The sequence below is a fragment of the Pseudomonas sp. B6(2017) genome (assembly GCF_002112765.1).
GTDB classification, from domain to species: domain Bacteria; phylum Pseudomonadota; class Gammaproteobacteria; order Pseudomonadales; family Pseudomonadaceae; genus Aquipseudomonas; species Aquipseudomonas piscis.
In genome coordinates this window covers 1-56943 of sequence record NZ_NEIQ01000007.1, presented here as the reverse complement: position 1 = coordinate 56943, position 56943 = coordinate 1, and the positions used below count along the sequence as shown (strand labels likewise).

Genomic DNA, 56943 nt, shown 5'->3' with positions numbered 1-56943 from the left:
TGCGCGGTGCCGAATTCATATTCGCCCGGGGCCATGACGCCAATGGTGGCAGGACCTTCGGCCGTGCCGAAGGCAATCGACTTGACGGTGCCGTCGAAGTACTCGTTGACTTTAAACATGGGCGATTCCTCAAGAGTGGGTCAAAAAGGCCGGCCAGTATGCACAAGCCCCGAAGGGCCGTCACCTGTCGCCATCAAGGAAGCACCAGCGGCAGCAGGCGTGCGGTATTGCGGGCATCTTCCAGGGCCCGATGCTGCTGGCCATTGAACTGCATCCCGGCCAGTTGCAAGGCGGTATTCAGCCCCAGGGGGCGCTCCAGGCGCCGGGCCTTGGCGAAGCGCTGCTTGAGGTTCATGTGCGGTACATCGGCGAGCAAGCTCTGCAACTGCTGGTTGTGCCATTCCTGCTGCAACTGCTTGCGATCGTAGTCGCCCCAGCTGGCCCAGCCCTCCAGGCGCGGTCGATGCTGGGCCAGCCAGCGCTCGAGCAGGGGCCAGACCTCGCTCAAGGGGGCGGCGCCGTCGATATTGGCCTGGGTGATATGGGTCAGCTCGCGGCAGAACGGCGTCAGCATCGGGCGCCTGACGGGCCGGACGAAACGCTGGAAGTGGTCCTGTTCCCGGCCCTCTCGGTTGACCAGGGTGGCGCCGATCTCGATGATTTCCATCTCGCTCACCGGCCAGCCCCCTTCATCGGTCGTGGCTTCCAGATCTATTACCAGCCAGTGGGGCATCACGAATTCCAGCCTTCAACCATCTCGATGACGCTTGAGCGTAGCCAAAGCCGGGGAATCCGCCTAGGGGGGAGCGCCGGGCGGGATACGATCCGCCCCGACGCCGATAGGACCTGTAGGGTTATTCCACCTCCAGCAGCACTTGGCGGTTCTTCACCTGGTCGCCGAGTCCGACCTGGACCCGGGTGATCGTCCCGTCGATCCCGGCCTTGAGCGGATGCTCCATCTTCATCGCCTCCAGCACCAGCAATAGCTGGCCCTTGCTGACGCGCATGCCCTCACTCACCAGCACGTCGACGATGGCGCCATCCATCGGCGCCTTGAGCGTTCCCGAATGGGCGCCCGACTGGCTCTGGACCGGGGCGTGGGTCCGGTCCTGCAGGTGCAGGCTGCCCTGTCGGCTGTGCAGCCAGAGCTCCTGGTTTTCCAGGTGGTAGGCGTAGTGCCGGCGGATGCCGCCAAGCTCCAGGATGGCCCGGCGACCGTCGGCGCTGCAGACCTTCAGCTCCATTAACTGCCCAGCCTGCCGGACCTGAACCTGGCCGGCGGTCCCCGGGCTCAGTTGCAAGGACCAGTGCCGTTCCTCCTGTCCCAGGCAGTAGTGCAGCGCTACACCGGCGTTATTGCGCCAGGCGGCGAGCGGCCCGGCATGGGCCTTGGCGCCGTGGTGATGAAACAGCGCTGCGGCGATGGCCAGTTCCTCGTGGCCGGGAGGCTGCGGTTGCAGGCTCGGATCCTCGGCAAAGTGTTCGGCGATGAATGCCGTGCTGAACTGGCCGCTGGCGAACACCGGGTGCCCGAGCAGGTTGGCCAGCAGGCGCCGGTTGCTTTCCAGGCCCAGCAACACGCAATCCTCCACTGCGCGCAGCAGCTTGCGCCGGGCCTCCTCACGGGTGGCGCCGTGGGCGATCAGCTTGCCCAGCATCGGGTCGTAGAAGGGGCTGACCCACTGGCCTTCCTGCAAGCCATGGTCGGTGCGGATACCCGGCGCCGGCTCCCAGCGCAGCACCTGGCCGGTCTGTGGCAGAAAACCCTGGGCTGGGTCCTCGGCATACAAGCGCACTTCGATGGCGTGGCCGGACAGGCGTACCTGTTCCTGCTTCAGCGGCAGTGGCTCGCCGGCAGCCACCTGCAGTTGCAGGGCCACCAGGTCCAGGCCAGTGACCAGTTCGGTCACCGGGTGCTCCACCTGCAGGCGGGTGTTCATTTCCAGGAAGTAGAACTGCCCCTGGGCATCGAGCAGGAACTCCACGGTGCCGGCGCCGACATAGTCCACCGCCCGTCCGGCCTTGAGCGCTGCTTCACCCATGGCCTGGCGCAGTTCTTGGGTCATGACCGGGCAGGGCGCCTCCTCGACGACCTTCTGGTGGCGGCGCTGGATCGAGCAGTCGCGCTCGCCGAGGTAGATCAACTGCCCGTGATGGTCGCCGAAGACCTGGATCTCCACATGGCGAGGCTCGACCAGCGCTTGTTCCAGGATCAGCTCGTCGCTGCCGAAGGCGTGCAGCGCCTCGGAGCGCGCGGTACGAATCTGCTCCAGCAGTTGCCCGGGCTCCTGCACCAGGCGCATGCCGCGCCCACCGCCACCGGCACTGGCCTTGATCATCAACGGATAACCGATGCGCTGGGCTTCGCGCTGCAAGGTGGCGTCGTCTTGTTCTTCGCCCTGGTAACCCTGGATGCAGGGCACGCCGGCCTCGAGCATGGCGATCTTCGAGCGACGCTTGCTGCCCATCAACTCGATGGCGGCGGCGCTGGGGCCGATGAAAGTGATGCCGGCAGCCGCGCAGGCCGCGGCGAACTCGGCATTTTCCGAGAGGAAACCATACCCGGGATGGATGGCATCGGCGCCGCTGCGCCGGGCCGCATCGAGGATCGCGGCGCTGTCCAGGTAGGACTGCTGGACCGGCGCGGGGCCTATGCGCACGGCTTCGTCCGCCATGCGCACATGGGGCGCCTCGGCGTCGGCGTCGCTGAATACGGCGACGGTGCGATAGCCCAGTTGCTGGGCGGTGCGCTGGATCCGGCAGGCGATTTCGCCACGGTTGGCGATCAGGATCTTGGTGAACGCGGGCATCGTAGGCTTCCTGTGTCTGTGTGGGGCGTCAGCCGGCCCAGGACGGTTGGCGTTTCTGCACGAAGGCCAGGGTGCCTTCGGTCCCTTCCTCGCCGCCGACGGCCTGGGCGAAGGCGTCGGCAGCCTGGTCCAGCAGCGGCCCCAGGGGCTGGTCGACGCTGGCCAGCAGCAGGGCCTTGGTCTGTGCATTGGCCCCGGGGGCGCAGCGCAGGACCTGCGCCACCTGCTGCTCCAGGCGTTCCTGCAGCGCCGTGGCGTCGTTCTCCACGAAGTGCACCAGGCCCAGTTGCCGGGCCTGTTCGCCATCGAAGCGGGCGGCGGTGAGCGCCAGGCGCCGGGCCTGGGTCAGGCCGATGCGCCGGACCACGAACGGGGCGATCTGCGCCGGCAGCAGGCCGAGGCTGGTTTCCGGCATGCCGAACTGCGCCGAGTGCTCGGCGATGGCGATATCGCTGACGCAGGCCAGGCCAAAACCGCCGCCGAGAACCGCGCCCTGCAGTACGCAGACCAGCACCTGGGGGACTTTCTGCGCCTCTTCCAGCAACGCACCGAAGGCCCGGTTCAATTCACGGTAGGCCGCATTGCCCCGGGCCCGGGCGCCGGCCATGTCCTTGAGGTCGCCACCGGCGCAGAAGTGTCCGCCAGCGCCCTGCAGCACCAGGGCCCGGATGCTGCGGCGCTCGTTCACGGCGGCCAGCACCGCGCGCAATTCCGCCACCATCTCAAGGCTCATGGCGTTGCGGCACTCGGGGCGGTTGAGGGTGATGAACAGCACGCCGTCGCGGGATTCCAGCAACAGTGTCTGGCAACTCGGCAACAGGCTCATTTCTTCTTCCCGGGCAGGATGCCCATGAGTTTGCAGATGATCCCCAGCATGATCTCGTCGGCACCACCGCCGATGGACACCAGGCGCACATCGCGATAGGCCCGGGCCACCGGGTTGTCCCACATGAAGCCCATGCCGCCCCAATACTGCAGGCAGCTGTCGCTGACCTCGCGGCCCAGGCGCCCGGCCTTGAGCTTGGCCATGGAGGCCAGGCGGGTCACGTCCTGGCCACGCACGTACTGTTCGGTGGCCTGGTACACCAGGGCTCGCAGGCACTCGATCTCGGTGGACAGCTCGGCCAGGCGGAAGTGGATCACCTGGTTGTCGATCAGCGGGTTGCCGAAGGTCTTGCGCTCCTTGCAGTACTCGATGGTGCTGTCGATGCAGTACTCCAGGCCCTTGATCATGTTCGCCGCGCCGAACAGCCGTTCTTCCTGGAATTGCAGCATCTGCATCATGAACCCGGCGCCTTCGTGGCCGATGCGGTTACGCTGGGGCACCCGCACGTTGTCGAAGAACACCTGGGCGGTTTCCGAGCTGCGCATGCCGAGCTTGTCCAGGTTCGGGCTGAGGCTGATGCCAGGGGTGTCCATCGGCACCATGATCAGCGACTTGTTGACATGGGGCTTGTCGTCCGAGGTATTGGCCAGCAGGCAGATGAAGTCGGCGCTGGGGGAGTTGGTGATCCACATCTTGCTGCCGTTGATCACGTAGTCATCGCCGTCCTTGCGGGCGTGGGTCTTGAGCCCGGCCACATCGGAGCCGGCCCCGACCTCGGAAACGCCGATGCAGCCCACCTGCTCGCCGCTGATGGCCGGGCGCAGGAATTCGTCGCGCAGTTCATCGGAGCCGAAGCGCGCCAGGGCCGGGGTGCACATGTCGGTCTGCACGCCGATGGACATGGGAATGCCGCCGCAGCGGATGGTGCCGAACTCTTCGGCGGCGACGATCGAGTAGCTGTAGTCCAGGCCCATGCCGCCGAACTTCTCCGGTTTGGAGATGCCCAGCAGGCCCAGCTCGCCGGCCTTGCGGAAAATCTCGTGGATGGGAAAGCGCCCGGCTTCTTCCCATTCATCGACATGGGGGTTGATCTCGCGCTCGACAAAGTTGCGCACCGTGCGCCGCAGTTCTTCGTGTTCCTGGGTGAAGATCATTGTTGTTGTCCTTCTCAAGTTGAGTGACGTCACCAGCGGATCTTTTTGTCCCGCTACCTGCGGGCCGTGCTGCGCGATCAGAACCGCGCCACGCCAAAGCTGTTGGGTTGCAGCGGGCGCACCTGGGCTTCATGGCAGATGTCCAGCAGCAGGCCCAGCAAGGTGCGCGTGTCACGCGGGTCGATCAGGCCGTCGTCCCACAGGTTGGCGCTGCCGTACAGTGCGGTGGACTGGCTGTCGAGCTTCTGCGCGGTGACCTGCTCCAGCATGTCGAGCATCTTCGGGTCGGCCTCCTGGCCGTTCTTGGCGTGCTTGGCCTCGGTGACGATGCGCAGCACCTTGCCGGCCTGGGCACCACCCATCACCGCAGTACGGCTATTGGGCCAGGCGAAGATGAAACGCGGGTCCAGGCCGCGGCCGCACATCGCATAGTTGCCGGCACCGTAGGAGCCGCCGACCACGATGGTCAGCTTCGGCACCCGGGCGTTGGTCACCGCCTGGATCAGCTTCGAGCCGTGCTTGATCACCCCTTGCTGTTCGGACTCGGTGCCGACCATGAAGCCTGTGGTGTTGTGGAAGAACAGCAGCGGGGTCTGGCTCTGGTCGCAAAGCTGGATGAACTGCGCGGCCTTGCTCGCGCCCTGGGGGGTGATCGGGCCGTTGTTGCCGATGAAGCCGCAGGCCCGGCCCTGGATCTGCAGGTGGCCGCAGAGCGTCTGGGCATCGAACTCGCCCTTGAATTCCAGGAACTGCGAGCCGTCGGCCAGGCGTGCGACGATTTCCCGGGCGTCGTAGGGTTTCTTCGGGTCGTCGGGAACCAGCCCCAGCAGTTCCTCTATCGGATACAGCGGTTCGCTCCAGGTCCTGGGCGGCGGTGCCGGCAGTTGGGCATTCCAGGGCAACAGGCTGACGATCTCGCGAACGATGCGGATGCCGTCGGCATCGTTTTCCGCCAGGTACTCGGCGGTACCGGCAACTTGGGCGTGCATTTCGGCACCGCCGAGCTGTTCGTCGGTGGCCACCTCGCCGGTGGCGGCCTTGAGCAAGGGCGGCCCGGCGAGAAACAGCTTGGCCTTGCCGCGCACCACCACCACGTAGTCCGACAACCCGGGCTGGTAGGCACCGCCGGCGGTGGCCGAGCCATGCACCACGGTGATCTGCGGCAGGCCCATGGCCGACATCCGCGCCTGGTTGGCGAAGCTGCGTGCGCCCTCGACGAAGATCTGCGCCGCGTAGTTGAGGTTGGCGCCGCCGCTTTCGGCCAGGGTCACCACCGGCAGTTTGTTTTCCATGGCGATCTGTTGCAGGCGCAGGGACTTGTACAGGCCGCTGGGGGAAATGGTGCCGCCCTTGATCGCGCTGTTGTTGGCCGCCACCAGCACGCGCACCCCGCAGACGTAGCCGATGCCGGCGATCAGGCCGCCGCCGGCCTGGCTGCCGTCCTTGTCGTCGTGCAGCTTGTAGCCGGCCAAGCCGGCCAGTTCGAGGAACGGCGCGCCCGGATCCAGCAGCAGGTTGAGGCGTTCCCGGGGCAGCAACTGCCCGCGTTGTTCGAACTTGGCCTTGGCCTCGGCGGCCTTGTCCAACTGGTGTTGCTGGATATCGCGCAACTGTTGCAGGCCGGCCAGCATGGCCGTTTGGTTCTGGGTGAATTGCGCGCTGTGTGGATCGAGTTGGGATTGGATCACCGGCATGGCTTATTCCCCGTCCTTGAGCACATCGGGCAGGTAGGCCCGATGAAAACCGTTGTACGAGTGGCTGTTGCGCGCCTTGCCCAGGGGCCAGGCGCGGCTGCCGAGGCTGGCGGCGCCGTCGATGCGCAAGGTGCTGCCGCTGATGAAGGCCGCGCCGGGGCTGAGCAGGAACACGATGGCCGCGCTGACTTCCGATTCGCTGCCGATGCGCTTGAGCGGCACATGCTCGCGCAGGGTGGGGATCACCGCCTTGAAGGCGCCTTCGTAGGTGTCCATGCCGCTGGAGGCGATCCAGCCCGGGGCCACGGCGTTGACCCGGACCCCGGCATGGCCCCATTCGTAGGCGGCGGTCTTGGTGAAGTTGTCCATCCCCGAGCGCGCAGCGCCGGAATGGCCCATGCCGGGCATGCCGCCCCACATGTCGGCGAGCATGTTGACGATGCTGCCGCCGTGCTTGCTCATGGACTGGTTGAACACTTCCCGGGCCATGAGGAAACCACCCACCAGGTTGGTGCGCAGCACAGTCTCGAAGCCCTTCTGGTTGATCGAGGCCAGGGGCGCCGGGTACTGGCCGCCGGCGTTGTTCACCAGGCCATGGATCGGGCCAAAGCGCTCGATCAGCTCACCGACCAGGGCCTTGACCGCCTCCTCGTCGCGGATATCGCAGGCTTGCCAATCCACCAGCCCACCGTCCTCGGCGATCTCGCCGGCGACCTGCTGGAGTTTTTCCGCCTTGCGCCCCACCAGCAGCACCCGGGCACCCAGGGCTGCCAGTTCATGGGCGGTGCAACGGCCGATGCCACTGCCGCCGCCGGTGACGAGGATGGTCTGGCCGGCAAACAATTGCGCTTTGAAGATCGAGTCGTACACCACGGCAGCTCCTTAATTGACGGCGTCGGCGATGCGCTGGGGCACCGGGATCTGGATTTCCAGCAGTTGCTGGGCGAAGGCCTTGCCCTGGGGGTCGATGCGCAAGCTGGCGACGCCACCGCCGCCCAGGGCGTTTTCCAGGAGGAAGTTGAGGCTGTGGGTGCCCGGCAGGTACCAGCGCTGGACCCGGCCATGGACCGGGTCCAGCACATGGCTCATCCAGTCCACCAGGACTTCCGGGGCCAGGGCCTCGGCGATCCACGGCAGGTAGTCGGGGTGGCGGGCCATGACCCCGATGTTGCTGTGGTTGCCCTTGTCGCCGGAGCGGGCCACCGCCAGCTTGACCAGGGGCACGCTGGCATCGGCCTGGCCCTGGGGCTTGGGCAGCGGGTGGGGAACGGGCAGGGCGCCTGGGTCCAGCGGGTCGGGCCCAGGCAGGGAGCAGGCATGGCGCTGGTCGGCGAAGTCGATTTCCAGGTGGCAGCGGTCCTTGTCCAGCAAGAATGAGAACAGGCGGATCACCGGGTACACCGTCGGCCGTCCGCCGACGATGCCGGTCAGTCCCGGGGCCATGCCGGTGGCGGCCTGGGCGATCTCCCGGGAGAACAGCACCAGGGCCGCCTTGTTCGGATGGCGCACGGCCAGCTTGATCACCACTTCGCGGCTGTCCTGGCGCTGGCCGTGGGGGCCGTAGGTAGCCTCGCTGCCCAGCAGTTCGATGTTCACTTCGCTGTAGGGGGGCCAGCCACGCTGGCTGAACATCTCGCTGGTCTTGTCGATGATCGCCTGGCTCACCCGACGGGCCTTGGCCACCGCATCGATGCCGGCCAGCAGGCAACTGGCGGTGCAGCGGAAACCGTCCGGGTAGGTGGCGCTGACCTTGTATTGATGGCTGGGAGGCATGCCCCGGGCGCCCTGGACGCTGACTTCGTCGGGGGCCTTTCGCTGCAGTTGGACCTGGGAAAAATCGCAGGTCACGTCCGGCAGCAGGTAGGCCTGGGGGTTGCCGATCTCATACAGCAGTTGCTCGCCCACCGTCAGCGGGCTGACCAGGCCGCCGGTCCCCGGTGCCTTGCTCACCACGAAACGGCCGTCGGCCTGGACCTCCACCACGGGGAAGCCTATGTGCTCGTAGTCCGGCACGTCGCGCCAGTCGGTGAAGTTGCCACCGGTGCACTGCGCGCCGCACTCGATGATGTGCCCGGCCAGGGCGGCCTGGGCCAGGCGGTCGTAGTCATGCCAGGACCAGGCGAACTCATGCACCAGGGCGGCGCTGACCACGGCGCTGTCGACCCCGCGCCCGGTGATGACGATGTCCGCTCCCAGTTCCAGGGCGGCGACTATTCCCGGGGCGCCGAGGTAGGCGTTGGTGGATACGCACATGGGCGGCAGTGGGGCGCCGGTGAACATTTCCACGATTGCGGCGCTGGCCAGCTCCCTGGACTGTGGTTGCAGGTCGTCGCCCAGCAGCACGGCGACCTTCAGCGGCACCCCGGCCTTGGCGCAGGCGGCGCGCAGGGCGTCGGCACAGGCCTGGGGATTGACCCCGCCGGCATTGCTGATGACGCGGATGTTCTGGGCGTGGATCGAGCCCAGCAGCGGGGTGAGCACTTCGACGAAGTCCGTGGCGTAGCCCGCCGCCGGGTCCTTCATGCGGGCCCCGGCCATGATCGACAGGGTGATCTCGGCCAGGTAGTCGAATACCAGGTAGTCCAGGCTGGCGCCTTGCACCAGTTGCGTGGCGGCGCTGCTGGTGTCGCCCCAGAAGGCGCTGGCACAGCCGATTCGTACGGTCTTGGTCATGGCGAGGCTCTCGAGAAAAGAACTGCACGGAGGCTACCAAGCAAGCGCTTGGTTTGTAAATGCCCTGGGCTATTCTTCTACCCAAGCGCTTGCTTGGGGGCGGTAGGGAGCTTAAATTGCGCGCGCCGTGCCCGCTTTTAGCAGGCCGTTGAAAACGTCGGCGAGGCAGCCAGCGCAAGGTAAAAACAGCCGAAAAAGCGCAGTTTACGAGTGGTAAATGAGCATTTTGACCGGGCTGGCGCACCAGCCTGTTTTTAACGCAGCGATGGCAACGCAGGTAGTTTTTCAACGGCCTGTCAGGGCGCGGCGCCAGAGTGATCGATGAAGTGAAGTAGGAGAACACCGGTGGACGAGCAAAAAGCCTTGCAGGTGGTGCGCGAGCTGATCGCCAGCGGGCAAGTGACCGATCCCGAGAGCGCCCGGGGCAAGCTGTTGCGCACGGCTGCGCATCTGTTTCGCAACAAGGGCTATGAACGCACCACCGTGCGCGACCTGGCCGGCGCGGTGGGGATTCAGTCCGGCAGCATCTTCCACCACTTCAAGAGCAAGGACGACATCCTGCGGGCGGTGATGCAGGAGACCATCCACTACAACACCGCATTGATGCGCGCCGAGCTGGCCGAGGCCGGCAGCGTGCGTGAGCGGGTGCTGGCGCTGATCCGCTGCGAACTGCAGTCGATCATGGGCGGTAGCGGCGAGGCCATGGCGGTGCTGGTCTACGAATGGCGCTCGCTATCGGCCGAGGGCCAGGCGGCGGTCCTGGCCCTGCGCGATATCTACGAGCAGATCTGGCTGCAAGTGCTGGGCGAGGCCAAGGAAGCCGGTTTCATCAGGGGCGATGTGTTCATCACCCGGCGCTTTCTCACCGGCGCCCTGTCCTGGACCACCACCTGGTTTCGCGCCGAGGGCAGCATGACCCTGGAACAGTTGGCGCAAGAGGCCTTGCTGCTGGTACTGAAGGATCACTGAAACGCCGATTAATTATCGCTTGCCAGATTGTCGAAGCGTCCGAAAACGCCTAGCTTTACGGCATTCCCATTCTCTTGCCCGAGGTGTGTTGCCTTGATGTCCCTGCCTTTGCGGCCAGCCTTGCGAATGCTTTTGCTGGCTCTGGCAACACTTTGGGTCGCTCCGGCCTCCTCGGCGCAACTGGTGCGGGTCGCGGCGGCCCATTTCCCTCCTTACACCGTACGCCCTGAAACCGGGGCCGACACTGGCCTGCTGCCGCAACTGGTAGAGGCGCTGAACCAGTCCCAAAGCGATTACCAGTTCGTCCTGGTGCCCACTTCGATTCCCCGGCGCTTTCGCGATTTCGAACAGGGGCGGGTGGACATGGCGATCTTCGAGAACCCCGCCTGGGGCTGGCAGGACATCGAACACACCAGCGTCGACATGGGGCTCGAGGATGCGGAGATCTTCGTCGCCCAGCGCCAGCCCGGGCGCGGCCAGGAATACTTCGCCGACCTTGCGGGCAAGCGCCTGGCCCTGTTCAGCGGTTATCACTACGCCTTCGCCCAGTTCAATGCCGATACCCGCTACCTGGCCGATACCTTCAACGCCACGCTGACCTATTCCCATGACAGCAATTTGCTGATGGTCTTGCGCGGCAGGGCGGATATCGCCCTGGTGACGCGTTCCTACCTCAGCGACTTCCTGGCCCGCAACGTCGACAGTACCGATCGCCTGCTGGTCTCCGAGCGCATCGACCAGGTCTACCACCACTACAGCCTGATCCGGCCCAAGGCGCCCATCAGCGCCCCGGATTTCGCCGGGTTGTTGCAAAGGTTGCGGGACAACGGCCAGATGCTGAAGATCTTCGAGCCTTATCGCATCGTGGTCACGCCCGTTCCCCACGCTTGAGCCCGTTTCCGGCCCGGTTCACGGCGGGCTAAATTTTTCCTGGCGACCCACGTCACTTGCTTGAATGCCCATTCGACGGTGACCTTGCCATGGCCCTTGTGAATCCGCTGAGCGTTGAATCCCCAGGCACTGGCGTCATGCTGGGCATCGACGAGATTGCCGCACGGCGGATGCTGTTCCAGGCATTGCATGTCGAGGGGCAGGAGTCCGGGGCCGTGGATGCGCAGGCCATGGAGGCGGCCCGCCAGGACCGCCTGGCGTTCTGGCTGTCGGCCCAGGTGCATGCCTTGTACCTGGACCCACCGGGTTGCGAGCGCCCCCCGGTTCCCAACCACGAGCCAGCGTGTGCCGGGCATGACCGTTGTCGGTATTGCCAGCAGGAATTCGATCTGTTGCACAAGCGTGCGGCGTTGCTGGTCCTGGGCCGGAGCGGCCTGCTCGAGAGCTGAGCCCGAGCGGTTCTGGTGCTGGGCGCCACGGCCCGGCACCGGTCGCGGGTCAGCGACGGGCGAAGGTGTCGGGGCGGTTGCCCGAGACTTTGCGGCAATGCACCAGGGCATCGCGAATCATGAAGTTCACCAGGGTCGGCGAAACGCCCAGTTCCTTGGCGATATCTTTCTGTGGGACACCATGCAAGCGATACATCTCGAAGGCATAGCGAGTGCGCGAGGGCAGCTCGGTCAATGCTTCGGCAATGTTTTCCAAGGTGGAGAAGTTCATGTGGGAAGTTTCAGGTGAGGCGCCATGGACGACGACGTTCAAGCCTTCCTCTTCGGTGCCCGAGTACTTCTGCTCCAGCGCCTGCTTGCGATAGTGATCGATGGCCAGGTTGCGCACGATCTGGAACAGATAGCTGAGCTGGGCCTTGAACGATGAGGTGATCTGCGGTGCCGATTGCAGCCGGAAGAAAGCGTCCTGGACGACGTCCTCGGCCCTGGACCGGCAGCCGGTGATGCGTGCTGCAATCTTGACCAGGATCAGGCGGTTATCGACAAAAGCCTGGAGTAACGGTGAATCGCACCTGCTTGTGGATACTTGTTCCGTCATGGAAATCACCTTGTTGCAAAGAGGGTAGTGGGACTACTGCGGGGTCAGATTCGTCCTACACATCGAGCGACAAATTAGGCTGAATGATAATGATTGTCAATTGAGAAAAAGAACTAATGCTCTCCTGATTTACAGATTGCGAACGGGCGCGCATTGGCGGTCCTGAGCAGGGCTTGCCAGGCAGCATGCCGCAGGGTCTGTTCCCGTTTGGTGACAGCGCGCGACGAAGCCGTGCAAGCCCCGGGGCAGACGCCCGCCGGCAAACGGCGCCAGCAGCTAATTATTTTCAGGCGTCATACGTTCCCATTGGAGAAAGATTCCGGGTAGCAGACCCGGCCACGGCGCCCTCCGAATGCCCGCGGCCCACGCATGACCTTTCGATCCGTCGATGGTCAACAGGGCACGGCAGCGCAGGGCCCGATCTCCATTGCATGCACAATCCTGGCAGGAAACCCCATGACGGACGCGTTCGAACTCCCCAGCACCCTGGCCCAAGCCCTTCAACGCCGGGCGGTCCTGGCCCCTGATCAAGTGGCGCTGCGCTTTCTCGCCGAAGAACAGGAGCAGAGCGTGGTCCTCAGCTACCGGGACCTGGACCTGCGGGCGCGCACCATCGCCGCGGCCTTGCAGGCCAATGCCGAGTTCGGCGACCGGGCGGTGCTGCTGTTCCCCAGTGGCCCGGACTACGTCGCGGCGTTTTTCGGCTGCCTGTATGCCGGGGTGATCGCGGTGCCGGCCTACCCGCCAGAGTCGGCCCGGCGCCATCACCAGGAACGGCTGATCTCGATCATGGCCGACGCCGAGCCACGGCTGCTGCTGACCAGCGCCGGGCTGCGTGAGGCGCTGTTGCAAATGGACGAGCTCAAGGCCGAGGGTGCACCGCAACTGTTGTGCGTCGATACCCTGGACAGCGCCCTGGCCGAGGGCTGGCAGAGCGTCGAGCTGGCGGACGATGACATCGCCTTCTTGCAATACACCTCCGGCTCCACGGCCTTGCCCAAGGGCGTGCAAGTCAGCCACGGCAACCTGGTGGCCAACGAGATGCTGATCCGCCGTGGCTTCGGCATCGACCTCAATCCGGACGACGTGATCGTCAGCTGGTTGCCGCTGTACCACGACATGGGCCTGATCGGCGGTCTGCTGCAACCGATCTTCAGTGGCGTGCCCTGCGTGCTCATGTCCCCGGCCTACTTCCTGGCCCGGCCCCTGCGTTGGCTGGAAGCCATCAGCGAATACGGCGGCACCATCAGTGGCGGCCCGGACTTCGCCTACCGCCTGTGCAGCGAACGGGTCAGTGAGTCGGCCCTGGAGCGCCTCGACCTGAGCGGCTGGCGCGTGGCCTATTCCGGTTCGGAGCCGATCCGCCTGGACACCCTGGAGCGCTTTGCCGAGAAGTTCGGTGCCTGCGGTTTCAGTGCCGATAACTTCCTGGCGTCCTATGGCCTGGCCGAAGCCACACTGTTCGTCGCCGGTGGCGTGCGCGGCCAGGGCATCCCGGCCTTGCACCTGGACGAGCAGGCCCTGGCGCAGAACCGTGCCGAACCGGGGCAGGGCAGCGCGATGATGAGCTGCGGCTTCAGCCAGCCGGAACACGCGGTGCTGTTGATGGATCCGCAGCAGCTTCACGAGCTGCCGGACAATCGCATCGGCGAGGTCTGGGCCGCCGGACCGAGCATCGCCCATGGCTACTGGCGCAATCCCGAAGCGACCGCCAAGACCTTCGTCCAGCACGCCGGCCGTACCTGGTTGCGCACCGGCGACCTGGGTTTCATGCGCGATGGCCAGCTGTACATCACCGGGCGCCTGAAGGACCTGCTGATCGTGCGTGGGCACAACCTGTATCCCCAGGACATCGAGAAGACCATCGAGCGCGAAGTGGAAGTGGTGCGCAAAGGCCGGGTGGCGGCCTTCGCCGTCACCGACCAGGGCCAGGAAGGCATTGGCATCGCCGCGGAAATCAGCCGCAGCGTGCAGAAGATCCTGCCGCCCGAGGCGCTGATCAAGGCCATTCGCCAGGCGGTCGCCGAGGCCTGCCAGGAAGCGCCCAGCGTGGTGGTACTGCTCAACCCCGGGGCCTTGCCCAAGACTTCCAGCGGCAAGCTGCAACGCTCGGCCTGCCGTACCCGCCTGGCCGATGGCAGCCTGGACTACTACGCGCTGTTCCCGGATGCCTCGACGCCGAGCCAGGACGCCACCGGCGAAGCTCCAGGCAATGAGTTGCAGGCCCTGATCGGGCGTATCTGGCAGGAGCAATTGCAATGCGCTGCGGTGGCTGCCGACGATCACTTCTTCCTGCTGGGCGGCAACTCCATCGCCGCCACCCAGGTCATGGCCCGCCTGAGCCAGGAGCTGGGCCTGGAACTGGGGCTGCGCCTGTTGTTCGAGGCCCCGACCCTGACGGCGTTCAGTGCCCAGGTCGCGCGCTTGCAGCAGGACGGTGGCACTGCCCAGGGTGCGATCAACGCCCTGTCGCGCCAGCAGCCGTTGCCGCAATCCCTGGCCCAGAACCGCCTGTGGATCACCTGGCAGCTGGACCCATGCAGCAGCGCCTACAACATTCCCGGTGGCCTGCGCTTGCGTGGCGAACTGGACGAGGACGCCCTGCGCGCCAGCTTCCAGCAACTGCTCCAGCGCCACGAAGCCCTGCGCACGCGTTTCTTCGAGCGGGATGGCCAAGCCCTGCAACAAGTGGATGAGCCCTGCGAATTCAACCTGCAACTGATCGATATCAGCGACTTGCCACCGGCCGAACGCGAAGCCCGGGCCCGGCAGATCCGCGAGGATGAGGCCCACACCCAGTTCGACCTGGAGAAGGGGCCCCTGTACTGGGCGACCCTGGTGCGCCTGGATGATGAAGAACATCAACTGTTGCTGACCCTGCACCACATCATTGCCGACGGCTGGTCGCTGAACCTGCTGATCGACGAGTTCTCGCGCCTGTATGCGGCCTTCGCCCAAGGCCAGGCCCTGGAGCTGGCGCCACTGGCCCTGCAATACGCCGACTATGGCAGTTGGCAGCGCCAATGGCTGGCCCAGGGCGAAGGCCAGCGCCAGCTGGATTACTGGAAGCAGCAGCTGGCCGATGAAGCCCCAGCCCTGAGCCTGGCCACCGATCATCCACGCTCGGCCCAGGTCCGGCACAGCGCCGCGCGCCACGGCCAGCGCTTGAGCGCGAGCCTCAGCGAGGCCGTGCGCCAGGCGGCCCAGGCCCAGCAGGTGACGCCATTCATGCTGCTGCTGGCAGCCTTCCAGACCCTGCTGTACCGCTACACCGGCCAGGGCGATATCCGCGTCGGGGTGCCCAATGCCAACCGCCCGCGCCTGGAAACCCAGGGCCTGCTGGGCTTCTTCATCAACACCCAGGTCTTGCGCGGCCAGTTGCATGGGCGCCAGTCCTTCGCCGAGTTGCTGCAACAGGTTCGCCAGGCTGCCCTGGGCGCCCAGGCCAACCAGGACCTGCCGTTCGAACAACTGCTGGAAGCCTTCCCCGAGGCCCGCGAGCAAGGCCTGTTCCAGGTCATGTTCAACCACCAGCAACGCGACCTCAGTGCCCTGCGTCGCCTGCCCGGGTTGCTGGCCGAAGAGCTGCCGTGGCACAGCCGCGAAGCCAAGTTCGACCTGCAACTGCACACCGAGGAAGATCGCAACGGACGCCTGAGCCTGGCCTTCGACTATGCCGACGAGCTGTTCGAAGCGGCGACCATCGAGCGCCTGGCCGGACACTTCATCAGCCTGTTGGAACACGCCTGCCAGCAACCTGAGGCGGCCCTGGGCGACCTGCCGCTCTTGAGCCAGGCACAGGCCGAGCAGCTGCAACAGTGGAGCGTGGCCCCCTGTGCGCCGGCCGAGCGCTGGCTGCCGGAACGGCTGCATGAACAATGGCAGCTGACCCCGGAACGCACCGCGCTGGTGTGGGAGGGTGGCCAGTTGAGTTTTGCCGAGCTGCATACCCAGGCCAACCGCCTGGCCCACTACCTGCGGGACAAGGGCGTCGGCCCCGACGTGTGCGTGGCCATCGCCGCCGAGCGTTCGTCGCAACTGCTGATCGGCCTGCTGGCCATCGTCAAGGCCGGCGGCGCCTATGTACCCCTGGACCCGGACTACCCCGCCGAGCGCCTGGCCTACATGCTCGGCGACAGCGGTGTCGAGCTGCTGCTGACCCAGACCCACCTGCTCGAGCGCATGCCGGTCACTGCTGGTGTCAGCGCCATCGCCATGGACAGCCTCAAGCTCGACAACTGGCCGAGCCAGGCCCCGGGCCTGCACCTGCATGGCGACAACCTGGCCTATGTGATCTACACCTCCGGTTCCACCGGCCAACCCAAGGGCGTCGGCAACACCCACGCCGCGCTGATGGAGCGCCTGCAATGGATGCAGGACAGCTACCAGTTGCAGGCTGATGACGTGCTGATGCAAAAAGCCCCGATCAGCTTCGACGTATCGGTATGGGAATGCTTCTGGCCGCTGATCACCGGCTGCCGCTTGCTCATTGCCGCTCCCGGCGAGCATCGCGATCCGCACCGTATCGCCCAGCTGGTGCAGGAGCACGGCGTGACCACGCTGCACTTCGTCCCACCGCTGTTGCAGCTGTTCGTCGACGAGCCGCTCAGCGCCCGCTGCCATAGCCTGCGCCGGGTATTCTCCGGTGGCGAAGCCTTGCCCGCCGAGTTGCGCAACCGCCTGCTGGAGCAACTGCCGGGCGTGCAACTGCACAACCGCTATGGCCCGACCGAAACCGCGATCAACGTCACCCACTGGCGCTGCGCGAAGGCTGACGGCGAGCGTTCGCCCATCGGTCGTCCCTTGGGGAATGTGATCTGCCGTGTGCTGGACGCCGAACTCAACGTGCTGCCGGCTGGAGTGCCCGGCGAGCTGTGCATCAGCGGCCAGGGCCTGGCCCGGGGTTACCTGGGGCGTGCGGCCCTGACTGCCGAACGCTTTGTGGTGGACCCGTTGAGCGAGGAGGGCGCGCGCCTGTACCGCACCGGTGACCGGGTGCGCTGGTGCGCCGATGGGGTGCTGGAATACCTCGGTCGCCTCGACCAGCAGGTCAAGCTGCGGGGCTTCCGGGTCGAGCCCCAGGAGATCGAAGCGCGCCTGCTCGCCCAGGACGGCGTGGCCCAGGCCGCGGTGCTGGTGCGCGAAACCCAGGCCGGCGCGCAGTTGATCGGCTACTACACGGCCCATGCCGACGAAGAAGATGAACAACAGCAGAGCGCGCGCCTGAAAACCGCCCTGGCCGCCGAGCTGCCCGAATACATGGTACCGGCGCAGCTGGTGCGCCTTGAGTCCATGCCCCTGAGCCCCAGTGGCAAGCTGGATCGTCGGGCACTGCCCGAGCCGCAATGGCAGGTGCGCGAGCATGTGGAGCCCGGCACCGAGCTGGAGCAGCAGATCGCGGCTATCTGGCGCGAGGTGCTGGGCCAGCCGCGCATCGGCCTGACGGACGATTTCTTCGCCCTGGGCGGCCATTCGTTGCTGGCCACCCAGATCATTTCCCGCACTCGCCAGGCCTGCGACGTGGAGTTGCCCCTGCGCGTGCTGTTCGAAGCCAGCGAGCTGGGGGCCTTTGCCGAACAAGTGCGACTGATCCAGGAGACCGGGGCGCACAACCAGCAGCCGCCGATCGCCCAGGTCGATCGCAGCCAACCGGTGCCGCTGTCCTATTCCCAGCAGCGCATGTGGTTCCTCTGGCAGATGGAGCCGGACAGCCCGGCCTATAACGTCGGCGGTATGGCGCGGCTGAGCGGTGTGCTGGATGTCGGGCGTTTCGAGGCGGCCTTGCAAGCGCTGATCCTGCGCCACGAAACCCTGCGCACCACCTTCCCCAGCGTCAACGGCGTGGCCCGCCAGCAGGTGCATGCCGATACCGGCCTGCGCATGGCCTGGAAGGATTTCTCGGCCCTGGCCCCCGAGGCGCGGCAACAGCGCCTGCAGCAGCTGGCGGACAGCGAGGCGCACCAGCCCTTCGACCTGGAAACCGGCCCTTTGCTGCGGGCCTGCCTGGTCAAGGCCGGCGATCAGGAACACTACTTCGTCCTGACCCTGCACCACATCGTGACCGAAGGCTGGGCCATGGACATCTTCGCCCGTGAGTTGGGAGCGCTGTACGAAGCCTTCCTCGACGATCGCGATTCGCCCCTGGAACCGCTGCCGGTGCAGTACCTGGACTACAGCGTGTGGCAGCGCCAATGGCTGGAATCCGGCGAGCGCCAGCGCCAGCTGGACTACTGGACAGAACAACTGGGCCGTGAGCATCCATTGCTGGAGCTGCCCAGCGACCGGCCACGGCCGGCGGTGCAGAGCCACCAGGGCGAGCTCTATCGCTTCGACCTTGGCGACGCACTGGCGGCCCGGGTCCGGGCCTTCAATGCCGAGCACGGCCTGACCCTGTTCATGACCATGACCGCCGCCCTGTCGGTGCTGCTGTATCGCTACAGCGGCCAGACCGACCTGCGCATCGGCGCGCCAGTGGCCAACCGCATCCGCCCGGAAAGCGAAGGCCTGATCGGCGCCTTCCTCAATACCCAGGTGCTGCGCTGCCAGCTGGATGGACAGATGAGCGTCGGCCAGTTGCTGGAGCAGGTACGCCAGACGGTGATCGAGGGCCAGTCCCACCAGGACCTGCCGTTCGACCATCTGGTGGAAGCCCTGCAACCACCGCGCAGCGCCGCCTACAACCCGCTGTTCCAGGTGATGTGCAACGTCCAGCGCTGGGAGTTCCAGCAGAGCCGGCAACTGGCGGGCATGACCGTGGAGTACCTGGTCAACGATGCCCGGGCCACCAAGTTCGACCTCAACCTGGAAGTCACCGACCTGGATCAGCGCCTGGGCTGCTGCCTGACCTACAGCACTGACCTGTTCGACGAGCCGCGCATCGCGCGCATGGCTGCCCACTGGCGCAACCTGCTGGAGGCGTTGCTGGGCGACCCGACGCAGCGTCTGTGTGAACTGCCATTGCTGCAGCCGGACGAGCAGCGTCAGCTGCTCGATAGCCTGGATAGCGAAGCCGGCGAGCAGCGCCTGGACCAATGCATCCAGCAGTTGTTCAGCCAGCAGGCGCGGGCACGCCAGGATGCCCCGGCACTGACCTTCGCCGGCCAGACCCTGAGCTACAGCGAGCTGGACAGCCGCGCCAATCGCCTGGCCTGGATGCTCCGCGAACGTGGGGTGGGCCCGCAGGTGCGGGTCGGCCTGGCGCTGGAGCGCTCGCTGGAGATGGTGATCGGCCTGCTGGCGATCCTCAAGGCCGGCGGCGCCTATGTGCCGCTGGACCCGGAATACCCCCTGGATCGCCTGCACTACATAATCGAGGACAGCGGCATCGGCCTGCTGCTCAGCGATGCGCGGATGTTCCAGGCCCTCGGCGAACTGCCGGCAGGCGTGGCGCGCTGGTGCCTGGAGGAGGACGGCGCGCTGCTGGCCGACTACCCGGCCAGCGAATTGCCCTTGGTCAGCCTGCCGCAACACCAGGCCTACCTGATCTACACCTCCGGTTCCACCGGCCTGCCCAAGGGCGTGGTGGTGTCCCATGGGGAAATTGCCATGCATTGCCAGGCGGTGATCCGCCGGTTCGGCATGCGTGCCGACGATTGCGAACTGCACTTCTATTCCATCAATTTCGATGCCGCTACCGAGCGCTTGCTGGTGCCGCTGCTCAGCGGTGCCCAGGTAGTGTTGCGGGCCCAGGGCCAGTGGGACGCCGAGGAAATCTGCCAGCTGATCCGCCAGCATCGGGTCAGCATCCTGGGCTTCACCCCCAGCTATGGCAGCCAACTGGCCCAGCACCTGGCGACCCAGCAGCAAACCCTGGCGGTACGCATGTGCATTACCGGTGGCGAAGCTTTGACCGGCGAGCACCTGCAACGCATTCGCGCGGCCTTCCAGCCGAGCCTGTTCTTCAATGCCTACGGTCCGACCGAAACCGTGGTCATGCCATTGGCCAGCCTGGCGCCGGAGCAGTTGGCCGAAGGCGTGGCCAGCGTGCCCATCGGCAGCATCGTCGGCGCGCGGGTGGCCTATATCCTCGATGCCGACCTGGCGCTGGTGCCCCAAGGCGCGACCGGTGAGTTGTATGTCGGCGGCGCGGGCCTGGCCCAGGGCTACCATCGTCGCCCGGGCCTCAGTGCCGAGCGTTTCGTCGCCGACCCGTTCAGCGGCGCTGGCGGTCGCCTGTATCGCACCGGCGACCTGGTGCGCCAGTGCGCCGACGGCCAGGTGGAATACATCGGCCGGGTCGACCATCAGGTGAAGATCCGCGGCTTCCGTATCGAGCTGGGGGAAATCGAATCCCGCTTGCTGGATCATCCTGCGGTACGCGAAGCGGTGGTGCTGGCCCTGGATGCGCCATCGGGCAAGCAACTGGCGGGTTACCTGGTGACCGAGGTCGCGGGACACAACGAGGTGGCGCAGGCCAATCTGCGCGAAGCCCTCAAGCAGCAATTGAAGACCCAGTTGCCGGACTACATGGTGCCGACTCACCTGATCCTGCTGTCCAGCATGCCGCTGACCGCCAACGGCAAGCTCGATCGCCGGGCCTTGCCGGTGCCGGATCCGGAGCTCAATCGCCAGCAGTACGTGGCCCCGAGCAACGAGCTGGAGCAGAGCCTGGCGCGTATCTGGTGCGATGTGCTGAACGTGCAGCAGGTCGGCCTCAACGACAACTTCTTCGAACTGGGCGGCGATTCGATCCTGTCGATCCAGGTGGTCAGCCGTGCGCGCCAGTTGGGCATCCATTTCACCCCGCGTGACCTGTTCCAGCACCAGACCGTGCAAACCCTGGCGCGGGTGGCCAGCCGCAGCCAGCGCATCAGCGCCGAGCAAGGACTGCTCAGCGGCGAGGCGCCGTTGACCCCGATCCAGCATTGGTTCTTCGATAGCCGCATCCCGCAGCCGCAACACTGGAACCAGGCGCTGCTGCTGGAGCCGGTGGCGCCCCTGGATGCCCAGCGCCTGGAGCAGGCACTGCTGGCGGTGGTGGAACAACACGACGCCCTGCGCCTGCGCTTCAACCAGGGCAACGAACAATGGCGCGCCGAGTACTTGCCGCTGTCCGATGCGCCGTTGCTGTGGCAGGTACGGGTGCCGTCCATGACCACCTGCGAGACCTTGTTCGCCGATGCCCAGCGCAGCCTCGACCTGGAGCATGGGCCGCTGCTGCGTGCGGTGCTGGTGGACGGTCCGGAGGGTGAGCAACGGCTGCTGCTGGCCATCCACCATCTGGTGGTGGACGGCGTGTCCTGGCGGGTGCTGCTGGAGGATCTGCAGAACGTCTATCGCCAGCTGGAGGCCGGCCAGGCCGTGCAGTTGCCGGCCAAGACCAGTGCCCTGCGCGACTGGTCGAGCCGCTTGCAGGCCTACGCGGGCAGTGAGTCGCTGCGCGAGGAACTGGCCTGGTGGCAACAGCAACTGGCCGGCCCGGCAGCGCAAATGCCAGGGTTGCAGCCGGACGGTGGCCAGCAACACCAGCATGCCCGCAGCCACAGCGTGACCCTGGATGCCGAGCGCACCCGTCAACTGCTGCAACAGGCCCCGGCGGCCTATCGCACCCAGGTCAACGACCTGCTGCTCACCGCCCTGGCCCGGGTGCTGTGCCGCTGGAGCGGACAGCCTTCGGCACTGGTGCAACTGGAAGGCCACGGCCGCGAGGCATTGTTCGACGAGATCGACCTGACCCGCACCGTGGGCTGGTTCACCAGCGCCTATCCGCTGCGCCTGACGCCGTTGCAGGTGGAAGAAGCCGCCGGGCAGGGCGCCTCGATCAAGGCCATCAAGGAGCAATTGCGCGGTGTGCCGCACAAGGGCCTGGGCTATGGCGTGCTGCGCTACCTGGCCGATGACGCCTGCCAAGCGGCCCTGGCGGCGCTGCCGCTGGCGCCGGTGACCTTCAACTACCTGGGGCAGTTCGACCAGAGCTTCGGTAGCGATGCGCTGCTGCGTCCGCTGGACGAGTCAGCCGGCCCGGCCCATGCCCTGGAGGCACCGCTGCCCAACGAGCTGAGCATCGACAGCCAGGTCTACGGCGGTGAACTGGTGCTGCGCTGGACCTACAGTGCCGAGCGCTTCGACTCCGAGCTGATCGCCGAGCTGGCGGCGGCCTACCTGGGTGAGCTGCAGAGCCTGATCGCCCATTGCCTGAAGGACGATGCCGGGGGCTTGACGCCGTCGGACTTCCCCCTGGCGCGCCTGACCCAGGCCCAGCTCGATGCCCTGCCAGTACCGGCGGCGCAGATCGAGGATGTCTACCCGCTGACGCCGATGCAGGAAGGCATGTTGCTGCACACCCTGCTGGAGCCGGGCACCGGCCTCTACTACATGCAGGACCGCTACCGCATCAACAGCGAACTGGACCCCGAGCGCTTCGCCCAGGCCTGGCAGGCCGTGGTGGCCCGGCATGAAGCCCTGCGCGCCTCGTTCTGCTGGAACGTGGGCGAGGACATGCTGCAGGTTATCCACAAGCCGGGCAGCACCCCCATCGAGTACCTGGACTGGAGCGATGTGCCGGAGGCCGAACAGGAGGTCGAGCAAGAAGCCAGGCTGCAAGCCCTGCACAAAGCCGAGCGCGAGGCCGGTTTCGATCTGCTCAACCAGGCACCGTTCCACCTGCGGCTGATCCGTGTCGGCGCCGCGCGCTACTGGTTCATGATGAGCAACCACCACATCCTCATCGATGCCTGGTGCCGCTCGTTGTTGATGAACGACTTCTTCGAGATCTACACCGCCCTGGGCGAAGGCCGCGAGGCGCAGTTGGCAGTACCGCCGCGCTACCGCGACTACATCGGCTGGCTGCAACATCAGAGCCTGGCCGAGGCGCGCCAGTGGTGGCGGCAGAATCTCGCGGGCTTCGAGCGCACCACGCCGATCCCCAGCGACCGGCCGTTCCTGCGCGAGCATGCCGGCGACAGCGGCGGCATGATCGTCGGCGACTGCTACACCCGGCTCGATCCACGGGACGGTGCGCAATTGCGCGAGCTGGCGCAGCAGCACCAGTTGACCGTCAACACCTTCGCCCAGGCGGCCTGGGCCCTGGTCCTGCGGCGCATGAGCGGTGACCGTGACGTGCTGTTCGGGGTCACTGTGGCCGGGCGCCCGGTGGACATGCCGCAGATGCAACGCACCGTCGGCCTGTTCATCAACAGCATCGCCCTGCGGGTCAAGTTGCCCGAGGATGGCCAGCGCTGCAGCGTGCGCCAATGGCTGGGCCAGTTGCTGGACAGCAACATGCAGCTGCGCGAGTACGAGTACCTGCCACTGGTGGCGATCCAGGAAACCAGCGAGCTGCCCAAGGGCCAGCCGCTGTTCGACAGCCTGTTCGTGTTCGAGAACGCCCCGGTGGAGGTCTCGGTACTGGACCGGGCCCAGAGCCTGAACGCCAGTTCGGACTCCGGCCGCACCCACACCAACTTCCCGATCACGGCCGTCTGCTACCCGGGGGACGACCTGGGGCTGCACCTGTCCTATGACCAGCGCTACTTCGAGCAGGCGACCATCGAGCGCATGCTGGGCGAGTTCAAGCGCCTGCTGCTGGCGCTGATGCAGGGCTTTAATGGCGACATGGCCGAGCTGCCGTTGCTGGGCGAGGAGGAGCGTGATTTCCTGCTGGCCGGTTGCAACCAGAGCCAGCACCAGTACCCGCTGGAGCGCAGCTACGTGGAGTTGTTCGAGGCCCAGGTGGCCGCGCATCCGCAGCGTATCGCCGCCAGCTGCCTGGAACAGAGCCATAGCTATGCCGAGTTGAACCTGCGCAGCAACCGCCTGGGCCATGCCCTGGTGGCCCAGGGCGTGGATTTCGACCAGCCGGTGGCCCTGCTGGCCGAGCGTGGCCTGGAGCTGTTGGGCATGATCATCGGCAGCTTCAAGGCCGGGGCCGGCTACCTGCCCCTGGACCCGGGCCTGCCGGGCCAGCGCCTGGGCCGCATCATCGAGCTCAGTCGCACGCCGATCCTGGTCTGTACCCGGGCTTGCCGTGAACAGGCCCAGGCCCTGCTGGACGAGTTCGGCTGCGCCGGTCGTCCGCGCTTGCTGGTCTGGGAAGAAGTCCAGGCCGGGGCTGGGCGCGAGGACAATCCCGGACGCTACAGCCGTGCGGACAACCTCGCCTACGTGATCTACACCTCCGGTTCCACCGGCCTGCCCAAGGGCGTGATGGTGGAGCAGCGCGGCATGCTCAACAACCAGTTGAGCAAGGTGCCGTACCTGCAACTGAGCGAGGCCGATGTGATCGCCCAGACCGCCTCCCAGAGCTTCGATATCTCGGTCTGGCAGTTCCTTGCCGCGCCGTTGTTCGGCGCTCGGGTGGACATCGTGCCCAACACCATCGCCCATGATCCCCAGGGGCTCCTGGCCCACGTCCAGGAGCAGGGCATCACCGTGCTGGAGAGCGTGCCGTCGCTGATCCAGGGCATGCTGGCCCAGGATGCCATCGCCCTGGACGGCCTGCGCTGGATGCTGCCCACCGGCGAGGCCATGCCACCGGAGCTGGCGCACCAGTGGCTGCTGCGTTATCCACAGATCGGCCTGGTCAACGCCTACGGCCCGGCGGAGTGCTCCGACGACGTGGCCTTCTTCCGCGTGGACCTGGCCTCGACCCGGGGCAGCTACCTGCCCATCGGCACGCCCACCGACAACAACCTGTTGTACCTGATGGACGAAGCCCTGGAGCTGGTGCCCCTGGGTGCGGTGGGCGAGCTGTGCGTGGCCGGTACCGGTGTCGGCCGTGGCTACGTCAGCGACCCGTTGCGCACTGTGCAAGCCTTCGTGCCCCATCCGTTCGGTGCTGCGGGTGAACGCCTGTACCGCACCGGCGACCTGGCACGCCGGCGCAGCGACGGCGTGCTGGAGTACGTCGGGCGGATCGACCATCAGGTGAAGATCCGTGGCTACCGCATCGAACTGGGCGAGATCGAAGCGCGCCTGCACGAACAACCGGAGCTGCGCGATGCCGCGGTCGGGGTGCAGGAGGGCGTCAATGGCAAGCACCTGGTGGGCTACCTGGTCGCCAGCGATTCGGGCCTGGGGCAAAGCGAACGCCTGGAGCGGATCAAGCCGCGCCTGCGCGCCGAGTTGCCGGAGTACATGGTGCCGCTGCACTGGCTGTGGCTTGCGCGCCTGCCGCTCAACGCCAACGGCAAGCTCGATCGCAAGGCCCTGCCGGCCCTGGAGATCGGCCAGTTGCAGAGCCAGGACTACCTGGCCCCGAGCAGCGAGCTGGAGCAGACCCTGGCGGACATCTGGGCCGAAGTGCTCAAGGTGGAGCGAGTGGGGGTGCGCGACAACTTCTTCGAGTTGGGCGGGCACTCGTTGCTGGCTACCCAGATCGCCTCGCGGGTACAGAAGACCCTGCAACGCAACGTGCCACTGCGGGCGATGTTCGAATGCAGCACGGTGCAGGAGCTGGCGGCCTATATCGACGGACTGGAGGCCAATGAAATCAGCGAGGAGAAGGTCGATCGCCTGAGCGACCTCATGGCCGAGCTGGAGGGCTTGTGACCCAAGGGTGACGGGGCCTTGTTCGCTGACCAGCCAGGTTCTGTTGGCCAATAGCCCCTCAAGCCCTCTGTTATGATCGCGCCCGGCCCAGGTCCAAGCACCTGCGCCGGGCGTTTTCATTCAAGGACCGGAACCATGGCAGAGCAGCTTTACTGGCACGATATCGAAGACACCCTGGACCGCTGGAGCGGCCTGGGCGTCGAGGTCGAACCCGGCGCCACGGACAAGCCGCCGCTGTACCTGCGTACCGGCGCCAATGCCCGGTTCAAGCTGATGCACCACGACACACCGCTGTTCTGGGCCACCATTGCCCGGGACCATGGCGGTGTCTGGCTGGTGCGCAAGCCACTGGCCGATGGCGCTGAATGCCGGTTGCTCGCCCCCATCGACTCACCCACCGTCGAACAGCACGCGGCATTGGCGCCCGAGCTGCGGATCAAGGCCTGGAGCCGCTATTTCGTCAGCCATCTGGGCGCCAGTGCCCGGCACTTCCTCACCCCTGGCTATTGGCTGGCCCAGGGCCTGGTACCGGAACCGTCCAGTACCGGCCACGGCCTGGACAAATGGCGCTTCACCTCGAGGGTCGACCCGTTGACCCACGTGCCCAACTGGTTCCTGTATGGCGAGGACTTTCTCGACAACCTGCAACCCCAGACCCTGGAGTGGATCGACTGGTGGCACGGGGGCGGCAAGCTCATCGGCCTGCATCGCGTCGACCCACAGGCGGGGCGGCTCAAGTGGTGGCGCAAGAAGGCTCGGGAGGGCAGCCTGCCACCGGTGCTGTTGTGGTACGTCGGCGGACTGGCGTCCTACCTGGTGATCGATGGGCACTACCGTTTGCAGGCCGCCATCGCGGAAAATCTCGCGCCGTCCTTCATCGTCCTCAGTGCTACCCGCGCGCGCGACTTCACGCCGAGCCTCGAGCATCGGCAACGGGTCATGGATTCGCTGCACAAGCGTGGCGATGCGGCGCCGCGCAACAAGGCCTTGAGTACCGAGAACCTCAACCGGGTGCTGATCCAGGCTTTCGACGATCGGCCGCACTACGTCAGCGCGACCCAGGCCTGGGCCGGCAATGAACCCCAGGAACAGTGGTGCAATGAGGTGCGCCAGTGCCTGATCGGGCAGGGGCTTGAGTGTGAGGTGGATGCAGTGATTGCCCGGCGTGGCTGACGGGGCCTCTGTTATAGTCGCGCCCGCGCGCCACAGGGGAGGGGATTAGGGACGATGGTGGAACAGGTTTTCTGGCGGGATATCGAGGATCTGGCTGGCAATTGGAGCGGCCTTGGGGTGGACGTCAGGCACCCGGCCAACGGCAAGCCGAACCTGCGCCTGCTCAGTGGCGACAACCGGCGCATGCAGTTGGTCGTCGGAGGCCAGACGCTGCTGTGGGCCACCATGTCGCGCTGTCTCTACGGGGTGTGGCTGGTGCGCAACCAGCTGCCTGGGCAACTGCCGCAAACCCTGGTCGAGCCCATCGATTCGCCCCAGGTGGAACAACATTCGCGTCTCGCCCCGCCCCTGCGGCTCAAGGCCTGGAGTCGGTTTTTCGTCCAGCAGTTGCTGCGACATCAAGCGGATTTTCTCTACCCCGGCTATTGGTTGGTGCGGGCCCTGCAGCCTGCTGCCCACCCCTATGGGCGATCACTGCCCAGCGGCATCGACCAGTGGTACTTCAAAGGCGGCGAAGATGCCCTGAGCCATATGCCGCAGTGGACCATTGACGGCCGCAACATTCTCGACAACCAACGGCCTGGCCCGGCGCGTTGGGTCGAACTCTGGGAAGGGGGCGGCGCGGTGGTTGGGCTGCGTGGCGTCGATCCGCTGGCCGGGCGCCTGAAGTGGTGGCGCAAGAAGGCCCGTGAAGGCAGCTTGCCGCCGATCCTGTTGTGGTATGTCAGCGGCCTGAACAGCTACCTGGTTCTTGACGGGCATTACCGTTTGCAGGCCGCCATCGATGAGAACCTGCCGCCGCAGTTCCTGGTGCTCAGCTCGCCGCGGGTGACGGCCTACGCCCCGAATCCGCAGGAGCAGCAGAAGGTACTGGGGGCGCTGCAGGTGCAGATCCAGCGCAAGAACCTGGAGACTGCGCGCTTGAACCAGCTGCTCATCAGCACCTTCGACGACCGGCCATATCACGGCTTCGGTAGCCAGTCGTGGGCGGGGATCGCTTCGGAACAAGTGTGGATCGATCAGGTGAGGGGTGTTCTTGAGGAACGTGGGGAGGCTGGCGAGCTGGACGCTATCCTGGCTCGCGAAGCCCCCGAGCATGATTGATCCCACTCGCCGTTGCCGAGTCCCGCAGGCGCAGCGTGTTCTGGCTGATTACTTGGGACCCAGGATCTGCGCCAGCTTGCCCGGGGCCGGGGCGCCTTGCTGTTGTTGCAGCTCGCCTTTGTCGTCCAGGTAGAAGATCGCCGGGGTGGCCGACAGCTCCAGTTCCTCCATGAGCTTCATGTTGGCGTCGAGCTTGGCCTGGATCGCTTTGGGGATGCTTTGCAGGGGTTTCAGGCTGCTGCCCTTGCCGGCCTTCTCGTGATCCTGCAGGGCCTGGCTCGGGTCCTTGGCGGCCAGCAGGGCGGCGGATTTGCCCGGGCTGTCCTCGCGGATGATGCCGACCATGATGTGCCGCAGTTGCACCTTGCCGGCCTTGACCCAGGGCCGGGCCTGTTCCCAGAACATGTTGCAGTAGGGGCAGTTGGGGTCGCTGAACAGGTAGACGATACGTGGCGCATCGGCCTTGCCGTCGGCGATCCAGTCGCTTTTCTCCAGGTTGCCCCAGACTTCCTTGGCCATCGGTGCATAGACCAGTTTCTGCAGCGGTTCGGCGCTGAGGTCCTTGCCGTCGGCGTCGTACAGGTTGCCCAGCAGCACGTGCTGGCCATCGGCGGTCAGGTACAGGGTCATGCCGCGGTTCTGGTACTGCGCGGCATAACCCTTGAGGCCAGCCGGAGCGTCGAAGCTGCCGATGATCTTGGCGCCCTTGGCTTCGATCTTGCGGATCGGCGCGGGCAGTTCCTCGGCCTGCAGCAGCGGGACATTGAGCAGTGCCGCGCCCAGGGACAGGCTCAGCAGGTGGCGGATGAAGGGCATGGGGGTTTCCTTGAGGGGGCGACCGGAGTCGGATGGATGCCGTCGAAGTTCTCCAGGGCGCGGGCCAGGCTGGCCTCCGAGAGTTCCCCGAGGTGGCTGCCCAGCAGGCGGCCGTCGGCGCTGTAGAACAGGGTGGTGGGCAGGGCCATGGAGCCCACGGCCTTGCCCAGGCGGCCACTGCCATCGAACAGTACGTTGTCCAGGTTCAGATCCTGGGTGGCCAGGAAGGTGGCGACGCTCTGCATGCTCTCGGCCTGGTTGACGAACAGGAAGGTCAGGTCCGGGCGCTGTTGCTGGGCTTTTTCCAGCACCGGCATTTCCCGTCGGCAAGGTGGGCACCAGGTGGCCCAGAGGTTGATCACCAGCGGCCCGCCCTGGTAGTCGGTGAGCTGCACGGTGTCGCCGTTGGCGTTGCGCAGGGCCACTTCCGGCAGGCGCGTGCCCTGGTCGTAGAGGCTCAGGGACAGGGTCGCCAGCAGCCAGAACGCCAGGCCGGTAGCGATCCCGGCGCCCAGGGGGCGGCGCAGGGCCGGGCGCTTCCAGCCCCAGGCCAGGGCTGCCAGGAGCATGACCAGCACCCCGGGCCAGGCCAGGAAACCGCCGTCGCGCAGGTCGATGGTCATCCACAGGTCGTCCCGGTAGTGCCTCCAGTAGGCGATGACGAAACTGACCCGGGCGGCGAGCATGCCGATCAGGAACAGCGAGAACAGCACCGACTCCGGGTTGTCACCGCCGCGCTTGGCCACGCGCCAGCCCACCAGCGTGGCCAGGGCCAGGGCGCTGATCAGCAGCAGGTGGTTGAGGGCGATGGCGAAGGTGCCGATGGTAAAGGTCAGCATCAGCGGGCTTCCAGGGTCTGGGTCCAGCGTTGCAGGAAGGTCGCGGCATCCACTTCGCCGGTGATGCGCTGGCTGCGGCGCTCGCTGCCATCCGGGCCGATCCACAGCATGCTGGGAGGTCCCGGCACCTTGTAGCGGCCGAGCAGTTCGCGGCCGTCGGCATTATCCAGGGTCACGTCCAGGCGCAGCAGGCGCACGTCCTTCAGGGCCTCGAGGACCTGGGATTGGCCGAATACGGTCTTCTCCATGATCTTGCACGACACGCACCAGTCGGCGTAGTAGTCCAGCAGCACCCACTGGCCCTGGGCCTGGGCGCTGTCCAGGGCGCCTTGCAGCTGGGCAGGGGTCTTGACCGTGGTGAAGGCGTCGTGGGCACTGGCGTTGCTGGCGGGGGCGCCGCCGCTGTAGACCTTCAGCGGGTGCAGCAGGTCGTCGCTGCCGCCGGCGGCGCCCACCAGCAGCACGCTGCCCCAGATGCCGAACAGCAACGCCCCGGCACCGAACAGGTGCAGCAGGCGCCCGGCGATCGCCCGTTGCTGCCAGGCGCAGTAGGCCAGTACCAGGGCCAGGGCACCCCACAGGCCGATCCACAGGCTGGCGTTCAGCACCGGCCGCAGCATGTAGATGGCGGTGCCGAGGAAAAGGATGCCGAACACGCCCTTGAGCAGGTTCATCCAGGGGCCGGGCTTGGGCAGGAAGCGGTTGCCCAGGGTCACCAGCAGCAACAACGGCAGGCCGATGCCCAGGCCCAGGGCGAACAGCGCCAGGCCGCCAAACAGGGCATTGCCGGTCTGGGCGATATACAGCAGGCCGCCGGCCAGGGGCGCGGTCATGCACGGGCCCACCAGCAGCGCGGACAGGGCGCCGAGGACCCCGCAGCCGATCAGGCTGCCGCCCTGGCGCTGGCGGCTGGCGCCTTCCAGGCGATCGCGCAGGAAGGCCGGCATCTGCAATTCGAAGAAACCGAACATCGGCAAGGCCAACAGCACGAACAACGCGGCGAAGCTGCCCAGGACCCAGGGTTGTTGCAGCCAGGCCTGCAGATTGCTGCCCAGCAGGGCGGCGATCACGCCCATGCCGGCGTACACCAGGGCCATGCACAGCACATAGCTGGATGCCAGGGCCAGGCCCCGGCGCGGGCTGGCGCCGCTGCCCACCACCATGCCGGCGAGGATCGGCAGCATCGGCAGCGAACAGGGAGCGAAGGCCAGCAGCAGGCCGAAGCCGAAGAACGCCAGCAGGCCCAGGCCCCAGGATTTCTGTTGCAGGTCGTTGGCCAGCAACTGGTCTTGGGCCGCTGCGGTGCTGCCCTGGGCGCTAGCGTTGGCCGCTGCGACCGGAGCTCCGCCCAGATCCACTTCCAGGGTTTGTGGTGGGTAGCACAGGCCGGCGTCGGCGCAGCCTTGCCAGCCCAGCTTGACCTTGCCCGTGGCGGTTGTCGGCAGCTTCACCTCCAGGCCCTGGCGGTACACGGTCTGGTCGCCGAAGAATTCGTCGCTATGGGCTTCGCCCGCCGGCAGGCTCGGCTGCTGCTCCGGTGGCAGGCCGTCGAACTTCAGGCGTTTCTGGTACAGGTAATAGCCGTCGGCGATCTGCCAGAACAGCTGGGTCTCGCCCGAGGGCAGGCGCTCGGAGCTGAATACGAACGCCTGGCCCACCGGCAGGAAGTCGGGCTTGACCTCGAACGGATTGTTGCCGGCTTGCGCCAGGGTGGTGAACAGCATGAACAACAGGATGAACAATCGACGCATGGTCAAGCCTTAAACCGGTGCAAGTTGCGAGCACAATGGCCGGCCCTGATTAACCGATGATTAAACCGCGCCTTGTGGCCCGGGGCGGGCGGGCATAATGTCCGCTTAATCCGCCGCTTGCTTAATCAACGCCCTTTGTACAGGACCGACCATGCACGTACTTGTCTGTGAAGATGATGAGCTGATCGCCAGCGGGATCGTCGCCGGCCTCACGGCCCAGGGCCTGACGGTCGAGCATGTGGCCACCGCTTCGGCGGCGCGGGCCATGCTCGGCGTGGCCGATTTCGACGTGATGGTACTGGATCTTGGCCTGCCGGATGAAGATGGCCTGAAACTGCTCAAGCAACAGCGCCAGCAGGGCCTGGAGATCCCTGTGCTGATCCTCACCGCCCGGGACGCGGTGACCGACCGGGTCGACGGCCTGCAGGCCGGGGCCGACGACTACCTGCTCAAGCCCTTCGACCTGCGCGAGCTGGCGGCGCGCCTGCATACCCTGTTGCGCCGGGCGGCGGGGCGCAGCGTCAACCTGATCGAGCACGGGCGCCTGACCTACGACCCCAGCACCCGCGAGACCTTGCTCGGTGGGCAGCCGGTGGACCTGTCCCGGCGCGAGCAGTCGTTGCTCCAGGCCTTGCTGCACAACCGCGGCCGGGTGCTGTCCAGCGAGCAGCTCAAGGACAGTGTCTATGGCTTCAACGACGAGCTGGAGAGCAACGCCCTGAACGTGCACATCCATCACCTGCGGCGCAAGCTCGGCAATGGCATCGTCGAGACCGTACGGGGCCTGGGCTATCGCCTGGGGCCGGCGGATGGCGAGGAGAGTCGCTAAGTGAGGAGCCTGCGCCTGCGCCTGAGCATCACCCTGGGCGCTGCCTTCATCCTGATCTGGACCCTGGCCGCGGCCTGGATGCTCAGTGATCTACGCAACCAGATGATGTTTTCCCTGGACCAGCGCCTGGTGGCTTCGGCGCGAATGGTCGCGGGCCTCTTGGAGCAGATGCCGGCATTACCGTCCCATGGCCCGCACGATCACATCGACAGTGGTGCCCTGAGCATTCCCGGCGGCATGGCTTGCCAGGTCAGCTCCCTGCGCGGACAGATACTGGCCCGTAGCCACAGCACCCCCGATCACCCGCTGGAAGCCGAGAAGCTGGGGTTCCACGACCAGATGATCGACGACGCACCCTGGCGCACCTTCACCCTGGTGCGCGGCGACCTGCGCATTACCACCGCCGACCGCCAGGTGGAGCGCGAGGCCCTGAACTTGTCGATCCTGTTGGCGGCTTCGGTGCCGGTGGGCGTGGCCCTGCTGGGGTGCCTGTGGCTGTTGTGGCTGGGGATCGGCCAGAGCCTGGCGCCGCTGAACCGCATCCGTGATGCCCTGATGCGGCGCAGCGCCGACTCCCTGGAGCCGCTGCAGATCCAGCCCATGCCCAGCGAGTTGCGCCCGCTGCTGGAAACCCAGAACCAGCTGTTCCAGCGCATTGCCCGGACCATCGAGCGCGAGCGGCGGCTGACCGGCGATGCCGCCCATGAACTGCGCAGCCCGCTGACGGCGATCAAGACCCACCTGCAAGTGGCGCGAATGACCGAGGGCGCGGCCCACGACCAGGCTCTGGCCCGGGCCGAGGAGGGCGCCGATCGCATGCATCGGACCCTGGAGCAGCTGTTGTTGCTGGCTCGCGTCGAGGGCAGCCTGTCGTTCGATGACGGTGTGCAGTGCACGGCGGAGCAGGTGGCGCGCCTGGCGATCCAGGACGCGGTCGTCGGCGCTCGCCAGCGGGTCCAGTTGAATCTGGAGCCGACAGCGGCTGGCGCTGCGGTGGATATGCCCTCGACCCTGGCCATCGCCGCCTTGCGCAACCTGCTGGACAATGCCCTGCGCCATACGCCCGAAGAATGTCCGGTGGAGCTGAACCTGGAGCTGGTCGCCGGCCGTGTGCGTTTCCAGGTACGGGACCACGGCCCGGGGATTCCCGAGGCAGATCTGCAACACCTGACCCAACGCTTCTGGCGTGACAGCCAGAGCAGTGGTTGCGGCCTGGGGCTGGCGATCGTCCAGGCCATCGTCCAGCGCTGTGGCTGCGAGCTGCATTTCGACAGCCAGCCCGATGGCCTGCGGGTGGAACTGACCCTGCCTGCCCGGCCCGCTTGAGCCGCCCTGGCCCGGGACGGGCCTTTGGGCAATTTCCCCGATCCAAGGTGTAAATCCCGACGCTGCTGGTGCGTTTTCAGAACAGGAAAACCTGTCAATGCGCACCCCCTCTCGGCTGCGCATCCGGCCGGTGGCCGTTTTGCTCAAATTGCAGCGTGAGGGTTCCACAGATGTCAGCCGTTACCAGCCTTATGGAAGATCAGCCGGTGGGGCTTGCCGCCCCGGTGGCCGAGACGCTCTACCAGTTCGACGAGTCGCCTCTGCTGGCTCGCCAGAATCGCCAGGAGTCCAATGCCCGCAGTTATCCGCGGCGCATCCCCCTGGCCCTCAAGCGCGCCAGTGGTATCCACGTCGAGGATGTCGAGGGACGGCGCTTCATCGATTGCCTGGCCGGTGCCGGGACCCTGGCCCTGGGCCACAACCATCCGGTGGTGATCGCGGCGATCCAGCAGGTACTGGCCGATGAACTGCCGCTGCTGACCCTGGACCTGACCACGCCGGTCAAGGACCAGTTCGTCCAGGACCTGTTCGGCCTGTTGCCCGAGGCCCTGGCCGCCGAGGCCAAGATCCAGTTCTGCGGCCCCACCGGCACCGATGCGGTGGAAGCGGCCCTGAAGCTGACCCGGACCGCCACCGGGCGCAGCACAGTGCTGTCGTTCCAGGGTGCCTACCATGGTATGAGCCAGGGTTCGCTGAGCCTGATGGGCAGCCTGGGACCCAAGCGGGCGTTGGCCGGGCTGTTGAACAACGGCGTGCAGTTCCTGCCGTTCCCCTATGACTATCGTTGCCCGTTCGGGCTCGGTGGCGCCGCCGGGGTCAAGGCCAACCTGAACTACCTGGAGAACCTGCTCTGCGATCCGGAAGCCGGCGTGGCGTTGCCGGCAGCGGTGATCGTGGAGACGGTACAGGGCGAGGGGGGCGTGATCCCGGCCGACCTGGAATGGCTGCGCGGGCTGCGCCGTATCACCGAGAAGGCCGGGGTGGCGCTGATCGTCGACGAGATCCAGAGCGGTTTCGGACGCACCGGCAAGATGTTCGCCTTCGAGCATGCCGGGATCATCCCGGATGTGGTGGTGCTGTCCAAGGCCATCGGTGGCAGCTTGCCGCTGGCGGTGATGGTCTATCGCGACTGGCTCGATACCTGGCAGCCCGGCGCCCATGCCGGCACCTTCCGTGGCAACCAGATGGCCATGGCCGCAGGTTCCGCGGTGATGCGCTATCTCAAGGAACACCGGGTGACCGAACATGCGGCAGCCATGGGCGAGCGCCTGCGCGAGCACCTGCTGATCCTGCAGCGCGACTACCCGCAACTGGGCGACGTTCGTGGCCGGGGCCTGATGCTGGGGGTGGAACTGGTGGACCCGCAAGGTACGCCGGACGCCCTGGGGCATCCGCCGCAACATCAACGTCTGGCGCCGCTGGTGCAGCGCGAGTGCCTCAAGCGCGGGCTGATCCTGGAGCTGGGCGGGCGCCATGGCAGCGTGGTGCGCTTCCTGCCGCCGCTGGTGATCACCGCGGCGCAGATCGACCAGGTGGCGGAGATCTTCAGCAAGGCGGTGGCCGCCGCCGTGGCCGGCCTCTAATTTTTCGCGGCCCTGGTTCGTTACTTCTACACCATCGCCGCGCCTGGGCGCGGCGACACTCATTCAGTGATGGAGACAAGCAATGACTTCCGTATTCGACCGCGACGACATCCTGTTCCAGGTAGTGGTCAACCATGAAGAGCAATACTCGATCTGGCCTGACTACAAGGCTGTGCCGCAAGGCTGGCGCACCGTGGGCAAGAGCGGCTTCAAGAAAGACTGCCTGGCCTATATCGAGGAAGTGTGGACCGACATGCGCCCCTTGAGCCTGCGCCAGAAGATGGATCAGCAAGCGGTTGCCGGTTAAGCCGTCGCTGCCATGAAAAAGCCCGCTGGACGTTCGGTCCAGCGGGCTTTTTCGTACCTGGGGCTCAGGCTCGCTTGACGGCCTGCAGGGTGTAGCTCAGCGGCAGGCGCCAGGGTGCTTGCTTGAGTCGATATTCGCCGTGTTCGTCGACTTCCATCTGCCCGGGCAGGGCTTCCCATGGAATGCTCTGGTGCTCCACCAAACCGGTGATTTCCAAGCCCTGGCCCAGCAATGCGCTGATGATCTCGCCCAGGCCATGGTTCCATTCGTGGGTGACCGTGGCCTCAAGCTCCTTGTCGGTCTCCACGTAAGTACTGCTGTCATCCCAGACCAAGGGTTCGCTGCGTTCGAAGTAGGACAGTTCCACCCGTAGCGAATCGCTGTGATCTTCGTTGATCGCCCAGAGCATCGGGTGCCCTTCGCGGATGAACAGCCGGCCACCGGGCTTGAGCAGCGCGCCCACGGTCCGGGCCCATTGCTCGATGCTCGGCAGCCAGCACAGGGCGCCGATGCCGGTGTAGACCAGGTCGAAGCTGGCGGCCGGCAACACTTCGGCCGCCTTGAATACATCCGACTCGTGGTAATCGATGGCGGTGTCGCAGCGCTGGGCCAGGGTACGGGCCTCGGCGAGGGAAGCGGGGGAGAAGTCCAGGCCGCTCATCTGTGCGCCCAGGCGAGCCAGGGACAGGGTGTCGGTGCCGATATGGCATTGCAGGTGCACGCCGCGCAGGTCACGGATATCCCCCAGCAGCGGCAGGTCGAAACGCACCACGTCGGAGAGGTATTGCGGGTCGTCGATGAAGCGCTGCACGCAATAGTCCGGCGAGGCGGCATGCAGGGGCGCGCGCTCGTCCCAGTTGGTCTTGTTGAGGTTTACGTAATCGCTCATGGCGCTGTTCCTGGCGTCTATTTAGGCGAGGCGCAGACTAGCACCGGGAAATGAGCGCGATCTTGAGGAAATATGTAAGCGCCGCCGTGCCACTTGTAGCCGTTGCCGAGCTTCCAGGTCATGGACGCATTGCAGCCCTGCGACGGGGTACCGCCCAGACCGTTTTCAGCTTCGGCAACGGTTACAGGCTCAGCTTTGCGGGGCCAGGGCCTGGATGATCTTCTGTTGGTTGGTTTCCAGCTCGCCAGCTGGGTCGGCGCTGTCGGTTTCCAGCACCAGCAACTGACTGCCGCCGGCGCTGATGGCGGCCTTCAGTGCTTCCGACGGCTGGCGGTGATGCAGGACCAGGGCCACGTCGTTGTCCTTGAGTCGAGCCTGCAGTTTTTTCAGGGCTTCGGGCGTCCATTCGTTGTCGGCCCGGGCGTCCACCTCCAGCAACTCCAGGTTCAGGCCGCCGATCAGGTAGCCGAAATGCTCGGACAGGCTCAGTACGCTGAGGTTGTCGGCTTCGGCCAGGCGCGCCTCGCTGGCGGCGCTGAGCTTGAGCAGGCGCTGTTTCAAGTTGGCCAGGTTGCTCTCGATCTGCGGTTTGGCCGCTGGAGCCAGGCGCACCAGGTCGGCCGCCAGTACGTCGGCCATGCGTCCCAGGTTATTGCTCGACAACCATGGCTGGGCGTTCAGGCCGTCGCTCTTGCCCGGTTGCAGGGCGACGCCGGGCAGGGCGCCATCCACCGGTCGTGCGGCATCGATTTCGACGATGCGGATATTGCTGCGCCGGGCGTTGGGATACAGCGGGTCGTCCGGCCAGATCGAACGCAGGCCGATCACCGCGTCGGCACCCTGGGCCAGCTTGCCCAGGGCCGGGGCACCGCGCCCGGTGAAGTAGGCGGTCTGCCGCGAGCCCGGCAGGTTGGCCGGGGCGGCCCGTTCGAGCTTGACATCGGTGCCTTGCAGCAGGATTTGCCCCAGGCCGAAGGTCACCGGCAGCGAGGCCAGCACCGTCAATGGCTGCTGGGTGGCGGCGGGTGCGGGTTGGCGCTGGCGGACATTGTCCGCTGCCGACAGGGTCGGGGCATGGAGCAGGCCGCCGAGAACCAGGACCAGGGCCAGGCGCGGCAGTGACAGATTGGGTGATGAATTGTGCATTTATCCGATATTCCCTTTCAGGCTGGGGACGGTGCCGCGGGCGATGGCGGCGAGGGCGAAGCAGATGCCGGCCACCAGGATGATCGCGGCGCCGGAGGGGACCGGCAGGTCGAAGACGATCGGCAGCAGGATGCCGCACAAGGTGCAGAGGGTGGCGATGCTCACCGAGATCCAGAAGAACCCCTTGAGCGACTGGCTGAGCAGGCGCGCCGCGGCGGCCGGGATCACCAGCAGGGCGCCGACCAGGATTGCGCCGATGACTTTCACCGCGGCCACGGTGATCAGCGTCACCAGGATCACGAACAGGTAGTCCAGGGTCTTCACTGCCACGCCGCGCACCGCTGCCAGCTGTGGGTTGAAGCTGGCCAGCATGATGCGGTTGTACAGCGGCAGGCTCAGGCCCAGGACCAGGCTACCGACGACCAGCAGCACCAGCAGGTCGTCGCCATTGACCGTGAGCACCGAGCCGAACAGTACGTTCTCGAGAATGTGCACGTTGATCTTGCCGGCCAGGATCAGCAGCAGGCTGGCGCCCAGCGCCAGGGACACCGAGAGGAATACCCCGATCAGGGTGTCCGGGGCCAGGCCGGTGCGATTGCGCAGGTAGTTGAGCAGGATGCCGAACAGCAAGCAGTAGCCGAACAGGCTGCCGTAGGGGCCGGTGTAGGGCTCGCCCAGGAGGATGCCGATGGCCACGCCGGTCAGGGCGGCGTGGCCCACGGCTTCGGAGAAAAAAGCGAAGCGCTTGACCACGACCAGGGTGCCCAGGCCGCCGAGCACCGGGCCGATCAGCAGGCCGGCGAGCAGGGCATTGACCACGAAACCGTAGGCCAGGGCTTCCGGCAGGTAGCCTGAAGAGGCCCAGCCCTGGACCATCAGGCGGAAAGCTTCATAACTCATCAGGCAGCGCTCCCGGCGGCTCGTGGATGGGTGGAAAACAGGCTGAGCAGGCGTTCCGGTGTCAGGGTCTGCTGCGCCGGGCCGTCGAACAGCACCCGGCGATTGAGACCGGTGACCCGGTCCGCCAGGCGGCCCACGGCTTCCAGGTCGTGCTCGATCCACAACAGGGTGATGCCGCGCTGGCGCCAGTCCTGGAGCAAGCGCTCGAAGACCTGGATCCCGGCCTCGTCCAGGGCCGACATGGGTTCGTCCAGCACCACCAGTTGCGGTGCCGGAATCAGGCCCTGGGCCAGCAGCACCCGTTGGCGCTCGCCGCCGGACAGGGCGCCCATGCGCCGCTTGCGCTTGTCCTGCATGCCGACTTGCTCCAGGGCTTCGCCGATGGCCTTGGCGTAATGCCGGCTCAGGCCGAGAAACGCCGGCCGGCGCTGGCACATGGCGGCCATGAAATCGTCCACGGTCATCGGCAGGCCACGATCGAACTCCAGGGCCTGGGGTACATAGCCGATGGTGCCCGGGGCGTCCGGCCACTGCAGGCGCAACTGGCCCTGGTGGGGCATCTGTCCCAGCAGGGTCTTGATCAGTGAACTCTTGCCGCCACCGTTGGGGCCGACCAGGGCGTGCAGGCTGCCGGGCTGCACCTGGAACGTCACCTGGTCGAGGATGGTGGTGCGGCCCAGGACCAGGCTGACCTGGTCGAACTCGATGGCCGGGCCCCGTAGCAGGGTCTCGATGGCGGTCATGCCCCGGCCTCCTGGATGGCGCGGACCACGGTATCGAGGTTGCCCTTCATTTCCTTCTCGTACTTGTCGGCGCTGTAGTCGCCGTAGGAAATGTGCGAGAGCGGGTAGAGCTTGACCCCGGATTCACGCTGGATGGTATCGACGTAGGTGGAGGGGAAGTCCATTTCCGAGAAGATCACCTTGACGTCCAGTTCGCGCAGCTGGTCGATGGTCTTCTTCAACTGGCTGGGGCTGGGCTCGATGCCGTGGGCCGGCTCGACCACGGCGGTGACTTCCAGGCCGAATTCGCGCAGCAGGTAGTCGTAGGCGGCGTGCACCGTGGCCACCCGCAGGTCGGCGTTGGGCGCCTGGGTCAGCTTGGCCAGGGCATCGGCGCGCATCTGCCGCAGGCGCTTGCCGTAGGCGCGGGCGTTCTGGGTATAGGTCTTGGCGTTGGCCGGTTCCATCTTGCCCAGCTCCCGGGCGATGTTGTTGACCTGGGCGATGGAAGCACTGATGGACAGGAAGGTATGCGGGTTGACCACCTTGCCGGCGCCGCGGGCGGCGATGCCGGTGGCGGCCAGCAGCGGTACGTTTTCGTTGGCCTCGATCACCGGGATGTCCGGGCGCTCGCTGGTGGCGATCATGCGATCGGCGAAGTCGTCGTGGCCCACGCCGTTGAGCACGATCACGTCCAGGGTGCCGATGCGCTTGATGTCCTCGGCGCGAGGTTCGTAGGCATGGGGGTTGAAGCCGGCCGGGATCAGCGGCACCACGTCGGCCTTGTCACCGACGATGTTGGCCACATAGCTGTAGTAGGGGTGCAGGGTGATGCCGATGCGCAGGCGCTTGGCCCCATCGGCGCTGGCCAGGGGGCTGAGGAGGAGGGCCAGCAGGCTGACCAGCAGCACCTGCAAGAATGGACGACGTGGAGATGAAATGGGCATGGGCTAGTGTTCTTCTCTCGGGGGGAATGCGTGGGCTCAGTGGCGGTGCTGGCGGGTCACTCCGGCATCGAATTGCGCCACCACCTGCTGCCAGCCGGCGGCGATCAGCTGTTGCTGGCCGAGGTCGCGGGGGGCGCTGGCCGAGGGACTGCGGTTGAGCCAGATATCCACCTGGGCGTCATCCTCTGGGGCGATACGCATCAGGAAGGAGCCGGCCACCTGTGGGTTCTGGCTCAGCCCCAGGTAGGCCTGGTCCAGCACCTGCCAGGCATGTCCGCCACGGCTGACCGAGCTGGCGTCCTGGGCGAAGGGTGCGAAACCTTCCTCGGCCAGTTGCGCGGGACTGGGCAGGGCCTGGCCTTCGGTTTGCAGCAGGCGGATTTCGTCGAGGGTCACCCGCAAGTCGGCATAGATCCCTTGTTCGCCGGCGTTCAGGTCGCGGCGGGCATCCAGTTGATGGGCGGCGATGGTGTTGCTGGTGTCCGCCTCGCTGTGCCACAGCACCACGCTGGCGGCTGCGCAGAGGATCAGCAGGCACAGCAGCAGGACATACAGGGTTTCATGGCCGGCGCCGGCGGGGCGCACGACCTGGGTGGTGGCAGGAGTCATGGGGTCTCGATATCCGCTTGGTCGATCTCGACGACGTGGCCGGGGCCGGCATCGAACAGGACGTAGAACTCGCTGGCGGGTTTCTTGAAGGTCAGGGTCGAGTCGGTTCCCAGCTTGCCGGGCACCAGGATGGTCTCGTCGTAGCCGATCACGTCCAGGGTCACGCCTGGGGCGCCGCTACCATCGGAAAAGCCCCCGGTGCAGCGGATCTGCTCGGCGTCGATGGCCTTGCATTCGCACATCGGGTTATGGGCCAGGGCGCTGTGGCTGAATGCTGCGCCAGCGAGCAGCAGGAGCGTGGCGCCGAAGCGTCGGGTGAAGAGTGCGCGGATCATGGTTTGCCTCCTTGTTTTTCGAGCCAGGCCACGGTGGCCGGCGAGGCCTGGCTCAGGGGAATGGCCGCCTGGTGCATGCTGCCGTCCCAGCCTTCCATGGTGATCCACAGCTCGGCGTCGGCCTTGGTCTTTTCCGGAATTGGCAGGCTGGCGCCCATGCGGTACGGGCTGCCGAAGAAGATCACTCCGGCGGCCCGCAGGCTGCGAGGCTTGCCGATGCGCAGGTAGGTGGCCTTGACCGGCTCGATGCAGGCCTGGCACAGGGCGGCATTGAAGCGTTTCAGATAACCGGCGGGGCCGTCGCTGCGCGGTGGCTCGATGCGCATCTCGGCCAGGCGCAGGCTCCAGGGGCCGACCTGGACCTCGCCGATCTCCCGCTCGCCCAGGCCGCTATCACCGCGAAACAGCGCGGCATCGGCGAAGTACTTGGGCATGAAACCCAGGGGAATCAGCACCAGGAGGATATTCAGGTGAAAGCGCCACTTGTGCCAGAAGCGGCTCAGGGATGAATCCGCGGTGGCGGTTTGGGTCTGGCTCACAGGGGACTCTCCGAGGTTTCCCGGCCCAGGGCCGGGGCGGGATTGCGGGCAGGGCGGGCACGGGCGGCCTTTTCCTCGCGCTTGAGGGCGTTGGCGGTGGCCAGGGCGGTGCGTTTGGTCCAGATCAGCAGGCCGCTGAGCACCATCATGCTCAGCACCAGGCCGAAGAAGAACCAGACCAGCTTGATCCAGATCCCGCCGAAGTCCCCGGTATGCAGGGGGCGCATGGATTCGGTGACGAACTCCAGGGTGGAGCGGTCGCCCAGCAGGTACGAGGAGTCCAGGGAGCCGGTGTAGGGGTTGATGTTGGCGGTCTGGAACATCAATGGATACCAGCCGCGCCCGCCCACGTACAGGTGGCTATAGGCATTGCTCGGCAAGCTGACGAAGCTGATGTCGAACCCGGGAATCTTCTGGGTGGCGGTGCCGATGGCCTGTTCCAGGCTGATCATCGGCGCGGGGCTGCCGTCGGTGCTGACCGGCACCTGCTCCCGGGCGATCACCGGGACTATGGGTTCGCTGGAGATGCTGATGTGGTTGTCGCCCAGGATCGCGCGAATGAGAAACCAGATACCGGTGATGGAAATCACCGCGATGAACCAGATCGACCAGATGCCGCTCAGGCGATGGAAGTCGCCCCAGAAGATCCGCGCGCCATGGCGCAGGCGCAGGGTCGGCTTGAGAAAGCCCTTCCAGAACTTCTTGTAGACCACAAGGCCGGTGATCAACGAGATCAGCATCGGTACGCCGAGGAACGATACGAGGTACCAGCCCCAGCTATAGCCGTTGGTGAAGGGCACCAGCCACCAGCCATGCAGGGCGCGGGTGAAGGCCTGGAAGTCGAAGTCCGGGCTCGCGCCCTGGATCGCTCCGGTATAGGGGTTGACGTACAGCGTGGGCGAGCGGCCGTCCGGATAAGTGACGTTGACGCTCAAGGCAAAATGGCTTTCATCCGGGGTGATGATGGTGTCCACCCGGGTCTGGGGTTCGGCGCGCTTGATGGCCTGGACGATCTGGTCGTAGTTCAGGGGTTGGGCGTCGTCCGTGGGTTTGCTGGCACGGACATCGGGGTTGGCCAGCCAGACGATTTCCTGGCTGACTACTGCCAGGGTGCCGGTGACGCAGACGATCAGCACGAAGAACCAGATGGGCAGTGCCAGCCAGCTGTGCACTAGAAACCAGATTTTTGAGCGGGATTTCTTCGACATTGAATGGGCGTCTTGATTCGAGGAGTGGAGCGGCGCTGGAACTCCGGGCTGGCCCTGATGTGGTTCTCGCTGGGCATAGCCATGGCCAACGCGGCCTGCTGCATCTAGTTAAGACGAATGAGAATCGTAAATCCCGAAAGGCGATATGAAAGTAAATGTTACAGAGCCTTCCTGGGCCCAGGAATCAGCATGATGTGTGGATCGGCTGATGCCGGCCCGCTGGCGTTGAGGAGGGATTGCTGGCCACCGGGGCCGGCAATCCGCTGGCGCCAGCGGCGAAAGGTGAAGGCGCTGGGGGGATCACTGCGACTGTTGCTGGAACAGCTCTACGGCGCGCTGCTTGATCTCCTCGACCGTCAGGTTTTCCTTGCGGGTGGCGATGAACCAGACATGCCCGAAAGGATCGCGCAGGGCACCGCTGCGGTCACCATAGAACTGGTCCTTGATCGGTTCCGCTTCGCTGGCACCGGCGGCAATCGCCCTGGCGAAGTAGCTGTCGACATCTTCGACGTACAGATGCAGGCCCACCGAGGTCTTGTGGGCTTCGGGACTGCCCATCGGCGTTTCCTCGCAAGGGCTGCCGAGCATGATGGGCGCGCCGCCGATAAGCAGCTCGGCATGGCCGACACTGCCATCGGGCATGTCCAGGCGCATGGTTTGCTCGGCGCCGAAGGCCTTCTTGTAGAACTCGATGGCTTCGGCGGCCTGGCGGATACCCAGGTATGGAGTGACGCCAATGAAACCTTCGGGAATGGGTTTGACGCTCATGATGGGGCTCCTTGCTCTTGTTATGGGAGGTGGATCGAGCACTTTCACTCTATACCCTCAATGTTGCAGGACCGGGATGGGCCGACGAGGTGCAGTTCGGGCAGCAGCCTTCGGCGATTTGCCCAGGGATCTGGCCCAGCAGTCCCCATGAGCCTTGAGGGCGGATCTTTCGGTTCGACGGTTGCCGTCTCGACATGCCTAAGGTGCCAGGTCATCGCTGGGGGCATCGGGTTCCAGCAGGCGGGCGCCCTGGCCGGTTTCCCCGAGATAGTCGCCCTGGTTGCGCAGCGGACAGCCTTGCATCGACAGGCAGCCGCAGCCGATGCACAGGTTCAGGCGTTCGCGCAGCAGGGTGAGCTGCTGGATGCGGGCGTCCAGCTCGCGGCTCCATTGCTCCGACAAGCGCTGCCAATCCGCGGCGCTGGGCGCCCGGTCATCAGGCAGGGTGGCCAGGGCCCGGCCAATCTCCGCCAGGGGAATGCCCAGGCGCTGGGCCACCTTGATCAACGCCACCCGGCGCAGCACCGAGCGTGGATAGCGGCGTTGATTGCCCTGGTTGCGCTGGCTCTTGATCAGCCCCTTGGTTTCGTAGAAATGCAGCGCGGTGACCGCTACTCCGCTGCGGGCGGCCAGTTGGCCGACGGTGAGTTCCTTGTGGATGGTGTCGTGATCGATCATCGAGGGCGCCAAAAGTGAAAAACGGGCTTGACCTTTACTTAACTAGAGGTTTTACCCTGCCGCATATCCAACCGCAAGATCCTCTTTCGCAGTAGGGAATGACCCATGAGCGCCTTTGAAAGACATCGCAGCTTCACCCAATTGATCGAGTTCGAGATCGAGCCTCATCAACAAGAGGCGCTGGTATCGGCCCTGGCAGCGCAGAGCGAACGGCTGGCCCAGGGCTACGGCGGTTTCCTCAGTGCCAGCGTGCAAGCCAGCGACGATGGGCGGCGGGTGCTCAACTACCTGCAGTGGCAAACCCGCGAGGCCGGCGAGGCGGCGTTCCAGCGTTTCGAGAGTGGCGAGCAGGACTTCTGGCAACTGATCCTGGCGCACCAGGCCAAGACCGTGACCTTCGATTCCTTCCAGGTACGCACCAGCATCGCCCGCAGCCATGACGATGCCTTGCATTGCCACTTGCCGGGCTAGATCGACAACTGCAGGGTGCGCTCGTTGAGGTTGTCCGCAGGCCGGCGCTTGTTCACCGCCAGCTCGCCGATCTTGATCAGCCGGGTCCGGGTGACGTTGCGGCTCAGCCCCAGGAGGTTGGCGGTGTGCACCTGGTTGTAGTGGCTGAAGCGGTAGGCCGCGCGCAAGAGGGCGTCCTCGACCTTTTCGTGGAGCGCGCCGGCCTGCTCCGCGAAGAGTTTCTGGAAGGCCCGCTCCAACAGGCCCTCGGCTGAGTCGTCGGGGCCGCAGTGGCCGTCGTCGGCGCGTTCGATACGCATGTTCGACAAGCGCAGGTCGCCCTCGGCGATAACCCCGTCGCGGCAGATCAGCAGGGTGTGGTGGATGACGTTTTCCAGCTCGCGGATATTGCCCGGCCAGCTGTAGCTCTTGAGCTTGTGCTCGGCCTGCGGGCTGATGCTGATGTTGCCGTAGCCCAGGCGCTGGCTGTAGGCCTCGATGAAGTGCCGAGTCAGCGGCAGGATGTCACCGGGGCGTTCTCGCAGCGGGCTCAGTTCCAGGCCGACCACATCCAGGCGGTAGTACAGGTCTTCGCGGAAATTCCCGGCGTTGATGGCCTTTTCCAGCTGCACGTTGGTGGCTGCCAGCACGCGCACATCGATGGGGATGCTCTTGCGTGATCCCAGGCGCACGACTTCACGCTCCTGCAACACCCGCAACAGCTTGACCTGGATGGCCATGGGCAGGTCGCCGATCTCGTCCAGGAACAAGGTGCCGCCATCGGCTTCCTCGAACCAGCCGGCCTTGGCGCTGAGGGCGCCGGTGAAGGCGCCTTTTTCATGGCCGAACAGTTCGGCTTCCACCAGGGATTCCGAAAAGGCCCCGCAGTTGACCGCCACGAAAGGGCGGTTGCGTCGTGCGCTGAGGTTATGGATATGCCGTGCCACCAACTCCTTGCCGGTCCCGGTCTCGCCAATGATCAGCACGCTGGCCTCGCTTGGCGCCACCTGCTGCAGGTGGGCCAGCAAGGCTTGGGATTTCGGGTCCTCGAACACTTGGGCAGTGGCGCGGATCGAGGTCGCCAGGGCGGGCGAGGGGGGCAGGGTCAGAAGCTGCATGGGCATTCTCCGCAGGCAGAAGGCTAGGAATAGAAAGTCGGGGTCGGCAGGGCCTGGTTCAGCGCCCAGTCCCCCAGCTCATGGAGCTTGTAGTCCAGTGGGTCGTGCAGGGTCTGGGTGCGCAGGTTGCGCCAATGCCGGTCCAGGCCCAGGGAAGCGTGGGTCGAGCGGGCCCCGGTGACCTCGAATAACCGGCTGCACAGCTCCAGGCCCTGGCGGCTGGCGGCGACCTTGGCGGTAGCGATGGCGGTGGCCAGGTGTCCCCGCTCTTCGGCGCCCAGGGCGGGGCCTTTGGCCCAGGCCTGGTCCAGCAGGACGCCAGCTCGTTCCACCAGTAGGCGGATACCTTCCAGGGCCACCCAGAACTCGCCGTAGTGGCTGAGGATGTAGGGATCTTGGCTGATGTCGCGGGCGTTGGAGCGATGCCAGACCCGGGTTTCGCCGAGGGTGTATTGCCGGGCCTCGGCGAAGGCACCTTCGGCGATGCCGAGGAACATGTGGCTGAAGGTCAATTGGGCGATCAATGGGCGCAGGCAGGCGAATGGCGTGCTGAGCGGGCCCGGGTCCAGCAGCAGTTCGGACTCCTCGACCCTGACCCGCTCGAAGGTGGCGCTGCCACTGTCGGTCTGGCGCTGGCCGATATTGTTCCAGTCGTTGTGCAGGGTGATGCCGCTGCGACCGCTGGGAATCGCCGCGATCAGCAATTTGCCGCCGTTGCTCTCGTCCACCGCCGAGGCGATGAGCATTTCCGAATCGCTGGCCCCGGAACAGAAGCTCTTCTTGCCGGAGAATTCGCGCCAGCCCCCCAGGTTCTTGACCACCGTGCGGGTGTCCAGGGGGTTGAGGGCATTGCCCCAGAACCAATTCTTGCGCGCCGTCTGCTCGAACCATGGCTGCCACTGCTCGGGCCGGGCGAACAGGCGCACGGTGGCCAGCATCAGGTGATGGAAGCCGAAGACATGGGCGATGGAGCTGTCGACCCTGGCGAATTCGCGAACGACTTGCAGGGTTTCGCTCCAGGAGGCGCCGAGACCGCCGAACTGGCGGGGAATGCTCAGGGCCAGCAGGCCGCTGTGGCGCAGGGCGTCGCGCTCGGCCTTGGGAGTGCCGCCGCGCTCATCGCGCTCGACGGCGCTCAGGGCGAATTCGGCAGCTAGCTGGCGGGCGGTCTGCAGGGGGGATAACAGGGCGCTTTGCGGTGTGGCAGTCACGCGGTGTTCCTCATTCTTGGCCGTCGCTGCGGCCGGGGAAGGACGGTGCAGGAGCCGTCGCTGGCACCAGGGGCGCCTGGCCACGGCTGGCTGCGAAGCTCAGCGGTTGGGCAGCACGTCGTTGGCGATCATTTCGCCGAACGGCCCGGTCAGGTTGGTCAGGCCACGGCCGGCCAGGCTGGCGTAGGGTTGCGGTAGCAGCGGGAACACCAGTTCGGCGAAGCGGTAGGCCTCTTCAAGATGCGGATAGCCGGAGAAGATGAAGCTGTCGATGCCCAGGTCCGCATATTCCTTGATCCGTTCGGCTACTTGCCGTGGATCGCCCACCAGGGCGGTACCGGCGCCACCGCGTACCAGGCCGACCCCTGCCCAGAGGTTGGGCGCGATTTGCAGCTGGTCGCGGCGCCCGCCATGCAGGGCGGCCATGCGTCGCTGGCCTTCGGAGTCGAATCGCGCGAACGACTGCTGGGCGGCAGCGATGGTTTCGTCGCTGATGTGCTCGATCAGCCGGTCGGCGGCTTTCCAGGCTTGCTCTTCGGTTTCGCGCACGATGACGTGCAGGCGGATCCCGAACTTCACCTGGCGGCCCTTGCGGGCAGCGCGCTTGCGCACGTCGGCGAGCTTCTGCGCCACTGCCGCTGGCGGTTCGCCCCAGGTCAGGTAGACGTCCACCTGGTCGGCGGCCAGTTCATGGGCAGCCTCGGAGGAACCACCGAAATACAACGGTGGATAGGGCTTCTGCACCGGCGGGTAGAGGGCCTTGGCGTTTTGCACATGCAGGTGCTTGCCCTGGAAATCCACGGCCTCGCCTTGCAGGACCCGGCGCCAGATCCGCAGGAATTCGTCGGTAACCTCGTAGCGCTCGCCATGGCTGAGGAAGCTGCCGTCACCACGGTTTTCGTCCGGGTCGCCGCCAGTCACCACGTTGATCAGCAAACGGCCGTTGGACAGGCGGTCAAGGGTCGCGGCCATGCGTGCCGAGACCGTGGGCGAGATGATCCCGGGGCGGATCGCCACCAGATAGCGCAGGCGCTCGGTCAGGGGCACCAGGGCCGAGGCGATGACCCAGGAGTCCTCGCAGGAGCGTCCGGTGGGAATCAGCACGCCGTGGTAGCCGAGGCTATCCGCGGCCTGGGCTACTTGCTTGAGGTAGTTGAGAGTGACCGGGCGCGCACCCTGGGTGGTGCCCAGGAAATGACCGTCGCCGTGGGTCGGGAGAAACCAGAACACATCCATGTTTGCTCCTCAGGCGATTTTCAGCAGTTTGTCCGGGTGCGCGGCAAACAGTGGCGCGGCTCGCTCGGCGGCCAGGCGGATGCGTGCCTGCAGCAGCTCGCTGGTGATCCGGTAGTCGCTGAAGTCGGCCTCGGTGGCATATACGCCGATCGGCAGGGTCAGGGCCTGGAAGAAGCTGAACAGTGGGCGCAACTGATGGTCCAGGACCAGGGCATGCCGCTCGCTGCCGCCGGTGGCGGCCAGCAGGACCGGGGTGTCCACCAGGGCGTTGAGGTCGATCAGGTCGAACAGGTGCTTGAGCAGGCCCGGATAGGAGCCGCGATATACCGGGGCCGCGACGATCAGCAGGTCGGCGTTCTCGATGGCTTGCAACTCGGCCTCCACTTCAGGCGGCAGTTCCTGGCGCGACAGGGCCGCACCCACGGGCCGGGCAATGTCGCCCAGTTCGATCAGGTGGCTGGCGATCGGCAGTTGGCTCGACAGTTCGGCCAGCAGGGCCTGGGTCAGGACCAGGGTCCGGGACGGACGCCAGGTACCACCGGAGAGGGCAACGACATTCAAGGGACGGGACATGGACAACTCCTTGGCAAAGACAGTGGCTCGACGAGCCTTGGCAGGTGCCAGGCCCTGGAGCAAGAGCTGTACCAACCCCCTGTTAGCCTTGTGCCACGTGGCTTGCGCCTTGTGAGCAAGGTTTGGCTGTTGTTGGACCAGCACTGTTTTGTTGATCGGCTGTTGCCAGCGCAACAGTTGCCCTGGCAACAGTTGGATGACGGGATGCGGTTGTTATAAAGGCTGTTTTTTATTCCGCAAAAGAGCGTGTTTCTCTATTTATAGAATCCTTGGGAATATGCCTGTTGATTAGCGTCGATCCATGAACAGTCGATAGCGACTATCGAGCGGGATGATTTTTGCCCCGCGCGGGCCGCGAGTAGCCTGGCTCCATCGTTCGCAACCTGCTCCAGGTGCCCGCCATGAAGGCTTTATCCGTTGTCTTGCTGTTGTTGGTTTCCAGTGTCCTGGCCGGTTGCGCCAGCCCCGGTGCTCCGGAATTGCGCCCCTATACCGCCCAGGAAACCCGCGAGCTGGCCCTGGAAGCCTTGAGCCGGCGCGGCTTGTCGTTCGAGGAGTACCAGCAGAAGAAGGCCGAGTTGCAGGGGCATTCGGCGGCCTTCGATGACAGCGGTGAAATGAGCGCCCAACGTAGTATCAGTCGCATCCAGCCGGCCAGTTGAAGAAGACTGTACCGGTCGAAGTTTCCGTCAACTGTCCGTGGGTTTCGCCGTGGGCGTGGAGTAGGGTCGAAGCCTGACCGACCTGCTCCCGGATTCTTCAAACCATGCCGCTTAGCCCCGACCTGCTGTTGGCGTTCGCCCTGTTTGCCCTGGTCACTTCGATTACCCCTGGCCCCAACAACACCATGTTGCTGGCCTCGGGCGTGAACTTCGGCTTCAGGCGCTCGATTGCGCATATCCTCGGCATCAGCTGCGGTTTCTTCGTGCTGGTGCTGGCGGTCGGCCTGGGCCTGGGGGCGGTGTTCGAGGCTTATCCACTGTTGTACGGCGTGCTGCGCTATGTCGGGGCGGCCTACCTGTTGTACCTGGCGTGGAAGATCGCCCGTTCCGGTCCTCTATCCGATGAGCAGCAGGGCCGGGGCCGGCCCCTGGGGTATTGGGGGGCCGCGGCTTTCCAGTGGGTCAACCCCAAGGCCTGGGTCATGGCTGTGGGCGCCATCAGCACCTATACGCCGCTGCAAGGCTATTTCACCAATGTGCTGTTGATCGCCGCGGTATTTGCCCTGATCAATGCCCCGACCGTCAGTCTCTGGGCGGCCTGCGGCAGCCTGCTGCGCAATGTGTTGCGCAATCCGCGCTGGTTGCGCCTGTTCAACCTGGGGATGGCGGGGCTGTTGGTGCTGTCCTTGGTTCCACTGCTGGTGGAAAGCCTTTGTTAAGTCCCACTTCAATTTTGCGGTCCTGGCCTGTTAAGCTGGCTGCCAGGAGCGTTCCTACGCACTTTTAAATGAAGTCCTCTTCCTTTAAGCATCTGATCGGGTATCGCCTCGCTGACTACCGTTGATGCGCCTGCTGCGAATGACGCGTCGATGGGTCTTCTTTTTCGAGTCGACCCCGGTCCTGGAACAAGCTCTGCAGGTTTTCAGCCATGAACACACGTCCTCTTTATCTTGATTACGCTGCCACCACGCCGGTGGATGAGCGGGTCATCCAGGTGATGCTCGAGTGCCTGGGCTTCGATGGCAATTTCGGCAATCCGGCGTCCAGCTCCCATGCCTTCGGCCAGCAGGCGCGTCGCAGCGTCGAGAATGCGCGGCGGCAGGTGGCGCAATTGGTCGGTGCGGAGCCGGAACAGATCGTCTGGACGTCGGGGGCCACCGAGTCCAACAACCTGGCGCTCAAGGGCGTGACGCAGGCCCGCGGCCATGTCATCACCAGCCAGATCGAACACAAGGCGGTTCTGGATACTGCCCGGCAGTTGCAGGATGCCGGCGTGGCGGTGACCTACCTGGCGCCCGATGCCGATGGGCTGATCGGCCCCGAGGCAGTGAGCCGGGCCATGAGAGATGACACCGTGCTGGTGTCGCTGATGCTGGTGAACAACGAGCTCGGCACTCTCAACGACATCCCGGCAATCGGCCAGGTGGTCCGTGAGCACGGGGCCTTGTTGCATGTGGACGCCGCCCAGGGCGCCGGCAAGGTCGCCATCGATCTCGCCCGCTGGCCGGTGGACTTGATGTCGTTTTCCGCCCACAAGCTCTACGGCCCCAAGGGCATTGGCGCCTTGTATGTCGGGCCCCGGGCTCGCCAGCGATTGCAGGCGCAGATCCATGGCGGCGGGCATGAGGGTGGGCTGCGTTCCGGGACATTGGCCACCCACCAGATTGCCGCCATGGGTGCGGCCTTCGCTTTGGCGGGGCAGTCGTGGCAGGAGGAGACCGCAAAGATCGCCCGCCTGCGCCAGCGGCTGCTCGCGCAATTGGCCGATATCGCCGGCCTGCGCCTCAATGGCAGTGATATCCAGCGCATACCCCATACCTTGAGCCTGACCTTCGCCGAAGGTGGGTTCGATGCCGCCGCATTGAGTGCGTCCATGGCGTTTTCCGCTACGTCGGCCTGCAATTCGGCAAGCAATACCCCGTCCCACGTGCTGTTGGCGCTGGGGCTCGATGCCCGGCAGGCCGGCAGGACCATTCGCTTGAGTCTCGGACGTTTCACCACCGAGCAGGATGTGGACCGTGCAGCACAACTGATCAAGGCGTCACTCGCCACTGCTCCGGCATTCTGGGCCGGAGCCAAGACCTGAGGATCGGGCGGCCCCGATCTTCCATAACAATGATTAGCCGGTTAAGGAGACACAATGAGTACGCAGCCTTCGACCAACGCAGGGGTCCCCCAGCGCCTGGCGCATGTCCGCCAGTTGATGAATCGCGAGGGTATCCATGCCCTGCTGGTGCCCTCGGCCGATCCGCATCTGTCGGAATACCTGCCGGGCTACTGGCAGGGGCGCCAATGGTTGTCGGGTTTCCATGGTTCGGTCGGCACCTTGATCGTGACTGCGGACTTTGCCGGCGTGTGGGCCGATAGTCGTTACTGGGAGCAGGCCACCAAGGAGCTCAAGGGCAGCGGCATCGAGTTGGTGAAGCTCTTGCCTGGCCAACCCGGTCCCCTGGACTGGCTGGCACAGCAGACGCCTGCCGGTGGTGTGGTTGCAGTGGATGGCGCGGTCATGGCGCTGGCGTCGGCCCGTACCCTGGGCGACAAGCTGGCCGAGCGTGGAGCCAGCCTGCGTACCGATATCGATTTGCTCCTGGAGGCCTGGCATGATCGCCCGGCGTTGCCCGACCAGCCGGTGTACCCGCACCTGCCGCCCCAGGCCACGCAAAGCCGGGTGGAGAAGCTCGCGGCGCTGCGTGAGGTGCTGAAGGAGCGTGGTGCGGACTGGCATTTCATCGCCACCCTGGACGACATCGCCTGGCTGTTCAACCTGCGTGGCGCGGATGTGTCCTTCAACCCGGTATTCGTTTCCTTCGCCCTGATCAGCCAGCAACAGGCCACCTTGTTCGTGGCCCTGGACAAGATCGATGCGCAGCTGCGTGCGGTACTTGAAGCCGATGGCGTCAGCCTGCGTGATTATTCACAAGTGGCGGCGGCGCTGGGTGCGGTACCCGGCACTGCGAGCCTGCTGATCGATCCGGCACGGGTCACGGTGGGCTTGCTGGAGCACCTCGATCCGCAGGTACGGCTGGTCGAAGGGCTCAACCCCACGACCCTGGCCAAGTCACGCAAGAGCCTGGCCGATGCCGAACACATTCGCCAAGCCATGGAGCAGGACGGTGCGGCGTTGTGCGAGTTCTTCGCCTGGTTGGACGGTGCGCTGGGCCGTGAGCGCATCACCGAGCTGACCATCGATGAACACCTGACCGCGGCCCGTGAGCGACGTCCGGGTTATGTGTCGCTGAGCTTCAATACCATCGCGGCGTTCAACGCCAATGGCGCGATGCCCCATTACCACGCCACTGCCCAGGAGCATGCGGTGATCGAGGGTGACGGCTTGTTGCTGATCGACTCTGGCGGCCAGTACCTGGGGGGGACCACCGACATCACGCGCATGGTGCCGATCGGTACGCCCAGCGCCGAGCAGAAGCGTGACTGCACCCGGGTGCTCAAGGGGGTCATCGCGCTGTCCCGTGCGCAGTTCCCGCGGGGCATTCTCTCGCCCTTGCTGGATGCCATCGCCCGTGCGCCGATCTGGGCCGAAGGCGTGGACTACGGGCATGGCACCGGGCATGGCGTCGGGTATTTCCTCAATGTCCACGAAGGTCCGCAGGTGATCGCCTATCAGGCGGCGCCGACACCGCAGACGGCGATGCAGCCGGGGATGATCACCTCCATCGAGCCCGGGACCTATCGCCCTGGACGTTGGGGGGTGCGTATCGAGAACCTGGCGTTGAACCGCGAGGCGGGCAGCAGCGAGTTCGGCGAGTTCCTGCGTTTCGAAACCCTCACCCTGTGCCCCATCGATACCCGTTGCCTGGAGCCTTCGTTGCTCACCCAGCAAGAACGTGAGTGGTTCAATGCCTATCACGAGGAAGTGCGGCAGCGCCTGAGCCCCCTGTTGCAAGGGGCGGCGCTGGATTGGCTGCAGGTGCGTACCGCGGCAATCTGAAAACCACCATCACCCGCGCAAGGCGGGTGATGCCAAGGAGCGTGCTCCCGGTGAAGGCCACCGGGAGCACTCGGCCTTACTGTGCAGCCAGTGCTTCGCGCACGAAATCCAGGCGGTCCTGGCCAAAGAACAGTTCGTCTCCCACGAACATGCTGGGGGCACCGAACACTCCTCGCTGCAACGCTTGCTCGGTCTTGTCCTTGAGCCTGGCCTTGACCTCTTCATCATTGCTCAGGTCGAGGATCTGCTGTGGATCGAAACCGCTTCGTTCCAGGACCTGGGTCACGGTGGTGGGGTCGTTGAGGTTCTGTTTGTCGACCCAGAGTGCGCGGAACAGGCAGTCGATGAAGTCGACGAAACGTTCCGGCAGGCGCATCTGCACACCGGTGGTTGCGCGCATCAGCAACAGGGTGTTGATGGGGAAGTGCGGGTTGAAGCTGAGCTGCACCTGGTAGCGCCGGGCGAAACGTGCCAGGTCGTGCAACATGTAGCGCCCCTTGGCGGGGATGCTGATGGGGGAGGCATTGCCTGTGGTCTTGAAGACGCCTCCCAGCAGCATGGGGTGGTAGATCAGTTGGCTGCCGGTCTGGGCACAGATCTGCGGCAGTTGGGTGTAGGCCAGGTAGGCGGTCGGGCTGCCCAGGTCGAAGAAGAACTCCACGCTTTTGCTCATGATCGAATCTCGATGATTGTTCTTGCAGAGAGGGGTCACCAGCGCTCGCTCCAGGGGCGCAGGTCCATCTCGAAGGTCCAGGCATCCCGGGGTTGGCTGTGCAGGTACCAATAGTTCTCGGCGATATGCTCGGGATCGAGAATGCCGTCCTGGTCCTTGAGGGCGTATTTCTCGGGGAATGTGCTGCGGATGAAGTCGGTATCGATGGCGCCGTCGACTATGACGTGGGCCACATGGATATTCATTGGCCCCAGCTCGCGGGCCATGCTCTGGGCCAGGGCGCGAATGCCGTGCTTGGCTCCGGCGAAGGCGGCAAACCCGGCGGCACCCCGTATCCCGGCGGTCGCGCCAGTGAACAGGATGGTGCCGCGCTGGCGGGTAGCCATGCGCTTGGCCACTTCACGGGCATTGAGGAACCCGGAAAAACAGGCCATTTCCCAGATTTTGAAATACTTGCGCGCCGTTTCCTCGAGGATGCTGCACGGCACGTTGGCACCTATGTTGAATACGAAGGCTTCGATGGGGCCGAGCTGCGTTTCGATCTGTTCGACCAGGGCGATCACTTCCTCTTCCTTGCGGGCGTCACACGCGAAGCCATGGGCCTCGCCGCCTGCCTGCTGGATGCTTTGCACCAGAGGTTGCAGTTTGTCCGCGCTGCGCCGGGTTACGCAGGCGATGAAACCTTCGGCGGCGAAACGTTTGGCAATGGCGCCACCTGTGGCATCGCCGGCACCAACCACCAGTACGACTTTCTTCTTGTTCAAGGTCATGAGGGGCTCGCTCTTTGGTAAACGATCGTTAGGTAAACGAACGTTATGCTATGATTTTTCACTCGTCAAGAATGTCTAGGGGAGCTTTCAGGGATGCGTTATTCCGCCGGTCACAAGCAGGAAACCCGTGAACGCCTGTTGCAGAGCAGTTCGGTCCAGGCCAAGGACGAAGGTTTTTCCACTGTTGGGGTCGATGCCTTGATGAAGGCCATCGGCCTGAGCGGCGGGGCTTTCTACAGCCATTTCGCTTCCAAGGACGAGCTGTTCGGTTCGATTGTCGAGCGCGAACTGCGCCAGAGCCTGGAGCGTCTGGCAGGCAACGGCCAGCACGATCGGGAGAAGTTGCGACGCTGCCTGAAGCAGTACTTGAGCATGGCCCATGTGCAGCAGCCGGGAGCAGGCTGCGCGTTGCCGGCGCTGGGGGCGGAGATTTCCCGAGGCCCTGGGGAGGTGCGCCAGCGGGCCGAGGATCTTATCTATCGATTACACCAGGCCTGGGCGCAAACGCTGGGCAGCGAGAGCCTGGCCTGGTCGATCCTGGCGCAATGCGTGGGGGCCCTGGTGGTGGCGCGGATGCTGGTGAGCCCGAGCCTCCAGGAGCAGCTCCTGGCCGGCAATCATGAACAGATCATCGGACAACTGGAGCGCCTGTCCCAAGACTGAGAAGTCGGGTTATTTGCAGATCACGATCATGCTGCGGCTGGTATAGCCGGCAGGGTTAAGGCCGAAGGGGTAATCCCCTGGATCTTCGACCGCATCGCCTGATTTGGCGATCACCTTGTAACCTTTCGGTCCGCAGGACTCGCTTGCCTTGGTGTAGCACTTGTCCCAAGAAGAGGACAAACCCGAGCAATTGATGTGGAGTCCTTTTTTACCCCGTTTGACTTCGGTCTTGCTGGTGGTTGCCGCACAACCTGTAATGGCAAGTATGGTCAGCAGAATCAAAAATCGTTTCATCCCCGTCCTTATCGCTAGCCTCGGATCTGGTGCCCGAGTGTGACTGCAGTATCTGGCGTCTTTTGCGTTGGCGATATCCCTGTCCGACAACTTCCTGGGTGACGTTGAACAGCCGGCTAAACATGGCCTAATTGAGCGTCAATTACCAGAGTTGCTTCTCAATCAGCTGCAACTAATGGCTTTGAGTCGCGGCGCATGGTCAGGGTGGCCCCAACGGAAGCGAGGATGATGCAAGCGATTGCGGCCCATTGAGCCAGGGACAGGTATTCATGCAGGAACAGCAGGCCGGAGAGTGCACCGAAGGCAGGCTCGATGCTCATCAGGGTGCCGAAGGTTCGTGCGGGGATGCGAGTCAGCGCGACCATTTCCAGGCTGTAGGGCAGTGCGGTGGATAATACGGCCACCCCCAGCGCTACGGGGATCAGGGATGGAGTGAGCAGTGCCGCGCCGGCATGGGCGATACCTATGGGGGCGACCAGCAGTGCTGCGATCAACACGCCAAGGGCTGCTGTCTGGATCCCGTTCTCAGCACCGGCCTTTTGGCCGAAGAGGATATAGAGCGCCCAGCAGATTCCCGCGCCCAATGCATAGCTGGCACCGACCAGGCCGATGGCGGTCTCGGTGGCTCCGGTCGGGATCAGTAGCACCAGGCCGACGATCGCCAGGGCTATCCATAGAAAGTCCTGTGACCTGCGCGAGGCGCAGAGAGCTACGGCCAGTGGGCCGGTGAACTCCAAGGCCACGGCGATTCCTAGTGGCACGCTGCGCAGGGACATATAGAAGAGGAAGTTCATTCCACCCAATGCCATGCCGTAGACCAGCACCGTGCGTAATGTCTTGCCGGTGAACCTGGCACGCCAGGGTCTTAGCAGGAGCAGCATTATGACACTGGCGAAAACCAGCCTGAGGGCTGTGGTGCCTTGCGCGCCCACGACGGGGAACATGCTCTTGGCCAGGGAGGCTCCTGATTGGATCGAGGCCATGGCAATAAGCAGCAGGCCGACCGGAAACAAGGTCGAGGCGAGGCTGCGGGGGTGGTCGTTCATGCAGGGCGTCCAAGGTATGGGGAAGAAAGAGTACTTGGCGCATGATGCTCAACTAACGTTAGATGAGCAATATAGTGCGCAAAGTCTTTTTCATGCTTCTATATAGAGGTGTCGAATCGGCTGTTTTGCGTTGAGTCATAGAAAATGCAAATTAATGCTTGACGGCAGATTCTACAGGTCTATAATTCGCCCCACTTCCGGCGCAGTCGAAACGGAAAACTCCTTGAGATTCAACGAGTTACGAAGATTTCGACAGCGGTCACGCTTCAGTTCAGCG

At 65.3% G+C, this 56943-nt stretch carries 47 protein-coding genes (1 of these 47 only partly in view); 16 read left to right on the top strand and 31 right to left on the bottom strand.

Annotated elements, in window-relative coordinates; genetic code table 11:
• From CAG11_RS13270 to CAG11_RS13235, 8 genes are all read right to left on the bottom strand, one after another.
• Positions 1-119, bottom strand: the start of a protein-coding gene (locus CAG11_RS13270) for a pyrimidine/purine nucleoside phosphorylase (RefSeq protein ID WP_022639991.1). The gene continues 166 nt to the left of window position 1, outside the view; 119 of the gene's 285 nt are visible here — the first part of the coding sequence; its start codon is at positions 117-119; its stop codon lies beyond the left edge, outside the window.
• A gap of 74 nt (positions 120-193) precedes the next feature.
• Positions 194-733, bottom strand: coding sequence for an exonuclease domain-containing protein (locus CAG11_RS13265; protein ID WP_085596703.1), 540 nt, complete (start codon positions 731-733; stop codon positions 194-196).
• Positions 734-854: 121 nt separating this feature from the next.
• Entirely contained in the window at positions 855-2810 is a 1956-nt protein-coding gene (locus CAG11_RS13260) for an acetyl/propionyl/methylcrotonyl-CoA carboxylase subunit alpha (protein WP_085596702.1), read from the bottom strand.
• Positions 2811-2838: 28 nt separating this feature from the next.
• Positions 2839-3636 (bottom strand): enoyl-CoA hydratase/isomerase family protein, encoded by a 798-nt coding sequence (locus CAG11_RS13255; RefSeq protein ID WP_085596701.1) that lies wholly within the window; start codon positions 3634-3636, stop codon positions 2839-2841.
• Positions 3633-4790 carry a citronellyl-CoA dehydrogenase gene (gene atuD / locus CAG11_RS13250; protein ID WP_085596700.1) on the bottom strand — a complete coding sequence of 386 codons (1158 nt, stop codon included), beginning with the start codon at positions 4788-4790 and terminating at the stop codon, positions 3633-3635. The genes CAG11_RS13255 and atuD overlap by 4 nt, the downstream gene beginning before the upstream one ends.
• A 77-nt stretch (positions 4791-4867) precedes the next feature.
• Entirely contained in the window at positions 4868-6484 is a 1617-nt protein-coding gene (gene atuC, locus CAG11_RS13245; protein ID WP_085596699.1) for a geranyl-CoA carboxylase subunit beta, read from the bottom strand.
• Positions 6485-6487: 3 nt separating this feature from the next.
• Positions 6488-7357, bottom strand: coding sequence for an SDR family oxidoreductase (locus CAG11_RS13240; RefSeq protein ID WP_085596698.1), 870 nt, complete (start codon positions 7355-7357; stop codon positions 6488-6490).
• A 9-nt stretch (positions 7358-7366) separates the two neighbouring features.
• Positions 7367-9157, bottom strand: coding sequence for an acyclic terpene utilization AtuA family protein (locus CAG11_RS13235; RefSeq protein WP_085596697.1), 1791 nt, complete (start codon positions 9155-9157; stop codon positions 7367-7369).
• Between the two features lie 345 nt (positions 9158-9502).
• Here CAG11_RS13235 and CAG11_RS13230 point away from each other — a divergent pair, with 345 nt between their 5' ends.
• The 3 genes from CAG11_RS13230 to CAG11_RS13220 all read left to right on the top strand — a co-directional run bounded on the left by CAG11_RS13230 (position 9503) and on the right by CAG11_RS13220 (position 11466).
• Positions 9503-10126: a TetR/AcrR family transcriptional regulator gene (locus CAG11_RS13230; RefSeq protein WP_085596696.1), complete on the top strand. Its 624-nt coding sequence runs from the start codon at positions 9503-9505 to the stop codon at positions 10124-10126.
• A gap of 96 nt (positions 10127-10222) precedes the next feature.
• Positions 10223-11017, top strand: a complete 795-nt coding sequence (locus CAG11_RS13225; protein WP_085596695.1) for an ABC transporter substrate-binding protein — start codon at positions 10223-10225, stop codon at positions 11015-11017.
• An 89-nt stretch (positions 11018-11106) separates the two neighbouring features.
• Entirely contained in the window at positions 11107-11466 is a 360-nt protein-coding gene (locus CAG11_RS13220) for a pyoverdine biosynthesis protein (RefSeq protein WP_085596694.1), read from the top strand.
• Between the two features lie 49 nt (positions 11467-11515).
• Here the strand turns inward: CAG11_RS13220 and CAG11_RS13215 are convergent, their stop codons facing one another.
• Positions 11516-12064, bottom strand: coding sequence for an RNA polymerase factor sigma-70 (locus tag CAG11_RS13215; RefSeq protein ID WP_022639980.1), 549 nt, complete (start codon positions 12062-12064; stop codon positions 11516-11518).
• Positions 12065-12520: 456 nt separating this feature from the next.
• Between CAG11_RS13215 and CAG11_RS13210 the strand changes: the two genes are divergently transcribed.
• The 3 genes from CAG11_RS13210 to CAG11_RS13200 all read left to right on the top strand — a co-directional run bounded on the left by CAG11_RS13210 (position 12521) and on the right by CAG11_RS13200 (position 27829).
• The gene (locus tag CAG11_RS13210; protein ID WP_085596693.1) at positions 12521-25552 is read left to right on the top strand and encodes a non-ribosomal peptide synthetase; all 13032 of its coding nucleotides are present in this window, start codon (positions 12521-12523) and stop codon (positions 25550-25552) included.
• Between the two features lie 135 nt (positions 25553-25687).
• Positions 25688-26725 carry a hypothetical protein gene (locus CAG11_RS13205; protein WP_085596692.1) on the top strand — a complete coding sequence of 346 codons (1038 nt, stop codon included), beginning with the start codon at positions 25688-25690 and terminating at the stop codon, positions 26723-26725.
• Positions 26726-26779: 54 nt separating this feature from the next.
• Complete coding sequence (locus tag CAG11_RS13200; protein WP_085596691.1) at positions 26780-27829, top strand: hypothetical protein; 1050 nt, start codon at positions 26780-26782, stop codon at positions 27827-27829.
• Positions 27830-27877: 48 nt separating this feature from the next.
• Here CAG11_RS13200 and dsbG read toward each other — a convergent pair whose 3' ends face one another.
• From dsbG to dsbD, 3 genes are read right to left on the bottom strand one after another with little or no spacing between them, the layout of a single operon-like run.
• Positions 27878-28645, bottom strand: coding sequence for a thiol:disulfide interchange protein DsbG (dsbG, locus tag CAG11_RS13195; protein ID WP_085596690.1), 768 nt, complete (start codon positions 28643-28645; stop codon positions 27878-27880).
• Entirely contained in the window at positions 28621-29484 is an 864-nt protein-coding gene (locus CAG11_RS13190) for a TlpA disulfide reductase family protein (RefSeq protein WP_085596689.1), read from the bottom strand. The genes dsbG and CAG11_RS13190 overlap by 25 nt, the downstream gene beginning before the upstream one ends.
• A complete protein-coding gene (gene dsbD, locus CAG11_RS13185; RefSeq protein WP_085596688.1) occupies positions 29484-31235 on the bottom strand; it encodes a protein-disulfide reductase DsbD in 1752 nt (583 codons plus the stop codon). Before dsbD ends, CAG11_RS13190 begins: the two co-directional genes overlap by 1 nt.
• 151 nt (positions 31236-31386) lie before the next feature.
• On the opposite strand from dsbD, the gene CAG11_RS13180 reads away from it, so the two are divergent.
• The 4 genes from CAG11_RS13180 to CAG11_RS13165 all read left to right on the top strand — a co-directional run bounded on the left by CAG11_RS13180 (position 31387) and on the right by CAG11_RS13165 (position 35280).
• Positions 31387-32064: a response regulator gene (locus CAG11_RS13180; RefSeq protein ID WP_022639968.1), complete on the top strand. Its 678-nt coding sequence runs from the start codon at positions 31387-31389 to the stop codon at positions 32062-32064.
• On the top strand, positions 32065-33390 hold the full coding sequence (locus CAG11_RS13175) for an ATP-binding protein (protein WP_085596687.1): 1326 nt from the start codon (positions 32065-32067) through the stop codon (positions 33388-33390). It abuts the gene before it with no gap.
• Between the two features lie 170 nt (positions 33391-33560).
• The gene (locus CAG11_RS13170) at positions 33561-34973 is read left to right on the top strand and encodes an aspartate aminotransferase family protein (RefSeq protein WP_085596686.1); all 1413 of its coding nucleotides are present in this window, start codon (positions 33561-33563) and stop codon (positions 34971-34973) included.
• Positions 34974-35055: 82 nt separating this feature from the next.
• The gene (locus CAG11_RS13165; RefSeq protein ID WP_022639965.1) at positions 35056-35280 is read left to right on the top strand and encodes an MbtH family protein; all 225 of its coding nucleotides are present in this window, start codon (positions 35056-35058) and stop codon (positions 35278-35280) included.
• 64 nt (positions 35281-35344) lie between these two features.
• On the opposite strand, the gene CAG11_RS13160 is transcribed toward CAG11_RS13165, so the two are convergent.
• The 11 genes from CAG11_RS13160 to soxR all read right to left on the bottom strand — a co-directional run bounded on the left by CAG11_RS13160 (position 35345) and on the right by soxR (position 44021).
• On the bottom strand, positions 35345-36169 hold the full coding sequence (locus CAG11_RS13160) for a bifunctional 2-polyprenyl-6-hydroxyphenol methylase/3-demethylubiquinol 3-O-methyltransferase UbiG (protein ID WP_085596685.1): 825 nt from the start codon (positions 36167-36169) through the stop codon (positions 35345-35347).
• 189 nt (positions 36170-36358) lie between these two features.
• Positions 36359-37315: a metal ABC transporter solute-binding protein, Zn/Mn family gene (locus CAG11_RS13155; protein WP_085596684.1), complete on the bottom strand. Its 957-nt coding sequence runs from the start codon at positions 37313-37315 to the stop codon at positions 36359-36361.
• Positions 37316-38215: a metal ABC transporter permease gene (locus tag CAG11_RS13150; protein ID WP_022639961.1), complete on the bottom strand. Its 900-nt coding sequence runs from the start codon at positions 38213-38215 to the stop codon at positions 37316-37318.
• Positions 38215-38958: a metal ABC transporter ATP-binding protein gene (locus CAG11_RS13145; RefSeq protein WP_053133004.1), complete on the bottom strand. Its 744-nt coding sequence runs from the start codon at positions 38956-38958 to the stop codon at positions 38215-38217. Before CAG11_RS13145 ends, CAG11_RS13150 begins: the two co-directional genes overlap by 1 nt.
• Positions 38955-39884: a metal ABC transporter substrate-binding protein gene (locus CAG11_RS13140; protein ID WP_085596683.1), complete on the bottom strand. Its 930-nt coding sequence runs from the start codon at positions 39882-39884 to the stop codon at positions 38955-38957. Before CAG11_RS13140 ends, CAG11_RS13145 begins: the two co-directional genes overlap by 4 nt.
• A gap of 36 nt (positions 39885-39920) precedes the next feature.
• Positions 39921-40493, bottom strand: a complete 573-nt coding sequence (locus tag CAG11_RS13135; protein WP_085596682.1) for a DUF6162 family protein — start codon at positions 40491-40493, stop codon at positions 39921-39923.
• Positions 40490-40828, bottom strand: a complete 339-nt coding sequence (locus CAG11_RS13130; protein ID WP_085596681.1) for a hypothetical protein — start codon at positions 40826-40828, stop codon at positions 40490-40492. The genes CAG11_RS13135 and CAG11_RS13130 overlap by 4 nt, the downstream gene beginning before the upstream one ends.
• Positions 40825-41367, bottom strand: coding sequence for a thiamine pyrophosphate-binding protein (locus CAG11_RS13125; RefSeq protein ID WP_085596680.1), 543 nt, complete (start codon positions 41365-41367; stop codon positions 40825-40827). Before CAG11_RS13125 ends, CAG11_RS13130 begins: the two co-directional genes overlap by 4 nt.
• Positions 41364-42575 (bottom strand): PepSY domain-containing protein, encoded by a 1212-nt coding sequence (locus tag CAG11_RS13120; protein ID WP_031320230.1) that lies wholly within the window; start codon positions 42573-42575, stop codon positions 41364-41366. Before CAG11_RS13120 ends, CAG11_RS13125 begins: the two co-directional genes overlap by 4 nt.
• A 300-nt stretch (positions 42576-42875) precedes the next feature.
• A complete protein-coding gene (locus tag CAG11_RS13115; protein WP_085596679.1) occupies positions 42876-43343 on the bottom strand; it encodes a VOC family protein in 468 nt (155 codons plus the stop codon).
• Between the two features lie 198 nt (positions 43344-43541).
• Positions 43542-44021: a redox-sensitive transcriptional activator SoxR gene (gene soxR / locus CAG11_RS13110; RefSeq protein WP_022639954.1), complete on the bottom strand. Its 480-nt coding sequence runs from the start codon at positions 44019-44021 to the stop codon at positions 43542-43544.
• 105 nt (positions 44022-44126) lie between these two features.
• Between soxR and CAG11_RS13105 the strand changes: the two genes are divergently transcribed.
• Positions 44127-44492: an antibiotic biosynthesis monooxygenase gene (locus CAG11_RS13105; RefSeq protein WP_085596678.1), complete on the top strand. Its 366-nt coding sequence runs from the start codon at positions 44127-44129 to the stop codon at positions 44490-44492.
• On the opposite strand, the gene CAG11_RS13100 is transcribed toward CAG11_RS13105, so the two are convergent.
• From CAG11_RS13100 to msuE, 4 genes are all read right to left on the bottom strand, one after another.
• Positions 44489-45589 (bottom strand): sigma-54-dependent Fis family transcriptional regulator, encoded by a 1101-nt coding sequence (locus CAG11_RS13100; RefSeq protein ID WP_022639952.1) that lies wholly within the window; start codon positions 45587-45589, stop codon positions 44489-44491. The genes CAG11_RS13105 and CAG11_RS13100 overlap by 4 nt on opposite strands.
• Positions 45590-45612: 23 nt before the next feature.
• Positions 45613-46800, bottom strand: a complete 1188-nt coding sequence (locus CAG11_RS13095) for an acyl-CoA dehydrogenase family protein (RefSeq protein ID WP_053132987.1) — start codon at positions 46798-46800, stop codon at positions 45613-45615.
• Between the two features lie 99 nt (positions 46801-46899).
• The gene (ssuD, locus tag CAG11_RS13090; RefSeq protein WP_085596677.1) at positions 46900-48036 is read right to left on the bottom strand and encodes an FMNH2-dependent alkanesulfonate monooxygenase; all 1137 of its coding nucleotides are present in this window, start codon (positions 48034-48036) and stop codon (positions 46900-46902) included.
• 9 nt (positions 48037-48045) lie between these two features.
• Positions 48046-48609 (bottom strand): FMN reductase, encoded by a 564-nt coding sequence (gene msuE, locus CAG11_RS13085; protein WP_085596676.1) that lies wholly within the window; start codon positions 48607-48609, stop codon positions 48046-48048.
• Between the two features lie 401 nt (positions 48610-49010).
• On the opposite strand from msuE, the gene CAG11_RS13080 reads away from it, so the two are divergent.
• From CAG11_RS13080 to CAG11_RS13065, 4 genes are all read left to right on the top strand, one after another.
• The gene (locus CAG11_RS13080) at positions 49011-49271 is read left to right on the top strand and encodes a hypothetical protein (RefSeq protein ID WP_085596675.1); all 261 of its coding nucleotides are present in this window, start codon (positions 49011-49013) and stop codon (positions 49269-49271) included.
• A 104-nt stretch (positions 49272-49375) separates the two neighbouring features.
• A complete protein-coding gene (locus CAG11_RS13075; protein WP_085596674.1) occupies positions 49376-49990 on the top strand; it encodes a LysE family translocator in 615 nt (204 codons plus the stop codon).
• Positions 49991-50199: 209 nt separating this feature from the next.
• Positions 50200-51357 carry an aminotransferase class V-fold PLP-dependent enzyme gene (locus CAG11_RS13070; protein ID WP_085596673.1) on the top strand — a complete coding sequence of 386 codons (1158 nt, stop codon included), beginning with the start codon at positions 50200-50202 and terminating at the stop codon, positions 51355-51357.
• A gap of 54 nt (positions 51358-51411) precedes the next feature.
• The gene (locus CAG11_RS13065) at positions 51412-53220 is read left to right on the top strand and encodes an aminopeptidase P family protein (protein ID WP_085596672.1); all 1809 of its coding nucleotides are present in this window, start codon (positions 51412-51414) and stop codon (positions 53218-53220) included.
• 76 nt (positions 53221-53296) lie between these two features.
• Here the strand turns inward: CAG11_RS13065 and CAG11_RS13060 are convergent, their stop codons facing one another.
• Together CAG11_RS13060 and CAG11_RS13055 are read right to left on the bottom strand one after the other, a co-directional pair.
• Positions 53297-53893: a 2-hydroxychromene-2-carboxylate isomerase gene (locus tag CAG11_RS13060; RefSeq protein WP_085596671.1), complete on the bottom strand. Its 597-nt coding sequence runs from the start codon at positions 53891-53893 to the stop codon at positions 53297-53299.
• Positions 53894-53928: 35 nt separating this feature from the next.
• Positions 53929-54663 carry an SDR family oxidoreductase gene (locus tag CAG11_RS13055; RefSeq protein ID WP_022639865.1) on the bottom strand — a complete coding sequence of 245 codons (735 nt, stop codon included), beginning with the start codon at positions 54661-54663 and terminating at the stop codon, positions 53929-53931.
• A gap of 93 nt (positions 54664-54756) precedes the next feature.
• Between CAG11_RS13055 and CAG11_RS13050 the strand changes: the two genes are divergently transcribed.
• Complete coding sequence (locus CAG11_RS13050) at positions 54757-55326, top strand: TetR/AcrR family transcriptional regulator (protein WP_085596670.1); 570 nt, start codon at positions 54757-54759, stop codon at positions 55324-55326.
• A 9-nt stretch (positions 55327-55335) separates the two neighbouring features.
• Here the strand turns inward: CAG11_RS13050 and CAG11_RS13045 are convergent, their stop codons facing one another.
• Both CAG11_RS13045 and rhtA read right to left on the bottom strand, forming a co-directional pair.
• Complete coding sequence (locus CAG11_RS13045; RefSeq protein WP_031320227.1) at positions 55336-55620, bottom strand: hypothetical protein; 285 nt, start codon at positions 55618-55620, stop codon at positions 55336-55338.
• Positions 55621-55778: 158 nt separating this feature from the next.
• Positions 55779-56666 (bottom strand): threonine/homoserine exporter RhtA, encoded by an 888-nt coding sequence (rhtA, locus tag CAG11_RS13040; RefSeq protein ID WP_085596669.1) that lies wholly within the window; start codon positions 56664-56666, stop codon positions 55779-55781.
• Between the last annotated feature and the right edge of the window lie 277 nt (positions 56667-56943).

Bases quoted from the DNA above. Each gene is read 5' to 3' on its own strand.
- CAG11_RS13265 (WP_085596703.1), bottom strand. From the start codon at position 733: ATGCCCCACTGGCTGGTAATAGATCTGGAAGCCACGACCGATGAAGGG.
- CAG11_RS13260 (WP_085596702.1), bottom strand. From the start codon at position 2,810: ATGCCCGCGTTCACCAAGATCCTGATCGCCAACCGTGGCGAAATCGCC.
- CAG11_RS13255 (WP_085596701.1), bottom strand. From the start codon at position 3,636: ATGAGCCTGTTGCCGAGTTGCCAGACACTGTTGCTGGAATCCCGCGAC.
- atuD (WP_085596700.1), bottom strand. From the start codon at position 4,790: ATGATCTTCACCCAGGAACACGAAGAACTGCGGCGCACGGTGCGCAAC.
- atuC (WP_085596699.1), bottom strand. From the start codon at position 6,484: ATGCCGGTGATCCAATCCCAACTCGATCCACACAGCGCGCAATTCACC.
- CAG11_RS13235 (WP_085596697.1), bottom strand. From the start codon at position 9,157: ATGACCAAGACCGTACGAATCGGCTGTGCCAGCGCCTTCTGGGGCGAC.
- CAG11_RS13225 (WP_085596695.1), top strand. From the start codon at position 10,223: ATGTCCCTGCCTTTGCGGCCAGCCTTGCGAATGCTTTTGCTGGCTCTG.
- CAG11_RS13220 (WP_085596694.1), top strand. From the start codon at position 11,107: ATGGCCCTTGTGAATCCGCTGAGCGTTGAATCCCCAGGCACTGGCGTC.
- CAG11_RS13215 (WP_022639980.1), bottom strand. From the start codon at position 12,064: ATGACGGAACAAGTATCCACAAGCAGGTGCGATTCACCGTTACTCCAG.
- CAG11_RS13210 (WP_085596693.1), top strand. From the start codon at position 12,521: ATGACGGACGCGTTCGAACTCCCCAGCACCCTGGCCCAAGCCCTTCAA.
- CAG11_RS13205 (WP_085596692.1), top strand. From the start codon at position 25,688: ATGGCAGAGCAGCTTTACTGGCACGATATCGAAGACACCCTGGACCGC.
- CAG11_RS13200 (WP_085596691.1), top strand. From the start codon at position 26,780: ATGGTGGAACAGGTTTTCTGGCGGGATATCGAGGATCTGGCTGGCAAT.
- dsbG (WP_085596690.1), bottom strand. From the start codon at position 28,645: ATGCCCTTCATCCGCCACCTGCTGAGCCTGTCCCTGGGCGCGGCACTG.
- CAG11_RS13190 (WP_085596689.1), bottom strand. From the start codon at position 29,484: ATGCTGACCTTTACCATCGGCACCTTCGCCATCGCCCTCAACCACCTG.
- dsbD (WP_085596688.1), bottom strand. From the start codon at position 31,235: ATGCGTCGATTGTTCATCCTGTTGTTCATGCTGTTCACCACCCTGGCG.
- CAG11_RS13180 (WP_022639968.1), top strand. From the start codon at position 31,387: ATGCACGTACTTGTCTGTGAAGATGATGAGCTGATCGCCAGCGGGATC.
- CAG11_RS13170 (WP_085596686.1), top strand. From the start codon at position 33,561: ATGTCAGCCGTTACCAGCCTTATGGAAGATCAGCCGGTGGGGCTTGCC.
- CAG11_RS13165 (WP_022639965.1), top strand. From the start codon at position 35,056: ATGACTTCCGTATTCGACCGCGACGACATCCTGTTCCAGGTAGTGGTC.
- CAG11_RS13160 (WP_085596685.1), bottom strand. From the start codon at position 36,169: ATGAGCGATTACGTAAACCTCAACAAGACCAACTGGGACGAGCGCGCG.
- CAG11_RS13155 (WP_085596684.1), bottom strand. From the start codon at position 37,315: ATGCACAATTCATCACCCAATCTGTCACTGCCGCGCCTGGCCCTGGTC.
- CAG11_RS13150 (WP_022639961.1), bottom strand. From the start codon at position 38,215: ATGAGTTATGAAGCTTTCCGCCTGATGGTCCAGGGCTGGGCCTCTTCA.
- CAG11_RS13145 (WP_053133004.1), bottom strand. From the start codon at position 38,958: ATGACCGCCATCGAGACCCTGCTACGGGGCCCGGCCATCGAGTTCGAC.
- CAG11_RS13140 (WP_085596683.1), bottom strand. From the start codon at position 39,884: ATGCCCATTTCATCTCCACGTCGTCCATTCTTGCAGGTGCTGCTGGTC.
- CAG11_RS13135 (WP_085596682.1), bottom strand. From the start codon at position 40,493: ATGACTCCTGCCACCACCCAGGTCGTGCGCCCCGCCGGCGCCGGCCAT.
- CAG11_RS13130 (WP_085596681.1), bottom strand. From the start codon at position 40,828: ATGATCCGCGCACTCTTCACCCGACGCTTCGGCGCCACGCTCCTGCTG.
- CAG11_RS13120 (WP_031320230.1), bottom strand. From the start codon at position 42,575: ATGTCGAAGAAATCCCGCTCAAAAATCTGGTTTCTAGTGCACAGCTGG.
- CAG11_RS13115 (WP_085596679.1), bottom strand. From the start codon at position 43,343: ATGAGCGTCAAACCCATTCCCGAAGGTTTCATTGGCGTCACTCCATAC.
- soxR (WP_022639954.1), bottom strand. From the start codon at position 44,021: ATGATCGATCACGACACCATCCACAAGGAACTCACCGTCGGCCAACTG.
- CAG11_RS13105 (WP_085596678.1), top strand. From the start codon at position 44,127: ATGAGCGCCTTTGAAAGACATCGCAGCTTCACCCAATTGATCGAGTTC.
- CAG11_RS13100 (WP_022639952.1), bottom strand. From the start codon at position 45,589: ATGCAGCTTCTGACCCTGCCCCCCTCGCCCGCCCTGGCGACCTCGATC.
- ssuD (WP_085596677.1), bottom strand. From the start codon at position 48,036: ATGGATGTGTTCTGGTTTCTCCCGACCCACGGCGACGGTCATTTCCTG.
- msuE (WP_085596676.1), bottom strand. From the start codon at position 48,609: ATGTCCCGTCCCTTGAATGTCGTTGCCCTCTCCGGTGGTACCTGGCGT.
- CAG11_RS13080 (WP_085596675.1), top strand. From the start codon at position 49,011: ATGAAGGCTTTATCCGTTGTCTTGCTGTTGTTGGTTTCCAGTGTCCTG.
- CAG11_RS13075 (WP_085596674.1), top strand. From the start codon at position 49,376: ATGCCGCTTAGCCCCGACCTGCTGTTGGCGTTCGCCCTGTTTGCCCTG.
- CAG11_RS13070 (WP_085596673.1), top strand. From the start codon at position 50,200: ATGAACACACGTCCTCTTTATCTTGATTACGCTGCCACCACGCCGGTG.
- CAG11_RS13065 (WP_085596672.1), top strand. From the start codon at position 51,412: ATGAGTACGCAGCCTTCGACCAACGCAGGGGTCCCCCAGCGCCTGGCG.
- CAG11_RS13060 (WP_085596671.1), bottom strand. From the start codon at position 53,893: ATGAGCAAAAGCGTGGAGTTCTTCTTCGACCTGGGCAGCCCGACCGCC.
- CAG11_RS13055 (WP_022639865.1), bottom strand. From the start codon at position 54,663: ATGACCTTGAACAAGAAGAAAGTCGTACTGGTGGTTGGTGCCGGCGAT.
- CAG11_RS13050 (WP_085596670.1), top strand. From the start codon at position 54,757: ATGCGTTATTCCGCCGGTCACAAGCAGGAAACCCGTGAACGCCTGTTG.
- CAG11_RS13045 (WP_031320227.1), bottom strand. From the start codon at position 55,620: ATGAAACGATTTTTGATTCTGCTGACCATACTTGCCATTACAGGTTGT.
- rhtA (WP_085596669.1), bottom strand. From the start codon at position 56,666: ATGAACGACCACCCCCGCAGCCTCGCCTCGACCTTGTTTCCGGTCGGC.